This window comes from Nakamurella antarctica (genome assembly GCF_003860405.1).
GTDB lineage: Bacteria > Actinomycetota > Actinomycetes > Mycobacteriales > Nakamurellaceae > Nakamurella > Nakamurella antarctica.
Window position 1 is genome coordinate 1,438,316 of record NZ_CP034170.1, and the last position, 57,671, is coordinate 1,495,986.

The 57,671-nt window shown below is 60.8% G+C and carries 42 protein-coding genes and 1 pseudogene (2 of these 43 running past the window's edge); 29 read left to right on the top strand and 14 right to left on the bottom strand.

The window, feature by feature from the left end:
• Positions 1-951 carry the 5' portion of a hypothetical protein gene (locus tag EH165_RS06365; RefSeq protein WP_124798597.1) on the bottom strand. 423 nt of this gene lie to the left of the window's left edge, so 951 of the gene's 1,374 nt are visible here — the first part of the coding sequence; its start codon is at positions 949-951; its stop codon lies off the left edge, out of view.
• Positions 952-1,189: 238 nt separating this feature from the next.
• On the opposite strand from EH165_RS06365, the gene EH165_RS06370 reads away from it, so the two are divergent.
• The 5 genes from EH165_RS06370 to EH165_RS06390 all read left to right on the top strand — a co-directional run bounded on the left by EH165_RS06370 (position 1,190) and on the right by EH165_RS06390 (position 6,496).
• A complete protein-coding gene (locus tag EH165_RS06370) occupies positions 1,190-1,933 on the top strand; it encodes a hypothetical protein (protein WP_124798599.1) in 744 nt (247 codons plus the stop codon).
• Positions 1,934-2,283: 350 nt separating this feature from the next.
• Complete coding sequence (locus EH165_RS06375; protein ID WP_124798601.1) at positions 2,284-3,798, top strand: YifB family Mg chelatase-like AAA ATPase; 1,515 nt, start codon at positions 2,284-2,286, stop codon at positions 3,796-3,798.
• A complete protein-coding gene (dprA, locus tag EH165_RS06380; RefSeq protein ID WP_206426135.1) occupies positions 3,795-5,006 on the top strand; it encodes a DNA-processing protein DprA in 1,212 nt (403 codons plus the stop codon). The genes EH165_RS06375 and dprA overlap by 4 nt, the downstream gene beginning before the upstream one ends.
• Before the next feature lie 56 nt (positions 5,007-5,062).
• Entirely contained in the window at positions 5,063-5,251 is a 189-nt protein-coding gene (locus EH165_RS06385; protein ID WP_124798603.1) for a hypothetical protein, read from the top strand.
• 258 nt (positions 5,252-5,509) lie between these two features.
• Complete coding sequence (locus EH165_RS06390; RefSeq protein WP_124800349.1) at positions 5,510-6,496, top strand: tyrosine recombinase XerC; 987 nt, start codon at positions 5,510-5,512, stop codon at positions 6,494-6,496.
• On the opposite strand, the gene EH165_RS06395 is transcribed toward EH165_RS06390, so the two are convergent.
• Positions 6,459-7,025 carry a M23 family metallopeptidase gene (locus EH165_RS06395; RefSeq protein ID WP_239020739.1) on the bottom strand — a complete coding sequence of 189 codons (567 nt, stop codon included), beginning with the start codon at positions 7,023-7,025 and terminating at the stop codon, positions 6,459-6,461. The genes EH165_RS06390 and EH165_RS06395 overlap by 38 nt on opposite strands.
• A gap of 360 nt (positions 7,026-7,385) precedes the next feature.
• Between EH165_RS06395 and rpsB the strand changes: the two genes are divergently transcribed.
• From rpsB to EH165_RS06440, 8 genes are all read left to right on the top strand, one after another.
• Complete coding sequence (rpsB, locus tag EH165_RS06400) at positions 7,386-8,312, top strand: 30S ribosomal protein S2 (protein WP_124798605.1); 927 nt, start codon at positions 7,386-7,388, stop codon at positions 8,310-8,312.
• Between the two features lie 117 nt (positions 8,313-8,429).
• The gene (tsf, locus tag EH165_RS06405) at positions 8,430-9,254 is read left to right on the top strand and encodes a translation elongation factor Ts (RefSeq protein ID WP_124798607.1); all 825 of its coding nucleotides are present in this window, start codon (positions 8,430-8,432) and stop codon (positions 9,252-9,254) included.
• Between the two features lie 83 nt (positions 9,255-9,337).
• A complete protein-coding gene (gene pyrH, locus EH165_RS06410; protein ID WP_241864235.1) occupies positions 9,338-10,072 on the top strand; it encodes a UMP kinase in 735 nt (244 codons plus the stop codon).
• A gap of 31 nt (positions 10,073-10,103) precedes the next feature.
• A complete protein-coding gene (gene frr / locus EH165_RS06415) occupies positions 10,104-10,667 on the top strand; it encodes a ribosome recycling factor (protein WP_124798609.1) in 564 nt (187 codons plus the stop codon).
• Entirely contained in the window at positions 10,667-11,527 is an 861-nt protein-coding gene (locus EH165_RS06420) for a phosphatidate cytidylyltransferase (protein WP_124798611.1), read from the top strand. Before frr ends, EH165_RS06420 begins: the two co-directional genes overlap by 1 nt.
• Positions 11,528-11,830: 303 nt before the next feature.
• Positions 11,831-12,577 (top strand): alpha/beta hydrolase, encoded by a 747-nt coding sequence (locus EH165_RS06430; RefSeq protein WP_124798615.1) that lies wholly within the window; start codon positions 11,831-11,833, stop codon positions 12,575-12,577.
• Positions 12,578-12,649: 72 nt separating this feature from the next.
• The gene (locus tag EH165_RS06435) at positions 12,650-13,465 is read left to right on the top strand and encodes an ABC transporter ATP-binding protein (protein ID WP_124798617.1); all 816 of its coding nucleotides are present in this window, start codon (positions 12,650-12,652) and stop codon (positions 13,463-13,465) included.
• A complete protein-coding gene (locus tag EH165_RS06440; protein WP_124798619.1) occupies positions 13,441-15,021 on the top strand; it encodes a hypothetical protein in 1,581 nt (526 codons plus the stop codon). The genes EH165_RS06435 and EH165_RS06440 overlap by 25 nt, the downstream gene beginning before the upstream one ends.
• A gap of 27 nt (positions 15,022-15,048) precedes the next feature.
• Here EH165_RS06440 and EH165_RS06445 read toward each other — a convergent pair whose 3' ends face one another.
• Positions 15,049-16,455, bottom strand: a complete 1,407-nt coding sequence (locus tag EH165_RS06445; RefSeq protein WP_124798621.1) for a coiled-coil domain-containing protein — start codon at positions 16,453-16,455, stop codon at positions 15,049-15,051.
• Positions 16,456-16,536: 81 nt separating this feature from the next.
• Positions 16,537-16,983: a methylmalonyl-CoA epimerase gene (gene mce / locus EH165_RS06450; RefSeq protein WP_124798623.1), complete on the bottom strand. Its 447-nt coding sequence runs from the start codon at positions 16,981-16,983 to the stop codon at positions 16,537-16,539.
• Between the two features lie 36 nt (positions 16,984-17,019).
• Between mce and EH165_RS06455 the strand changes: the two genes are divergently transcribed.
• Positions 17,020-18,210, top strand: coding sequence for an acetyl-CoA C-acetyltransferase (locus tag EH165_RS06455; RefSeq protein WP_124798625.1), 1,191 nt, complete (start codon positions 17,020-17,022; stop codon positions 18,208-18,210).
• 13 nt (positions 18,211-18,223) lie between these two features.
• Here EH165_RS06455 and EH165_RS06460 read toward each other — a convergent pair whose 3' ends face one another.
• Positions 18,224-18,733, bottom strand: coding sequence for a MarR family winged helix-turn-helix transcriptional regulator (locus EH165_RS06460; protein WP_206426136.1), 510 nt, complete (start codon positions 18,731-18,733; stop codon positions 18,224-18,226).
• Positions 18,734-18,999: 266 nt separating this feature from the next.
• Between EH165_RS06460 and EH165_RS06465 the strand changes: the two genes are divergently transcribed.
• Entirely contained in the window at positions 19,000-19,950 is a 951-nt protein-coding gene (locus EH165_RS06465; RefSeq protein ID WP_206426137.1) for an exonuclease domain-containing protein, read from the top strand.
• A gap of 10 nt (positions 19,951-19,960) precedes the next feature.
• A complete protein-coding gene (locus EH165_RS06470) occupies positions 19,961-20,905 on the top strand; it encodes a tetratricopeptide repeat protein (protein ID WP_124798629.1) in 945 nt (314 codons plus the stop codon).
• Positions 20,906-20,985: 80 nt separating this feature from the next.
• Here EH165_RS06470 and EH165_RS06475 read toward each other — a convergent pair whose 3' ends face one another.
• Together EH165_RS06475 and glgB are read right to left on the bottom strand one after the other, a co-directional pair.
• Positions 20,986-22,188, bottom strand: a complete 1,203-nt coding sequence (locus tag EH165_RS06475; protein ID WP_124798631.1) for a neutral zinc metallopeptidase — start codon at positions 22,186-22,188, stop codon at positions 20,986-20,988.
• 73 nt (positions 22,189-22,261) lie between these two features.
• On the bottom strand, positions 22,262-24,358 hold the full coding sequence (gene glgB / locus EH165_RS06480; RefSeq protein WP_422392138.1) for a 1,4-alpha-glucan branching protein GlgB: 2,097 nt from the start codon (positions 24,356-24,358) through the stop codon (positions 22,262-22,264).
• Here glgB and EH165_RS16125 point away from each other — a divergent pair.
• Entirely contained in the window at positions 24,266-24,604 is a 339-nt protein-coding gene (locus EH165_RS16125) for a hypothetical protein (RefSeq protein WP_239020741.1), read from the top strand. The two genes, glgB and EH165_RS16125, sit on opposite strands and share 93 nt — an antisense overlap.
• Here EH165_RS16125 and EH165_RS06485 read toward each other — a convergent pair.
• The 3 genes from EH165_RS06485 to EH165_RS06495 all read right to left on the bottom strand — a co-directional run bounded on the left by EH165_RS06485 (position 24,582) and on the right by EH165_RS06495 (position 29,880).
• On the bottom strand, positions 24,582-26,009 hold the full coding sequence (locus EH165_RS06485) for a maltokinase N-terminal cap-like domain-containing protein (RefSeq protein ID WP_124798635.1): 1,428 nt from the start codon (positions 26,007-26,009) through the stop codon (positions 24,582-24,584). The genes EH165_RS16125 and EH165_RS06485 overlap by 23 nt on opposite strands.
• A 9-nt stretch (positions 26,010-26,018) precedes the next feature.
• Positions 26,019-27,809: a maltose alpha-D-glucosyltransferase gene (treS, locus tag EH165_RS06490; RefSeq protein WP_206426138.1), complete on the bottom strand. Its 1,791-nt coding sequence runs from the start codon at positions 27,807-27,809 to the stop codon at positions 26,019-26,021.
• 73 nt (positions 27,810-27,882) lie between these two features.
• Entirely contained in the window at positions 27,883-29,880 is a 1,998-nt protein-coding gene (locus EH165_RS06495; RefSeq protein ID WP_124798639.1) for a maltotransferase domain-containing protein, read from the bottom strand.
• Between the two features lie 419 nt (positions 29,881-30,299).
• On the opposite strand from EH165_RS06495, the gene glgP reads away from it, so the two are divergent.
• Positions 30,300-32,900 carry an alpha-glucan family phosphorylase gene (glgP, locus tag EH165_RS06500; RefSeq protein WP_124798641.1) on the top strand — a complete coding sequence of 867 codons (2,601 nt, stop codon included), beginning with the start codon at positions 30,300-30,302 and terminating at the stop codon, positions 32,898-32,900.
• Between the two features lie 77 nt (positions 32,901-32,977).
• Here the strand turns inward: glgP and glgX are convergent, their stop codons facing one another.
• Positions 32,978-35,104 (bottom strand): glycogen debranching protein GlgX, encoded by a 2,127-nt coding sequence (glgX, locus tag EH165_RS06505; RefSeq protein ID WP_124798643.1) that lies wholly within the window; start codon positions 35,102-35,104, stop codon positions 32,978-32,980.
• Positions 35,105-35,617: 513 nt separating this feature from the next.
• Between glgX and EH165_RS06510 the strand changes: the two genes are divergently transcribed.
• The 5 genes from EH165_RS06510 (at position 35,618) to EH165_RS06530 (ending at position 47,578) form a co-directional block, all read left to right on the top strand.
• Positions 35,618-36,457: an LPXTG cell wall anchor domain-containing protein gene (locus EH165_RS06510; RefSeq protein WP_124798645.1), complete on the top strand. Its 840-nt coding sequence runs from the start codon at positions 35,618-35,620 to the stop codon at positions 36,455-36,457.
• Positions 36,457-38,043 (top strand): N-acetylmuramoyl-L-alanine amidase, encoded by a 1,587-nt coding sequence (locus EH165_RS06515; RefSeq protein WP_124798647.1) that lies wholly within the window; start codon positions 36,457-36,459, stop codon positions 38,041-38,043. Before EH165_RS06510 ends, EH165_RS06515 begins: the two co-directional genes overlap by 1 nt.
• Positions 38,019-43,757 carry a polymorphic toxin-type HINT domain-containing protein gene (locus EH165_RS06520; protein WP_124798649.1) on the top strand — a complete coding sequence of 1,913 codons (5,739 nt, stop codon included), beginning with the start codon at positions 38,019-38,021 and terminating at the stop codon, positions 43,755-43,757. Before EH165_RS06515 ends, EH165_RS06520 begins: the two co-directional genes overlap by 25 nt.
• An 827-nt stretch (positions 43,758-44,584) precedes the next feature.
• Positions 44,585-47,173: an RHS repeat protein gene (locus tag EH165_RS06525; protein ID WP_124798651.1), complete on the top strand. Its 2,589-nt coding sequence runs from the start codon at positions 44,585-44,587 to the stop codon at positions 47,171-47,173.
• 6 nt (positions 47,174-47,179) lie between these two features.
• Positions 47,180-47,578: a hypothetical protein gene (locus EH165_RS06530; protein WP_124798653.1), complete on the top strand. Its 399-nt coding sequence runs from the start codon at positions 47,180-47,182 to the stop codon at positions 47,576-47,578.
• A gap of 96 nt (positions 47,579-47,674) precedes the next feature.
• Here the strand turns inward: EH165_RS06530 and EH165_RS06535 are convergent, their stop codons facing one another.
• Positions 47,675-49,480 (bottom strand): hypothetical protein, encoded by a 1,806-nt coding sequence (locus EH165_RS06535; protein WP_124798655.1) that lies wholly within the window; start codon positions 49,478-49,480, stop codon positions 47,675-47,677.
• Between the two features lie 18 nt (positions 49,481-49,498).
• Between EH165_RS06535 and EH165_RS15385 the strand changes: the two genes are divergently transcribed.
• Positions 49,499-49,648 (top strand): hypothetical protein, encoded by a 150-nt coding sequence (locus EH165_RS15385; protein WP_164479138.1) that lies wholly within the window; start codon positions 49,499-49,501, stop codon positions 49,646-49,648.
• 36 nt (positions 49,649-49,684) lie between these two features.
• Positions 49,685-50,656, top strand: coding sequence for an RHS repeat-associated core domain-containing protein (locus EH165_RS06540; protein WP_124798657.1), 972 nt, complete (start codon positions 49,685-49,687; stop codon positions 50,654-50,656).
• A 1,265-nt stretch (positions 50,657-51,921) separates the two neighbouring features.
• Here the strand turns inward: EH165_RS06540 and EH165_RS06550 are convergent.
• Positions 51,922-53,279 (bottom strand): annotated as a pseudogene (locus tag EH165_RS06550) (ISL3 family transposase).
• Positions 53,280-54,030: 751 nt separating this feature from the next.
• Here EH165_RS06550 and EH165_RS06555 point away from each other — a divergent pair.
• From EH165_RS06555 to EH165_RS06565, 4 genes are all read left to right on the top strand, one after another.
• The gene (locus tag EH165_RS06555) at positions 54,031-54,537 is read left to right on the top strand and encodes an RHS repeat protein (RefSeq protein ID WP_124798661.1); all 507 of its coding nucleotides are present in this window, start codon (positions 54,031-54,033) and stop codon (positions 54,535-54,537) included.
• 356 nt (positions 54,538-54,893) lie between these two features.
• A complete protein-coding gene (locus tag EH165_RS16810) occupies positions 54,894-55,043 on the top strand; it encodes a toxin C-terminal domain-containing protein (RefSeq protein WP_422392139.1) in 150 nt (49 codons plus the stop codon).
• A complete protein-coding gene (locus EH165_RS16475; RefSeq protein WP_277870535.1) occupies positions 55,040-55,171 on the top strand; it encodes a hypothetical protein in 132 nt (43 codons plus the stop codon). Before EH165_RS16810 ends, EH165_RS16475 begins: the two co-directional genes overlap by 4 nt.
• A 962-nt stretch (positions 55,172-56,133) precedes the next feature.
• Positions 56,134-57,321, top strand: coding sequence for a hypothetical protein (locus tag EH165_RS06565; protein WP_124798663.1), 1,188 nt, complete (start codon positions 56,134-56,136; stop codon positions 57,319-57,321).
• Between the two features lie 128 nt (positions 57,322-57,449).
• Here EH165_RS06565 and EH165_RS06570 read toward each other — a convergent pair whose 3' ends face one another.
• Positions 57,450-57,671, bottom strand: partial view of a hypothetical protein gene (locus EH165_RS06570; RefSeq protein ID WP_124798665.1) — the 3' portion only. Its footprint extends 168 nt past the window's final position; 222 of the gene's 390 nt are visible here — the last part of the coding sequence; its start codon lies beyond the right edge, outside the window — the gene reads right to left on this strand; the stop codon is at positions 57,450-57,452.

The window sequence follows — 57,671 nt, forward strand, 5'->3', positions numbered from 1 at the left end:
TGAGCAGTTTGCAGACTCGCCCTGGGTGATCTGCGCGTTGATGGTGGTGGGAGTGAGACGTAGGTCTGCGGAATCGCCGGGGCAGGCGGTGAGCAGGAAGGCGAACCGGCGTGCGCCAGCCGGGATAGCTGGTACGTCCGGTGCCTTGACGCCCCAGCTGGAAAATTGCTGGGCGCCATCTGAACTGGCTGTTAATTCGACACTGCCGAATATGTGCGGAAAGGTTGGCTGCACTTGTTGCAGCGTCACCAGTGACCCGGGAGAGGTGGTCCCACCCGGAATCTCGCCGGGGTCGACGGCGACGATGGCCACCGTGCTGTTGGCAACTACGCAGTCAGGAATTGGCCCTGCGAGGGTACCGGTGGCAGTGAGGACGAATTTTTCTCCAACGGCATCGACCACGGCTCCTTGCGGAATTTCGCAGCCCCGATTGATCTCTGCTGCGAGCAACACCTTTCCGGGAGGCACGACTGCAACTTGCTTCCGCAGCTTGTCCGCGAGTTCGGGGTCAGACCCAGCGGACAGTGCCGTGAAATAGTCGTTGAGCGCCTGCGTGTTGGGGATCCGGACAGTACCCGCAATGGCAGAAGGCGCCGGAAAAGCGTGGGTTGCCGCAATGGCGAGCAGGTCCGACCCGGGGCCAGTGCCATCGCGCCACACGGTCCCTGTGGGCGGTCCGTCGAGCGTGGCTTCCCCCGTGCCGGTGGGCGTCAGCGGCTCCGAAGGCGCAGTGGTGATCGTCGGGGACGGATCGCCCGTCGAGGACTTTGATGGCGGCGTAACTGATGGCGGCATAACTGACGGCGGCCTCGCTGACGGCGGCGTAGTGGGCGAAGCCGAAGCTGACCCAGCGGCCGTGCTGGCCCCGCACGCGGCGAGAAGGAGCACTCCCGCAAGGGCGATGAAAGATGAAGCGACGAAACGCAGGCTGGGGTTTTTCTCCGAGGACATGGTGAGTAAGACGGCCCAGAGGTCGCAGCGGTTGCACCCACGGATCCCCGGACTCGATTGTGGTGCAAGCACCACCATGGAGCCCGGCTGGACCAACGCGAGCCGGAATGTCTTGTTTGTCTTGTCGTGGAGGCGTAGGTTAAGCGCGCGCGGCTGCCGGTGCTGGCAGTCTCTTGAGGAGGCGGGGATGGTACGAAAGAGTCGATCAGCCTCGGGTAATGCGCCAGTTTGGCGCTGGGTGACCGTAGCCCTTTCGGTGGTGCTTGTCTCTGGGTGCGGCCCAGATCAAGGGTCAGCCATTAGTACCCTCGCGGCGCCTGCCGTGTCGTCCGGAGCCCCAGCGGTGGACAGCCCCTCACCGGCCGATGCGCCAGAATCCGGTCAGCCAGGGGAGCCAATTTCTGGGGCAGCTTCCAGCGAGCCGTCCCCTGAAACCGGCGGCTCTGCTGCCGCTGAAGGCGCTGCCGCCGAAGGCCCTGCCGCTGAAGAACCTGCCGCTGAAGACCCTGCACCTGAAGCAGTCAGCGAGTTTTGCGCGTTGTTCTCGGGGGAGGAAATCAGCAAGATCCTCGGAGCAGGCGATTTTCAGAGCGCGAAGGATGTAAGTGTGTCCGGGCCATCGTGTGTGTATGGCAACCCGATGTATCTGTACACGGTCCTCACCAGCACCGAGGATGTGTCGTCGTACTACGAAGGCGATCTAGAGGGGCTGTCCCCGGCTGATGCTCGCGCGCGACTGGCCTCTGACATGAGCATCGTCCTCCAAGACCCCGTGATCAGTTCCGGGACTGTCGGCGATTCGGAATCCGTTTTAATCGTCGAACCACCCTCCATCGTCGGTCCTTCGGGCACTGCCGGCGTAGTCGCAGACGGCAGGGTTATGCAGGTGTCCGTGACAGGTACCGAATTGGGGGCCGACGGTACGACTTTGTCCCAGAAGGCGAATGAAATCCTGGTCATGCTGCGGGATCGGCTGAAGTAGCCCGGCGCTCTTACCCTGTGGGCATGGTGTTTCTGTCCCCAGATGGCTGCCGGGTATTCGGGAGAGCTGTATTCGGAAGGGCTGTGTTCGGAAGGGCTGTGCCCACCGTTGGTCAGTGAATGCCCAGACGGGTTCGCGGCCGCTAGCGCAGGGAAGTCCGTGGTCATTGCCAGCAAATCCGGGGAGGACGCCTGGAGGAATGGGTCTGAACCACCGAGCTTCACGTCGCTCGTCCCATTCTGCGGACTTATCCACAAGCGCCTTTTTGTGCACAGCGTGGCACTCCCTGCGGGTGTGCCGTTGCGGCGTAATTGATGGTTATCCTCTGCGCTGGGTGACAGGGGGATCGGATGCCGTTGTTCTGTACGACGTCGGTGGGGCTGAACGGAATTGAGGGCGAGCTGGTTCGCGTCGAGGTCGATCTTGCTCAGGGACTGCCAGGGACGACGCTGATCGGATTGGGCGATACCGCCGTCCAGCAAGCGAAGGACAGGGTGCGGGCGGCGCTGGTGAATTCAGGGGAGACCTGGCCGTCTAGGAGGATCACTATCGCGCTGTCTCCGGCCTCGTTGCACAAACGCGGTTCGGCTTTTGACCTCCCGATAGCTGTCGCCGTGCTGGCAGCTGCCGGAGCGGTGCCGTTGAACTCAGTAGACCGAGGGGTGTGGCTGGGGGAGTTGGGTTTGGATGGCCGGGTGCAAGCGGTGCGAGGGGTGCTACCAGCGTTGCTGTCGGCTCGGGCAAGCGGAGTGAAATTCGCGATTGTGCCGATGGGGAATCTGGCAGAGGCGTCGCTGGTTTCGGGGGTGACGGTGCTGGGAGCGGCGTCGTTGCGTGATGTAGTGCGTTATCTCCGGGGGGACGCCGACATCTTGACGGCGACCGGTGAGACCTCCCAGGGTTACTGTGCCGAAAGCCCTGATATGGCAGATGTGTTGGGTCAGCCGGAGGCGCGTGCGGCGCTGGAGCTGGCAGCGGCTGGTGGCCACCATGTAGCGATGGTGGGTCCGCCTGGCGCTGGCAAAACCATGCTGGCGTCGAGACTCCCGGGTATCTTGCCGCCGTTGACGACCGAGGAAGCGCTAAAGGTGACGGCGGTTCATTCGGTGGCCGGGGTCTTGAGCTCGAATATGCCGCTAGTAACGATGCCGCCGTTTATTGATCCACACCACACGGCATCGGATGTTGCCATAATTGGTGGCGGCTCGGGTGTGATTCGGCCGGGGAGTATCTCGCTCGCGCACCGGGGAGTCCTCTTCTTGGACGAAGCTCCGGAATTCAAACGCAAAGTGCTTGACTGTCTGCGGCAGCCGATGGAGAGCGGCGAAGTCCTCATAGCGAGATCTACTGGTGTGGCTCGATACCCAGCGCGATTTCAGCTCATTCTGGCCTCTAATCCTTGTGCCTGCGCCGCCGCTCGCGACATTGACTGCACCTGTGCAGCGGGCGCGCGTATGCGGTACTCCGGCAGGTTGTCCGGGCCACTGATGGACCGTATCGATATTCGTATCAACCTGCCCGCGTTGGACCCGGTATCCATGGCCAGCGCAGAACCCGGAGAGGCTTCGGCGCCAATTCTGGAACGTGTGTTGCAGGCGAGAGATCGTGCGCGTCGACGGTGGCTTGGAACCACGTGGACTACCAATTCCGAAGTGCCGGGATCGATGCTGCGCAAGACGTGGCGGCCGAGCGGGGAGGGCGCCCGACTCCTTGACCGCGCCATCCGGACAGGCCTTCTCACCGGCCGAGGCTACGACCGCGTTTTGCGATTGTCGTTGACTGCGGCTGATCTAGCCGAGCGGGATGTGCCCTGCATGTCCGACATCGCTACCGCGCTCGGAATGCGAAGTGGGGCGGCAGCATGATGGATCACCCGACGGTCGACATTCGGATTGCCCGCGCGGGCCTGCTCAGAATGGCCGAGCCGCCCGCTCCTGTTGTTGCGGCATACGCGGCGAAAGTCGGCTCGATACCAGCTTTTAAGGCGATAGTTTGCCGCACTGCTCCACCTAGCGTGTTGCGGGCCACTGCGGCCAGAACTGCTGGGAGGCAGCCCGAAGATTTGTATGCGCAGGCACGCCACGACTTGGCTTCAGCGGATGCTATCGGCGCCACTCTGCTCTGCCCCGAAGACAGTTCCTGGCCCACGGCCGCCCTGACCGCCTTTGAAATGGCGGCGGCTCGGGGTGTCACCGGATCTGCGCCGCCCATCGCCTTATACGTGCTCGGGAATCTGCCACCGAACCTGCCCACCGCAGCGGTCACTCTGATTGGATCACGAGCGTGTAGTGGATACGGCGAACGGACTGCTGCTGAAATCAGTGGCGAATTGGCTGCCGATGGCGTGGTCGTGGTTTCGGGGGGCGCTTTTGGCATCGATACCACCGCACACAGGGCCGCGCTCGCCGTTGATGGCCGATCGGTTGCCGTCTTGGCCTGCGGGATTGACCGATCTTATCCGGTAGCCAACACCGCCCTTCTGGCCGCAGTGCGTAAACAGGGGGCAGTCGTCAGTGAATACCCACCCGGCACAACGCCCGCCCGCCACCGATTCTTGGTGCGCAATCGATTGCTCGCTGCCTTGGGTGCAGTAACTCTCGTGGTGGAGGCTGGGCGAAGGTCGGGCTCGTTGAGCACTGCGGCGGCGGCCATGCATCTGGGACGGGTGGTGATGGCGGTGCCGGGTCCGGTGTCTTCTGCGATGTCGGCTGGATGCCACCTGCTCATCAGAGATCGAGCGGCAATTCTTGCGACCTGTGCCGACGATGTTCTTCACGAACTCAGGGGCCTCGACGACCCGAAGCTGTTTGCAGAGCAACAATTCTCGGTGCCGATAATCGGCGCAGACGCACGACGCCCTACTGATGGCCTCGATAGCCTGTCGGCCCGGATTTATGACGCCATCCCCGCTCGGGCAGCCGTGACTGTCCAACAGGTATGCGAATCTGCAGGCGTGACCGGTGCAGAGGCCTTGGCGATTTTACCCGTACTCCACGTCCATGGTTTGGTCGAACGCGACGGCGCTTGTTGGAAATTAGCTACCCGGATGGCCGCGGCCGTGAACCGAACATGAAGTGGATAGCGGCGCAATGAGAGCGGTTTCGGGGCTCAGTAGTGTTTTATGAACATATGACGACTCCCGACCCCCAGCACGATAGCCCCATCGCAGATACCGCAATGTTTCGCCGGTTTGTAGACGAAGAGAACCCAGCTCCCGCTCCGGCACCGGCCACCATCAACAAGCGCCTCTGGCTTTTTGCCGGTGTGGGCGTGGCAGTGGTTGTACTGGCCGTCGTTATTGTCCTCCTCACTCGCTGACCCCTCTCAGTGACCCCTCTCAGTGATCCCTCTCAGTGATCACAGATGCTGAGGTGGAAGCTTTGAGTGCTGCCCGATCTAACAGCATTACGAGAGAAAAGTGGAAACTCGGGGTTCGCCGTGAAAAAGTCGTCCAGCTCGTCTTCGGCGATTGCACCGGGTGCTGCTGCACCCACCCCCGCTAAGCCACCTATCAGGGTAGGCGCAGCCGCGAGGGCGGGCCGGCAAACCACTGCCCGCGTCACCCGCGCCGAACTCCTGCAGGATCTCCTTCCGGAACTCACGGTGACTCTGTCACGGTACGAACGGCATCTGCGCTCGGAGCGAGGGCTCTCCGATGCCAGCGTTCGGGCGTACCTGGGAGACGTCATCAGCTTGCTGCATCACGCGTCCGTGTTAAAAAAGCCGGAACTCGAGCATCTAGACCTACCGGTACTGCGCAGCTGGCTGGCGAAAATGCGCACCGTCGGTGGCGCCCGCACCTCCCTTGCCCGCCGAGCCGCCGCAGCCCGCTCCTTCACCGTCTGGGCGCATACAGCGGGGCTCATCGCCGCCGACCCCGCTGCCCGCTTGGTTGCCCCTCGCACACATCGAACGTTGCCCTCGATTTTGCGCGAGGACCAGGCGGCGCAACTACTGAACCATCCACCTGCCTCGGGGCAGCCAGGATGGTCCGCCACCTCGGACGCGCAGCGAGAAGATTTAGCTGGCAACGTGGCCCCAACCTCCCCTCTCGCGGCTCTCCAGCTGCGAGATAACGCGGCCCTGGAAATGCTGTACGCCACCGGAGTTAGGGTTTCCGAACTCGTCGGGTTAGACATCGATGACGTTGATAGACGCCGTCGCGTTATGAGAGTTATCGGTAAAGGCGACAAGGAACGCGTGGTTCCCTATGGTCTGCCAGCCGACAGGGCCCTCGAACTCTGGCTCACCCAAGGACGTCGACATGTGCTCACTGCAAGCTCCGGAGCGGCAATTTTTCTGGGCGTGCAGGGGCGCCGGATGGACCAGCGAGCCGTGCGGACCCTGGTGCACCAGCGCCTTGCGCTCGTCGAGGGCGCACCTGATCTCGGCCCACATGGATTGCGCCATTCCGCAGCGACGCACCTTTTGGAAGGCGGCGCCGATTTGCGAGCGGTGCAGGAACTATTAGGCCACGCGAGCCTGAACACGACTCAGATCTACACCCACATTTCCGCGGAGCGACTCAGTGCTGTGTATCGACAAGCCCATCCCAGGGCTTGAGCCGAATCCGCAGCGGAGCGAGCAGACTCGTCGGGTCTAGATAGGTCCCGCCGATCTTCGCGCCCCAATGCAAGCACGATGCTGGGGCGCACTTCGCATGCCCACGCTCCAGAACGCCGATCTGTTCGCCTGCCTCCACCATCGATCCGGCGATCACCGATGCCGTCACCGGTTCGTAAGTAGTGCGGAGGCCGCCGGAATGCTCCACCGACACCACGCCGCGACCTGCTAAATTCCCCGCGTACACCACCTTTCCCGCATTTGCAGCAAGCACCGCGTCCTGCGGGGCACCTCCCAGATCCACTCCTCGATGGCCGGGCCCATACTCCTGAGTTGGAGGGAGGAACAGGGTGAGGACGGGCGGAATGGGTGCCAGCGGCCACCTGAAACCGGTATCCGATGTGGAGGTCTTGGCCACTTCCGGGACCTGCCAGGCGAGCGGGTCACCGACGGTGCGGGCCGCGCCGGAGTCGGGAAGTGGGACAGGAAGCACCATCACGCACCACAGCATTATCGAGAACCGAAACATCGTTCAAGAGTGCTGCACTCGGCGGGGCTCGTCGCGCGCGACGAGCCCGTATGTGCACGAATAGCGGCTTGTGCACGGGCGCTTCAGGAGCCCTCGATGCGCTGTCTAGCTCTCATTCACGTTTGACACCCGATCTCGCGTACCATTATGGGCGCAGCCCGTGTGCGCATGGGCTGACTTCGCACGCTCCTACGCGGCCCCGCCTCGCCAGAGTCGGAAACCATGGCCGACGGTGCACTTCTCGGTCCTTTTCGAAGGCAAGAGCGCACCGAGGGCGTCAGGGCTCTATTCCACCGGAATAAGAGCGACAACCGAACTGCGGTGCGATTTACTCGCGCCGCCCAGTACTAAGGAATCATCATGGCTGTCGTAACAATGCGCCAGTTGCTGGATGCGGGTGTCCACTTCGGACACCAGACCCGGCGCTGGAACCCGAAGATGAAGCGTTTCATCTTCACGGAGCGCAATGGTATTTACATCATTGACCTTCAGCAGACTTTGACCTACATCGACAAGGCCTACGAGTTCATCAAAGAAACAGTCGCTCACGGCGGAACGGTGATGTTTATCGGCACCAAACGTCAGGCCCAAGAAGCGATTGCCGAGCAAGCGACTCGCGTTTCCATGCCGTACGTCAATCAGCGCTGGCTGGGTGGAATGCTCACCAACTTTCAGACCGTGCACAAGCGTTTGCTGCGCCTCAAGGACCTGGAAGCCATGGAAATTTCTGGCGACACCACCGGCCGCACCAAGAAGGAACTGCTGTTGATGAGCCGCGAGCAGATCAAGCTCGCCAAGACCCTCGGCGGCGTTCGGGACATGGTCAAGGTTCCTTCGGTGGTGTGGATCGTCGATACGAAGAAGGAGCACATCGCCGTTGGCGAGGCGCGCAAGCTCAACATCCCGATCGTCGCGGTGCTGGACACCAACTGCGATCCCGATGAGGTCGACTTCCCGATCCCGGGTAACGATGACGCCATCCGCAGCGCCGCCGTCTTGACACGCGTTGTCGCCGACGCTGTCGCGGAAGGCCTCCTGGCTCGCTCCGGCAACGGCGGGGCCACTGTTGCCGAAGAACCACTGGCAGAGTGGGAGCGTGAGCTTTTGGCCCAGGGTACGCAGGCTCCGGTTGCTGAAGCTGCAGTCGCAGCGGTGGCAGCCGAGACTGGCGCAGCCGACAACGTAGTGGTCGAAGAGGTCGCCCTCGATGGCCGCACAGAAGACGTTCAGTCTGCTGTCGCCGACGTCGCCGCGCAGACCGAAGCTGGCGAAGCCGTCAACTCCTGAGCTGCTCTCCTTGGACGCCTCTCTCGCGCAGTGCAAGTGTGCTGATGCGAAAAGGCGAAAGTAATGCGGTTAAAAATGAACGAACCACTACGAAACGAAAAGTGAGGGACGCCGAGGATGGCGAACTACACCGCCGCTGACGTAAAGCGGCTCCGTGAGCTCACGGGCTCCGGCTTCATGGATTGCAAGAAGGCCCTCGAAGAGACCGATAGCGATTTCGACAAGGCCATTGAAATCCTGCGGATCAAGGGCGCCAAGGATGTAGGTAAGCGCAGCGAGCGCACCACCGCCGAAGGCATGGTCGCCGCCAGTGGCAACGCCTTGATCGAACTCAACTCCGAGACTGACTTCGTTGCCAAAAACGCCGACTTCCAGGAGCTGGCTGCCAAGGTGGCGGTTGCAGCCGCGGCAGCTTCCGAAGGCACCGTAGAGGCGGTCCTCGCGACCGAACTCGATGGCTCAACGGTCGGCGAAGTCATCAACGTGGCGTCGGCGCGACTGGGCGAGAAGATTGTTCTCAACCGCGTGGTCAAGTACGACGGTGAAACCTCCGTCTACCTGCACAAGCGTTCAGCTGATCTTCCCCCCGCCATCGGTGTACTGGTGTCATTTAGTGGCGCGGGCTCTGAAGCGGCTGCGGCTGCGAAGTCCGCAGCGCTCCAGATCGCTTCGCTCAAGGCGAAGTACGTCACCCGGGACGAAATCCCGGCTGAGGTGGTTGAATCTGAAAAGCGTATTGCAGAGGCTACCGCGCGCGAGGAGGGCAAGCCGGAAGCGGCTTTGCCCAAGATCGTTGAAGGCCGCGTTAACGGGTTCTATAAGGATTCGGTACTGCTGGAGCAGTCGTCCGTTCTGGACTCCAAGAAGACAGTCGGTAAGTTGCTCGAAGAAGCTGGCGTCACCGTCACCGCGTTCGCGCGGTTCGAGGTCGGCCAGGTCTGATTTTTTCATGGCCGGTGCCGTCAGCGAACTCCCCCGTGGAGCACGCTGACGGCACCGGCCCTGTTTTGTAAATGGGGTAGCTCGTGTCAGAAAATGTTCGTCATAAGTTTGGCCGGGTGGTTCTCAAGCTCGGCGGCGAGATGTTCGGTGGGAGTGGCGAAGTAGGGGTCGACCCAGTGGTCGTATCAACCGTTGCGCGACAGATCGCCGAAGTGGTGTGCGGCGGCACCCAAGTGGCTGTCGTCATCGGTGGAGGCAACTTCTTCCGCGGCGCAGAATTGCAGCAACGCGGAATGGACCGGGCTCGCTCGGACTATATGGGCATGCTGGGCACCGTGATGAACTGCCTTGCGTTGCAAGACTTCTTGGAGCGGGAACAGCAAATCGATACGCGGGTGCAGACCGCTATCACCATGGGCCAAGTTGCAGAACCGTACATCCCCAGGCGTGCTGCTCGGCACCTGGAAAAGGGCCGTGTCGTCATCTTCGGCGCTGGCATGGGAATGCCCTACTTCTCCACAGACACCACAGCCGCGCAGCGCGCGTTGGAAATCTCCGCAGAAGTCGTGCTGATGGCCAAAGCCGTGGATGGCGTGTACGACAGCGATCCCAGAACCAATCCGGACGCACAGATGTTCACCTCCATCACGCATCGCGAGGTGGTGGAGGCAGGACTCAAGGTGGCCGATGCCACGGCGTTTACGCTGTGTATGGACAACCGCATGCCGATTATTGTCTTCAACCTCCTGACCGAGGGCAACATTGCCCGCGCGGTGGCTGGCGACGATATTGGCACTCTCGTTTCGACCCCGCTGTAGTCACCGGCACTCAAAGAAAAGGTGCACCGAAATGATCGACGAAACCCTCTTCGACGCCGAAGAGAAGATGGAAAAAGCCATTGACTCCGCCAAGAACGATATGGCGACCTTGCGCACCGGCAGGGCGAATCCCAATATCTTCTCGCGCATCCAGGTCGACTACTACGGTGCTCCGACCCCACTGCAGCAAATGGCGACCATCACTATCCCCGAAGCGCGGATGGCCGTCATTAAGCCATACGATATGACCCAGTTGCAGTCCATCGAAAAGGCAATTCGGGACTCCGATCTCGGTGTGAACCCGGGTAATGATGGCAACGTCTTGCGCATCGTTTTTCCGCAGCTCACCGAAGAGCGGCGACGCGAGCTGGGCAAAACGGCCCGAGCAAAGGGTGAAGACGCGAAGGTCTCGGTTCGCAACATCCGCCGTAAGGCAAAAGACTACATCGACAAGATGGTCAAGGACAAAGATTCCGAAGTGTCCGAAGATGACGGAGCCCGCGCAGAGAAGGAACTGCAGACCGTCACAGACCGTCATATCGCGATTATTGATGAGCTCGTTAAGCACAAAGAAGCCGAACTGCTTGAAGTCTGATGGCGCAGAAATCACCTAGACAGCCCGACAGTTCGCCTGCTGTCCCGTCAAAGGCAGGACGAAATCTGCCCGTCGCCTTCGGTGTTGCATTGCTCTTCGCCGCGGTCATCATCCCCGCAGTGTTGCTGTGGCGCTGGACTTTCGTGGCCATCATTATCGCTGCGGTGGCGGCCTCCGTCTGGGAGCTACGCGCCACCTTGGCATCGGCGGTCAACATCACTATCAGCTGGGAGCCGATTGTCCTCGGGGGCGCCGCAACTCTGGTCCTAACCTGGTTCTTCAGCTACCCAGCGCAAATTGTTGGAATCAGCTTGACGGTTCTTGCTTGCATGATCTGGCGGCTGCCGGGCGGTCAGCAGGGCTATCTGCGTGACCTATCCGCGTCGGTGTTCGTCGTGGTGTACGTGGTGTTCTTCGCTACCTTCGCGGTGTTGATGGCGGCGCCGCATGACGGGTCTTATCGGATCCTGACATTCCTCATCTTGGTTGTCTCTTCGGATACGGGCGGGTACGCGGCGGGCGTCCTCTTCGGCAAACACCCGATGGCTCCCAGCATTTCCCCGAAGAAAAGCTGGGAAGGCTTCGCCGGTTCGGTGGTGACCACCATGGCGGCGGGCGCTATTTGCCTCTGGTTGATGTTGGAAACCGATTGGTGGCGCGGACTTATCATCGGAGCCGTCATAGCTCTCATTGCCAGCGTGGGCGACCTTATCGAGTCTTTGATCAAAAGGGATATTGGGGTCAAAGATATGGGAACCCTGCTGCCTGGTCACGGTGGCGTTATGGATCGGATGGACTCCCTGTTGCCGTCGGCAGTGGCCGCGTGGATGCTCCTCACCCTGCTCGTCCCGGTGATTTAGGCGCGCGGTGTGGCACGTAAGAACCGGCGCTACCCCGACGCCCAAGACAGGCCGCTGAATGGCAGTTTTTCGCGGGTGGAGAGCGCCGCAGACGGCGAATACGTCGTGCGCACTATTCCTGCCGCTCGCGCGCTGAAATCCTACCGCTGTCCCTACTGTCAGCAGACAATCCCAGCTGGCACGCCGCATATTGTGAGCTGGCCGCGGGAAGCCGAAACCGCCATCGATAGCTCGGGCGATCGGCGGCACTGGCACACGGGGTGCTGGCAACGACATCTGCGGTAGCTGGCAGGATAAGCCTGGATGAGTATCGACATACGAGCCAACACCATGCTCCCTGCCCGCAGGGAAGCCTTCACCCTAACTACTGCTGACGGGGTGGACCTCGTAGCCGAGCTGGCCCTCCCGCTCGAACGCGATCCGGTCGCCGCCGTGATTTGTCTGCATCCACTGCCGACCCACGGCGGCATGATGGACTCCCACATCTTTCGCAAGGCAGCCTTCAGGCTTCCGGCGCTGGCGGACTTTGCCGTGTTGAGGTTCAACACCCGGGGTACCGTCAGCGAGGCTGGCCGGAGTCAGGGAACCTTCGATGGCGGTGACGCCGAGCGCTTAGACGTTCAGGCAGCGGTGGACTTCGCGACGCTGCGCGGCCTGCCCGACCGCTGGCTCCTGGGCTGGAGTTTCGGGACCGAGCTGGCATTGCGGTACGGAGCTGGTCTGGATGTGACCGGCGCCATCCTGCTGTCGCCGCCGTTGCACCGGGCAACCGATAGCGACCTCGACACGTGGGCAAAGAGCGGAAAACCACTTCACGCTCTGGTGCCCGAGTTGGACGACTACCTGCAGCCTGACGAGGCAAGGATCCGCTTCGCCCGAGTGCCGCAGGCCCGGGTGACGGGCTTTCCGGGTACGAAACATCTCTGGGTGGGTAAGTCCGAAGTGGCCCTCGACGCCATCGTGGCAACTATTCGCCCGTCATCGGCGCCGTTGCCGCAAACGTGGATGGGGGAGCACCACCTCGCAACTGTGAAGATCGTGAGCAGCTAACTCTGGACTGGGGAGCGCCGATAGGGCCCCGCCCAGTCTGGGAACAGCCACAACTGGAAGCAGGATTTACTTATGACAGCTCTTCCCGCATACCCAGGAAATTACGTGGATCCCAGCGTCGAAGGCAACGCGTTGGCGATCCGCGGATTACAGAAGAAGTTTGGCGAAAAAGTCGCCGTCGACTCCGTTAACCTCGATGTACCGGCTGGCTCGTTCTTTGGTCTTGTCGGACCCAATGGCGCTGGTAAGACAACACTGCTGTCGATGGTGACCGGTCTTTTGCGGCCGGATGCTGGTCGGGCGTACCTCGACGGAGTCGACGTCTGGCGCGACCCGGCGGAAGCTAAAGGGCGAATGGGGGTGTTGCCCGACGGACTGAAACTATTCGAAAGGCTCTCCGGCCGGGAGCTTCTGACCTATCTGGGCCGGTTTCGGCAGATCCCCGCCGAAGTGGTGACGGCGCGGGTGGACGAGCTGCTCGAAGTCATGGATCTCGCTGAGGCGGAGAACAAGCTGGTAGCGGACTACTCAACAGGCATGCGCAAGAAAATAACCTTGGCTGCTGCGCTCCTGCACTCGCCCAAGGTCTTGTTGCTCGACGAGCCGCTAGAGGCTGTTGATCCCGTATCTGCTCGAGTCATTCGCACTGTGCTTAAACGATTCACCCGCGGCGGCGGGACAGTGATCCTATCCAGCCATGTCATGGCGCTGGTCGAGGAGTTGTGTAGTGATGTGGCGGTGATGGCTGCCGGCCGCATTGTTGCCGTCGGCTCGGTGCAAGAAGTTCGAGGCGCGGCCGCGAGCTTGGACGATGCGTTTATCGACCTCATCGGGACAGACCACCGCGGCGAAGGGGGTCTGGAATGGTTGCAGTCTTCTTCAGTCTGAAATTCACACTTGTTGCCAGCAGATACCGCGTGATGCCGACGGCGAAGCGGGTGTGGGCGTTCGTGGGGTTGGCGGTCCTTTTCCTTGTGGTGGGGTTTTTTGCTTTCGGCATTTCGACGACGCGGACCGAGCCAGACGTTGCCGTCACCGCGGCCACGATCGCACTGTTCACCCTCTTCATCGCATGGACCTTGACGCCCATGATCGCGTTTGGAGTTGACGAGACCGTTGACCCGCATCGGTTCTCGCTCCTACCATTGCGGCGCCGGACGCTGATTCCGGGGCTGACCGCGGCTGCGGTCATAGGAATTTTACCGATGGTCAACATCATCGTTCTGATCGGTTTTGCTGTTTCGCTGGCGAAGAAGTGGTGGATACTGCCGCTAGCTCTGGTGTGCATGGGATTGGGCCTTTTGCTGTGCATCATGCTGTCGCGGGCAGCGGCCACATCCATTGCGACTCTGATGTCCAGTAGGCGGGGACGAGACCTGGGGATGCTCGCGGGGTTCGGCGTCTTCGTGCTCTACCTTGGCGTGGTTGGTTCGTTGAGCGCAATGAGCGACACCACGGACCTCGGCGCAAAGTTCACCCGAGCAGCAGACGCACTCGCGTGGAGCCCGGCGGGCGCACTGGCACGGCTGCCTGGTCTGGTGGAGGAGGGTGCCTTCGGTCAGGTGGGACTCTGTGTTGTGGTGCTGGTGGCGTCGTTTTCTCTCGTCGGCTGGTGGTGGGCGAGCGCGCTGAGGCGCAGCATGGAGTCAGTCCCCTCCAGCACTGAATCGTCCGCCCCGGCCGGACATTCACAGTTCGGCGGTCCCCAGGCCAGCACACGCTCGGTGGTGTGGATGCGGGATCTGATGCTTACCTGGCGGGACCCGATGCGCAGGCTGCCTTGGATGATCGTCATCGTGGTGCTTTTCGCGATGCCCTTCATCTACGTTCGCGGTCACGGCACCCTTTTTGCGGTGGCGTTGGGCGGCTGGATGACCGGCACGCAGGCTGCTAATCAGCTGGGCGTCGACGGCTCCGGTCTGTGGTTGCACATCGTCGCCACAGGGAGTCGAGCGAAGGCAAAAGCTGAACTGATGGGGCACGCTTTGACATCGCTGATCCCGGGGCTGATTCTAGGCGGGCTTGCAGTACTGATGTGGGCTCTCATTCGCGGCGACACTGCATGGCTGCCGGCAGGTTTGGGCTTGACGTGGACGGCTGTAGTCAGCGCACTAGGGCTAGCTTCCTGGCTGTCGGTGAAACTTCCCGTGGCTATCCCGCAAAGCAGGACAGCGATGTTCGCCTCGGCAGTCCCCGCGCACAAGAGCCGTGCTCTCGGCACTACGATGGCGGTCCTTCTCGGCCCGGTGCTGCTGACCATCCCCGTGGGTGTTCTCGTATTCTTAAGCCTTTCGGTGGACCCGTTGTGGGGCTGGGTTGCCCTCGTGGTGGGACCGCTCTATAGCGGCGCAATGTGCCTGGCTCTGATCAATCGAGCCGCCACGCTGTACGCGGAAACCGGCGCCGAAATTCTGCAATTAGTTTCGCTGGGCGATCGAGTATGAGCAGTGCGACCGTGGCTTGAATCCCCTTTACGGCTGCTGCACGTCGCCGTTCGTCGCGTCGTCTGCTGGCGCAGTTCCGTCCGCACTAGAGCCCTCACGCTCGATCTCCGAGTCCTGATCCCAGACCGCAGCTTCCGCCGGCGAGGGAGCGTTCGCCTCCTCGCTTGTCGGGTAGACCTGCGTTTCCGGCACAGGGTCGAAGTCGGCGGCGCTCGGACGAGCGGCTTCTGCTGGATCGACTCTCAGATTTGAGCATGCTTGCGAAGCCGCATCGCGGATGTGATCCAGATGCGGAAGAACGGACGAAAGTTGCTGCTGCACGTGGTCTCTCACATCTAACATTGCTGATACGGCGTCGTCAGCCGCACTGACGCGGCTATGTGCACGCGCCGTCGCCTGTTCAATAATGGCGTCGGCATGGTTGGTCGCATTCCTCACCAACGCTGCGGAGGTGGCGCTGGCGGTTGCCACCAACTCCGTCGCCCGCGCGTGGGATTCTTCTGTTATCTGCTCTGCACTTGCTAGTGCTTCGGACACCACGCGATCAGCTTCCGCCGTCGAGTATCGCTCTTGTTCGGCCACCAACTGATGCGCTTCGATCCGGCGCGCGGAGATGGTGATCTCGAAATCGTCTTCGACCTCCTTGCGGCGCTCGGCAGATTCAGAATCGAGCAGGCGCCGTAATTCGCGGCCCTCGCTCTGAATGCGTTCGACCTCGGCGGTGGCTTCGGAAATAAGCGCTTGCGCCTGCGCCTGCGCCCGTTCCAGAGTTACTGCGGCCTGTTCTTCGTCTGCGGCGCATTTCGCAGCAAGGTCCTCCATCGCCTGGGTTCGAGTGGCGAGCGACTCGGCGTCAAGGCGGTCGCGCAAGTGGGTTGCGTCCTGGGTCAGGTTGTCGGCTTTCTCTGTTGCCGCCTCGATCATCGCTGCAGCTTCCTGAGCTGCATCTTCCCGAGCCTTGGCGCCTTCGGCGGTGGTCTCGGCCAAGAGGTCACGAACCTGTTCCGCCAGCAGCGCTCGGGATTTCTCACGCTCGGCCTCAAGCGCAGCGCGCTCTTGGGCCAGTTCGGCGACTGACCTGTCAAGCAGGGCCTGCTTATCCGTAGTTTCGGTGCGAGCCTTGGTCCGAATTTCGGTAGCTTCTTCTTCGGCGAGCCGGATCATCCGCTGCATCCGGTCGGAAAGGCCAGCCATGGACGTGGGTGCCAGCGCGGTGTGATCCAACTGCCTGCGAAACTCGTCCGCTTCAGACTGCGCGGCGGCCATCCCCGCCGCTAGTTCGGCTAAACGCTGGGAAGCCGAATCGCGGTCGGCAGCCAAGATTCGTAAGTCGTATTCGAGTCGGTCGAGGTGCTGGTTCACCTGCTCCGGAGAGTACCCACGGCGAACCAATTCGAATGCGGCCTGTTGCGGAAGCCACTCACCTGAAGTCATTTACCTATCGTCCCACGCCGGTGTGACAGCGAAGCGTCGGGAGCGGCACGGCAGGTGGTTGATGACGGCTAAATACGAACCTTAGAGCGTGCTCGCGGGCTCGACCAGCTCAAGCAGCACGCCACCGGTGTCCTTGGGGTGCACAAAGTTGATGCGAGAGTTGGCGGTGCCGCGGCGCGCCTGCTCGTAAAGCAGCCGTAGTCCACTGGCCCGAATGGTTGCCATAGCATCGTCAATATTGGGCACCCGGAGCGCGAGTTGCTGCAGACCTGGACCGCTGCGTGAAATAAATTTGGCGATCGCCGACTCCGGTGTCAACGCGGCAAGAAGCTGGATCTGGGTCCCGCCAGAGGCGCCGAAGGAGATCATGGCTTCTTCGACGCCCTGCTCTTCGTTTATTTCCCGGTGGACAAGTACGCCGCCCAGAGTCCCCACATGGAAATCGATCGCCGCGTCCAAGTTGGGTACGGCTATTCCGACGTGGTCAACCATGGTGACCGCAAGGCCAGGCGGTAAGTGGAGCGTCATGAGGGGAGTGTAATTGGACTGCTCTACGCTCGGGTCATGGGATCAACGGTGATTGTTGCGGGTGCTCGTACGCCATTTGGCAAAATGTCCGGGTCGTTGGGCACTGTCAGGTCAACAGATCTGGGGGGAGCTGCAATCGCGGGAGCGCTGCGACGTGCTGGCGTTCCGGCATCATCTGTGGAGTACGTCATCATGGGCCAAGTGCTCAGCGCCGGCGTCGGCCAGATCCCCGCGAGGCAGGCTGCCTTCGCGGGTGGAATCAGCCTGGACGTCCCTGCGCTGACCATTAACAAGGTCTGCCTATCCGGGTTGGACGCCATCGCGCTGGCGGATCAGCTAATTCGGGCCGGGGAGTTCACCACGGTGGTAGCCGGTGGAATGGAATCGATGACGCTGGCGCCGCATTTGCTGCCGCACTCACGTGCGGGATTCAAATACGGCAACGTCACCATGACGGACCACATGGCCTACGACGGCCTCTGGGATATTTTCACCAACCAGGCCATGGGGGCACTCACCGAGGCTGCCAACACCGAAGATCGAGGCGTTATCAGCAGGCCCGAGCAGGATGCGTTTGCAGCACGATCACACCAGCGCGCCGCCCGTGCTGTTGCGGCCGGGATTTTTGCCTCCGAAATTGAGCCTGTTGAGGTGCCCGGTCGTCGAGGACCCGTCACGGTTGCCGCGGATGAGGGGATCCGGGCGGAAACAACAGTCGAGGTGCTTGCGGGTTTGCGGCCTGCTTTCAGAGCTGATGGAACCATCACCGCGGGATCGTCTTCGCCCATTTCGGACGGCGCGGCTGCGGTGGTGGTGATGGATAAAGATCTGGCCGAGCGCCGCGGACTGGCCTGGATTGCCGAAATTGGTGCTCACGGTGTGGTCGCCGGCCCGGACTCCACGCTGCAGATGCAGCCCGCCAATGCGATTAGGAGAGCGTGCGAGAAGCAGGGTATCGACCCGTCGGCACTGGATCTGATCGAGATCAATGAGGCCTTTGCGGCGGTGGGCATCGTCTCCGCGAGGGCGCTCGGCGTCAGCGAAGACATTGTGAACGTCAACGGGGGCGCGATCGCGCTGGGTCATCCCATCGGCGCATCTGGTGCACGGCTGGTACTGCACTTAGCGCTGGAGCTGGGACGGCGCGGCGGCGGCATCGGCGCGGCGGCGCTGTGCGGCGGCGGGGGTCAAGGGGACGCTTTGATCGTCTCCGTACCGCGGCGCTGACGCAAGAGCATCCTTAAAAGTCGCCGGCTGCCTTACGCAGCTTTGTCATCAGTACCGAAAGCAGTTGCAGCTCGCCATTATCAAGGCCGACAAAGCCAAAATCGGTCAGCAGCACCGAACTGGTCGCCGCCGTCAAGCGAGCTCGCCCCGAGGGTGTCAGAGCCACCAGGGTAGTTCGCCGGTCGGTCGGATGGGGGAGTCGCTGGGCGAGACCGTCGGCTTCAAGCCGGTCCACGATGTTCGTAATCGATGTGGGGTGCAGCTGCAGGCGTTCGCCCATAATGCGCATCGGCAGCGAGTCGCGCGAGGAGAATGAAAGCATCACCAACGCTTCGTAGCGCGCAAACGTCAGGCCGTGGGGACGTAAGGACTCATCCACGGCCGCCTGCAAAATTTGCTGGACGCGCATGACGTTGGTGACGGCCTCCATCGACTCCGACGGGCCGATGCGCTCGCGCCAGATCTGCGAGGCACGGGCGATCAGATCGAATGGTTCGTCGGGGCTCGCGATGTCAGAACTCACGCCCCTGACGCTAGCAGCAGCTGACCCGCCCATCTAGCTACGTTGGGGCGCCGCTCACGGACGTTACCCAACTGTTCCTTCCGATGCATGTGCGCGCCCACAACGACTAATTGCTGCCCTCGGCATGTCGAGGGCAAGACTGTCGGTGCACTCTCGTAACGTCGGCTACGCAAGCGGTGAAGCAGCGTCATCGGTGAAGCGGCGTCAGTGCTGAAAAGAGACCGAGAAAAAATTCGGGTGGCGGACGGACGGAAGGCAGGGAAACGATGAACAGGCCAGCGATAGCAGCGGCGAAGACTGAGCGACTGGGTTTGTTCGATCTCCCGAGCACAGCAGTGATGGTTCCTGCACGCACTCGGGTTGCGGCGATAAAGTCCTCCACCGCAACGGTTATTTCCGCACCCATCACCGTTGGCCCCCTTGCGGCGGGCACTGTGTGTTCACCCCCCGCACGTCTGGTGTTCGCCCCACCACCACCGGCTCAGCTTTTCGCTGGCACGCTCGTGGGGTTCGACACCGAGACCACGGGTATCGACACCGCTACGGCACGAATCGTTACTGCAGCTCTCGTGCATCTAGATCCTTCGGGAGAACAGTTACCAGCGACGCGATCCTGGCTGCTCGACCCGGGGGTCGATATCCCGGCGGAGGCCAGCGCCATCCACGGCATTTCCACCGAACATGCGCGGACTCACGGTAGGCCAGCTGCTCTAGCCATTGCGGAGATAATCGCGGGTCTACGTCAGTGTTGGGCCGCAGGGCATCCCACAGTAATTTTCAACGCCAGCTACGACCTGAGCCTGCTCGACTCCGAAGCCCGGCGGCACGGTCTCACACCGCTCACCGATCTGCCCGAGTGGGCAGAGGCCGTCATCATCGACCCACTGGTAATTGACCGCTTCGTTGATCGGTACCGGCGCGGTAAGAGAACACTCGACGCTGCCAGCGCCGTCTACTCCGTCCCCACCCCCGATGCGCATAACGCTACGGGCGACTCGATCGCAGCAGTAGCCGTGGCCCGAGCGATCGCGCACAAGTATCCGCTCATCAGAAACGCTGGAGCGGAGGCGCTGCGGTCCTCGCAGGTGGAGTGGCAACGTAATTGGGCGATTAACTTCCAGTCTTACCTGCGCTCGCGAGGTGAGGCCGACGCCGTCATTGACTCCGACTGGCCCTTGCGCGCAGGCGCGGCGACCCGAGCACCGAACGCCGTGTGAAGATGGAACTATGACCAGTGCGATTCCCGGCCAACAGGCGGCCTTATCGGCCGCATTCTCCCGAGCGGTGGACCTATCCGCCCTGAAAAGCCGTGCGAGCGCGCCACCGACCGCGCTAGGCGCCGCAGCACCGGCAAGATCCCCTTTCGTCCTCGACGTGACCGAGGAGATCTTCGGTGCCATTGTCGAAAAATCCCACGATGTGCTCGTCATCATCGATTTGTGGGCGACATGGTGCGAACCGTGCAAGCAATTGTCACCAGCACTGGAACGCGTCGTCGATTCGTTTCATGGATCCGTCCTGCTGGCGAAAGTTGATGTCGACGCAAACCCTCGAATCGCGCAGGCATTTCAGGTTCAATCAGTTCCCACCATCGTGGCCCTAGCGCAGGGTAATCCTGTTGATGCCTTCTCCGGCGCACAGCCCGAGCCGCAGCTTCGCACTTGGATGACATCTCTGGTGGACGCTTTACGGGATAAATTGCCAGGAATTGCCGCAGCTGAGGCCGGGTCCGAGGATTCCATGGACCAGCCAGAACCAGCGCAAGACCCTCGACACGCGGCGGCCCAGGATGCCATCGAGATGGGCGATTATCCCGCGGCACTAGCCGCCTACCAGGCGATACTCGACGCCGAGCCAGCCAACACCGAGGTGCTGGCAGCACTGGGCCAAGTGCGCTTCCTGCAAAGGGTCGAGTCCTTGACGCCCGAGGTTGTCGCCGAGGCCGATTCCGATCCCGATAATCTCGTTGTGCAAATAGCCGCGGCGGATTATGCCCTCTTCCTGGGCGAGGCTGAACAAGCATTCGACCGACTCATCGCAGTTGTTGCTCGCAACGGCGAACCGGACCGCGCACGCGCCCGCGAGCACCTAGTGGAGCTTTTCGCGTTGGTGGGGACCGAAGACGCCCTCGTCGTCAAGGCTCGTCGTAAGCTGGCCGCGGCTCTGTACTGAGGCAGTCGCTTCGACGGCGAACGCCCCACCCGGCAGGTTCACTGCACTGCTGCTGCGCGCTAGCTGTGCGTTGCCGACAGCTAGACGCAGCCGCGGGCGAAGCCGTCCACAAATCCGATCACTTCTGCGGAGCTTGCCGAGTCGCTCAGACGCATCAGGTCCAAGGCCTCGTCGACGTCGGTCGGCCAAGATCCCAAAGTTCCGGGCACCGCGCTGCCATAAATAGCCGCAACCCACCGTCCCACTGCGCATCCGGCTGCGGCGGCGTCTCGAGGAAACCGCAGCGCGGAAGCTGCCCGCACCGTGGCGGTAGCGAGACCGAACTGGCCGAGATCGGCAGCTGCCTTCCGGTCGGCGACGCTAGGGGCAACCGTGGACCACTGCGCGCTCGTGAGAGCAAAAAGTCCGCTCTGCTCTGCGCTTGTCCGCGCGGCCTGGACCACGGAGGCATCATCACCAAATCGTGGCGAAGTCTTGAGCGCTGACTTCATTTTGCCGAGTGCGACCACTAGCCCTCGGTTGGCGATTTCTACGCAGTCGACGGGAGTGCCGCGATAACCCAATATCACGGCCTGCGCGCGGTCGATACCAAGGCCGTGTGCGCCGGCGGTAGCGGGGGAGAAGTCGGGTTGATCGCGAAAGTCTAGTAACGGAGCCAGTTCGGAGAGGAAGGCAGCGCCGGAACCTGCGAGATCAGCCCCCTCCGGCGATGCCTCCCAGGCGAGGAAATTGCCAGCAAAACAGTCTGCTTGGGCCTCTACATTGATGGCCGCTCCGGTCGCCACCTTCGCCCGGGCTGCCACCGCGTGGCCGAACTCGTGCGCAAAACTGGAAATGACGCCTGCGCGCCCGTAGTGCGTTGTGAGAACGGGTACCAACACAGCGGTGTCATAGACGATCCCGTCAGTACCCGGACAGTAGTAGGCATTGCCGGCAATTTGCGCGGCGGTGATGATGCACAGAGCCCCAGTTTCAGGGCCATTCGAATCCGCGATTTGAGAATCCAACGGATGTATACCGCCCGCCAGGGGCGTGAATTGTCGACCAAAAGCGTCTGGAAAGACCAAAGTCCAATACCGAACCAGCTCCGCGAGGACTTCCGACGGCAGTGCGGTGTCCGGTCCAGGGTTTTTATCAGGGGATCCCGCCACGCGACTCACCGTCGGCGGGAGGGTTGCGTCCAGCAGCGCCGCAGAAGTCTCTGAGGTCGCCGAGCTAGGTTCGCGCTGCCGATACTGAGTGCAGGCAAACAACAACGACGCCACCGCGACCAAGGCCGTCATTCGGCTCAAGGTTCTGCGGTGGCGCCGTTGGTTCACAGCACCATTACTACACGCTTCGTGACCACCGGCCGAACTAGTCGGTGAGTACCAACCACAGCGCGCCGAGCGGTGGCAGGGTCAGCACAGCTGAGGCTGGCTGTCCATGGAATGCTTCTTCGCTCGCAAGGATCTCGCCGTTGCCGACGCCAGAGCCGCCGTACACGTGGTTATCGGTATTGATGGCTTCGCGCCACGTTCCGGCAAATGGCATGCCCACCCGGTAGTTGTGGTGCACGTCGGCTGAGAAGTTCAGGACGCACACCAGCGCGGACCCGTCGGATCCCCACCGAAGGTAGGACAACACGTTGCCGCCGCGATCATTGGCATCGATCCAGTTGAAGCCGGATGGTGTGAAGTCCTGGGTGTAGAGCGCAGGGAAGGCCCGATAAGTCCGGTTCAAGTCCCCGACCATCTGCCGAATACCGGCGTGCAGAGGCTGATCGAGCAGGTGCCAGGGCAGGGATTGCGCCTCGGTCCATTCCGTCGGCGAACCCAGTTCTTGACCCATGAACAACAGTTGTTTGCCCGGGTGAGCCCACATGTGCGCGTAGTAGGCGCGGAGGGTGGCGGCCTTACGCCAGTCGTCTCCGACAATCTTTCCCCACAATGAGCCCTTGCCGTGCACGACCTCATCATGGGAAATCGGCAACACGAACTGCTCGGAGAAGGCGTACATCAACGAGAACGTCATCTCGTTGTGGTGCCAGGACCGGTGCACCGGTTCCCGCGCCAGGTAGGACAGCGTGTCGTGCATCCAGCCCATGTTCCATTTCAGGTGGAAGCCCAACCCGCCCAGATGGGTCGGCCGAGTGACGCCCGGCCACGCGGTGGATTCCTCGGCGATCATCAGCGCGCCGGGTACTCGCTTGTCGACGGTCGCATTGACCTCCTGCAGGAACGACACGGCCTGCAGGTTTTCATTTCCGCCGTGTTCGTTAGGCAGCCACTGCCCATCTTCGCGCGAATAATCCAGGTACAACATCGACGCGACAGCATCGACCCGCAGGCCGTCGATATGGAACTCTTCGAGCCAGTACAGGGCATTGGCGACCAAAAAGTTGCGCACCTCGCGGCGCCCGAAGTCGAAAACGTAGGTGCCCCAGTCGGGTTGCTCTCCACGGCGGGGGTCGGCGTGCTCGTACAGTGCGGTTCCATCAAAGCGAGCCAGGGCGAATGCGTCCTTGGGGAAATGTGCGGGGACCCAGTCGAGAATGACGCCGTACCCGGCTTGATGAAGCCGGTCTACCAAGTAGCGGAAATCGTCCGGAGATCCGAAGCGAGAATCGGATGCATAGTACGACGTGACTTGGTACCCCCATGACGGGGCGAACGGATGGCCAGCCAACGGCAGGAACTCCACGTGGGTGAAGGCCGTCACGTCCAGGTCGGCGATCAGCGCGTCAGCCATTTCGCGATAGGACAGCCCCATCTTCCACGAACCCGCGTGGACTTCGTAGATAGAGATGGGTGAGTGCAGCAGATCGGCTTTCGCGCGCTCGTCGATCCAGGTGGCGTCATCCCAGGCGTACTCGCTGCTGAACACCACCGAAGCGGTGTGCGGCGGGATCTCGGAATAGAACGCCAGCGGGTCGGCCTTGTCTCGCCAGACGCGGTCTGCACCCAGTATTTGGAACTTGTAGCGGGTTCCTGGATGGACATCGGGCAGGAAGATTTCCCAGACGCCCGTGGACCCAAGCGAGCGCATCGGCTGGCCCGATCCGGTCCAATGGTCAAAATCGCCGGAAACGCGCACGCCCGCAGCGTTGGGAGCCCAGACTGCGAAGGAGGTGCCGGTGACAGAACCGCCAGGCGTGTCGTAGGTGCGCACGTGGGCCCCGAGGACATCCCAGAGACGCTCATGACGGCCTTCGCCGATCAGGTACAGGTCGACTTCGCCCAAGGTGGGAAGCCAGCGATAAGGGTCGTCCACCACGAGCGGTTCGTTTTCCCCGTACGTCACCCTGATCCGATAGTCGCCCACAGGCCCCGGAACGGTGACAGCCCAAATGCCGCCGTACGCGTGCTCGAAGCTCAGCTCTTGGCCGTCGTACAGCAGCTCAACGTTGGCGGCGTGATGCCGCAGGGTGCGGACGATCGTGCTGCCGTCGGTTTGCGGGTGCGCACCGAGAATGCCGTGGGGGTTGTGAGTTTCACCGCCAATCAGCTTCTCGTAGTCGTCGGTGCTGGGCCCCGCCGGAGCGGCAGGTGCGGCAACGTAGGTGCCGCTCGGTGCCGCCGCAGCCGTGGTGGTAACTTCGGCGCTCGCCGGGATATCCGCTGGGGGGCGACGGCAGCCGCAGCGGCTGCCGCGGCTGCGGTGGGACTAGCGGGATGGCGATCGTTGTTTTCGAGACTCATGCATTTCCTCCGGCTTTAATCAATGTCGCGATGGCATGCAGCGGGATCGGTTCCCAGCTAGGCCGGTTGCCGTGTTCGTATGCCACTTCGTAGACCGCTTTATCCAGCTCATAGGCCCGAATAAGTGCCTTCTCGTGCAGGCTGGCCAATTGTTCTTCTCCCGCGACAGCTTCGTAGCCGGCGAGGAAAGCGTGCCGATTGCGGGTTGCCCATTCACCGGCGCGGTAGGTCTGCTGCGCATCGCTGGCACCGCCCGGCAGCAGGTGATGGGCCGCGTAATCTAACGACCGCAGCATGCCCGCGAGGTCTTTTGCCAGCAAGTGCTTGGCGCGGCGTTCGACCATGGGTTTGGCAGGTTCGCCTTCGAAATCGATGATGACCCAGCCGGTCAGGGTGCGCAGCGTTTGCCCGAGATGCAGATCGCCGTGAATACGCTGACGGGTGGCTGCGCTGCCGACGTGCCTGGCGGCCTCGAATGTAGCGATGATGCCGTCCAGATGTTCGGCGACGGAGGAAACGTAGGCAGCTACCGCCCGTGCCTCTGAAATCATGGCGTCCAGCGTCGTTTGCCATTGGCTGGCGTCTACATGGTCGGTGCCGAAAGCGGCTGCGAGGTCGGTGTGGACGTGTGCGACGGCTTCCCCGAGCCGATGAGCCTCAGCGGCGAAATCGCCACCTACCTCGTCGGCCCGCAGGTCACCTTCGGCGAGGAGGTCCCGCACGCTGGCGCAGGCCATCGCCCAGCCGTCCGCGCTGTTGGCAAAAAAGCTGGCCATGAAGCCCAGCGTCGTCGGCACACCAGCAACGTCGGCCTCCAGGACGCCCTGCGGCGCCGCAACGTGTTTGCTACCAGCAACTTTCAAAGCCCGGTGGATCTCGACGTCGGGATTTTGGCCCGGCTCGATTCGCCGGAAGACCTTCAGGATTGAGGTGTCTCCAAAGATGATGGAGGTATTTGACTGCTCGCCGCTGATGACTAGACCGGGCGCAGTAGCGTCGAACTCCGAATCCACTTCAGCAGCCAGAGTAATGGGACCCCACGTGCGCGAGGCATGAATTCTACTGAGCAGCTGTGAGCTGACCGCTGCGTCATGGAGCGCGTCGTACACCGTCTCGTTGCCGATGGAGCCAATGACGGAGTGCTGCAACCGATCGGAGACAGTGTGGCGCCAACCGAGGAAGAGCTGGTACATCTGCTCGCCAACGTTGGTATAAACACGCAGGATCAGGTGCTCGACCCGCATCATGTCAGCGGCGTCACCCGCGTCCCATTCCGGAGTATCGAGCGCGGCACGAGCTTCGATCGAGATCGGGCCCAGTTGGCCGCCTTTCCCGGCGAACCAGCGTTGGTGCGGTAGCCAGCTGCTGATCAGATCTAGTAAAGCCGGGTCGTCGAGCGGAAGCCGTGAAGTAGTTTCTGTCATTATTTCTCCTTACCCTTCTTCGGGCGTGAGCACCGGGGTGAGCTCGAACCAGTAAAAGCCGTGGCCCGGCAGTGTGAGCAGATAGGGAAGCTCGCCGACGGGTGGGAACGCGGTCCCGCCTGTGAGCTCGGTGGGGATTGCACCCTCAAACTTTCGTAAATCCAGCTCGACCGGCTGTGGGAATCGCGACAGGTTGTTGACGCACAACACCGACTTCGTCGAGCCTCGCGCCCCCTCGACCGCCTCGTCGGCAACCACCAGCACGTACGACAGCACAGTGGGATTGGAGCCGCCCAAGTCGGTGAAGGTGCCCGCGGAGAAAGCCGCGTGGCGCTTGCGGATTTCGATCATGCGGCGGACGAAATGCAACAGCGAGGCCGACGAGTTCATCTGCGCCTCAACGTTTACCGCTTGGAATCCGTAGATCGGGTCCATGATGGACGGCAGATTTAGCCTGGCTGGATCGGACCGGGAGAAACCGCCGTTGCGGTCGGGCGACCACTGCATGGGGGTGCGGACGCCATCGCGGTCGCCAAGCCAGATGTTGTCGCCCATACCGATTTCATCGCCGTAATACAGACACGGCGAGCCCGGAAGGGAGAGCAGCAAAGCGGTGAATAACTCTTGCTGGTTGCGATCGTTGTCCAGCAACGTCGCCAGACGTCGCCGGATGCCGATGTTGGCCTTCATCCGAGGGTCTTTGGCGTATTCGGCCCACATGTAGTCGCGGTCCTCGTCGCTGACCATTTCGAGAGTGAGCTCGTCGTGGTTGCGCAGGAAGATGCCCCACTGAGATGACGAAGGAATGGCTGGCGTCTGCGCAAGGATTTCCGAGATGGGGAATCGGGACTCCCGGCGAGCCGCCATAAAAATTCGTGGCATCAGCGGGAAGTGGAAGCACATGTGGCACTCGTCGCCGCCTGCGGCGGGGTCGCCGAAGTAGTCCACCACGTCGGCGGGCCATTGGTTAGCCTCGGCGAGCAGCACGGCGTCCGGGTATTCGGCTTCGATGACCGCGCGACACCGCTTGAGATAGGCGTGGGTTTCCGGCAGGTTCTCGCCGTTGGTGCCCTCGCGCACGTAGAGGTACGGAACCGCATCCAACCGGAAGCCGTCGATTCCGAGGTCTAGCCAGAATCGCATAATGTCGATCAGGGCGTCGCCCACCGCGGGGTTTTCGAAGTTGAGGTCGGGCTGGTGGGAGAAAAACCGATGCCAGAAATATTGCTTGCGGATGGGGTCGAAGGTCCAGTTGGACGGCTCGGTATCGACAAAGATAATGCGCGCGTCCGGGTACAGGGTGTCGTCATCCGACCAGACGTAATAGTCGCCGTAAGGGCCGGTGGGATCGCTGCGCGACTCCTGGAACCACTGGTGCGAGTCGGAGGTGTGGTTCATGACGAGATCGGTCACCACCCGCATGCCGCGGGCGTGCGCAGCATCGAGCAGGGCTACGAAATCCTCGACCGTGCCGAACTCGGGCAGCACCTTGCGGTAGTCGCGAATGTCGTAGCCACCATCGCGCAGCGGAGAGTCGTAGAACGGCGGGAGCCACAGGCAATCGACACCGAGCCACGCCAAGTAGTCCAACTTCTCAATCAGGCCCCGAAGGTCTCCTGAGCCATCGCCGTTCGAGTCGTAGAAACTTCGCACGAGCACTTCGTAGAACACCGCCCGCTTGTACCAACCGGGATCAGCCGGTAAGGCCCGCGCGGAAGGGAAGTCGGAGGACGCCGGCTCGTCGATCACGTGGTCGTCGTGGCCGTCGTGCTGCTGATGAGCGATTTCGCTGGAAGTCATGTGCACCATTTTCTTGTGGGCAAGGGAGTGTGGGTCTGGCAGTGCTGTGGAGCCCGGCTAAAAAGGAATGAAGCTAGCGCGACTTCACCGTGAGAATGTGCGCGACCCGTTGCTCCGGGTCTAACCCCACGTCGTTGAACTGGCCCCAGTGATACTGCTCGCCCGATATTTCATCAACGACGTCAAACTCGGCGCCCCATTCCAGACCGAGCGCCGGCAAGTACAGGTCGGTGGTTCCCCAGTACATGCCTTGCGCGGCGAGTGCGACCACCACGATGACGGTGTCGCCGCTGCGCTCGTCCCGTTTGGAGAAACACAGCAGCTGCTCGTTATTGATGCCGTGGAACCAGAGGCCCTTGAGCTTTTGCAGTGCGGGATGGTCGCGGCGAATGTGGTTGAGCTGGGTGATGAAAGGTTCCAAGGAGTCACCTCGCTGCAGCGCCCCGGCGTGATCCCGCGGCCGGAGTTCGAACTTCTCGGAGTTCAGATACTCCTCTTTGCCTTCCGCCAGCACTTCGCTTTCGTACAACTCGAAACCTGAATACACGCCCCACGTGCTGGCTAGCATGCTGGCCAGCACGGCGCGGATTGCGAACATTGCTCTGGACTGCGTCTGCAAATGGAACGGCAGGATATCTGGCGTGTTAACGAAAAAATTGGGCCGCATGTAGTCCGATGCCAGGACCAATTCGACTCCGTAGTCGATGATGTCGGCCTTGGCGGTCCGCCACGTGAAGTATGTGTAGGACTGCGTGAAACCGACCCGACCCAGCTCGTGCATCATCGGCGCTCGGGTGAAGGCCTCGGCGAGGAAGATTACCTCCGGATGCGTGATGTGCACCTGATTGATTAACCACTCCCAGAAGTTAATGGGCTTGGTGTGTGGGTTGTCCACACGGAACACCGTGATCCCGCGGTCGATCCAGAATCTGATCACCCGCAGAATTTCTGCGTACAACGTCGCCGGAGCGTTATCGAAGTTAATGGGATAAATGTCTTGATACTTTTTCGGCGGATTCTCTGCATACGCAATTGATCCGTCGGCGAGCGTGGTGAACCACTCGGGATTCGACGTTACCCAAGGGTGGTCGGGAGCGCATTGCAGCGCAAAGTCCAACGCGATCTCGATGTTTTGCTCCTTCGCCGCAGCGACGAATGCGTCAAAGTCAGCCAGCGTCCCCAGATCCGGGTTAATCGCATCATGGCCGCCCTCATCCGATCCGATGGCCCACGGGGAGCCGACATCGTGTTGCCCGCTCTCCACCGTATTGTTCTTACCCTTGCGGTTCAGCTTCCCGATGGGATGGATCGGGGGTAGGTACAAGACGTCGAAGCCCATGCGGGCGACCCTCGGCAATTCTGCCGTCGCATCCGCGAACGTCCCGTGGCGCAGCACTTCACCATTCGGCCCGACCTCAGCGCTCAGGGAGCGGGGGAATAATTCGTACCAAGAGCCAAATTCTGCGAGCGGGCGGTCCACCCAAATCCGGATCGGGGCGGCTTTGGTAGTCAGCTCTCGAATGGGGTCGGCGGCGAGCACGGACCACAGCTCCTGCGCCACAGCAGGCCCGATACGCTCTGCGACAGAACGGCTTTCGTCGCGAAGGGCAGCGATAGCCGTGCGAATAGCGGTGGCGTACTTTTGCTGCGGCCGCCGAGAAATCCGGTCCAACAATTCGATGCCAGTGGCCAGATCATTGGCCATTTCCGCGCCGGACTGGCCGGCGGCAGCCTTGATTTCCACGGCATGTTTCCACGTTTCAAGTGGATCCGACCACGCCTCGACTGTTGCTGTCCAGATGCCCTGCCTGTCAGGGACTACGTGGGCGACATAGCGGTCGACGCCCGGCGCCGGCTGCATGCGTAAGAGGGGGGCCACCGTGCGGGTGCGCACCTTGACTCCACCTGCGACTTCCGGCCCACGCCACACCACATTTGCGGCTACCGCATCGTGGCCCTCTCGGAAAACCGTCGCACTGATGAGGATGGTTTCGCCGATCACCGCCTTCGAAGGATAGGAGCCGCAAGCGACTAAGGGGGCAAGGTCTGAGATACCGATTCTTCCAGCCACATGGCAAACCTACCCAACAAGCACCACCCCTAACCTTTCGCAGGGGACTTCTTGCACCGATCCCGCAATCTGGCCTGGCGATTACGCGCTGACCTGCGGTTACGTTCGAATTGAGTAGAAAATATTTGGTTCGCATTCGACTTTTCGATTTCCGGCGCGCGGGCGGTCGAAATATTTCTTTTCTTACCGTTGCCTGGCAGCTCTCGTCGGCGCACCGGCGCCGGCGCGAGGCTATGGTGAGGGAGGCTGAATGGCCTGATCAGGCAAATCAGGGTGCAAAGTAGTGCCGGGTGCTCTCCGGGCGGGGTGCTGGGAGGTGTCTGAATCGTTCCCAGGTGCGCAGTTCGTTTCCCCTGAGGTGGGGAGAATTACCTCATGGTGGTCCCCAGAGCTGCGGAAAATCAGATATTTTTCAAGGTGTGAAGGCACTCAGAAGGTTTACCGTCCGTCCCCAACTTCCAGAGGCGTTGCGGCCGCTAGGGGCACTTATCCGCAACTTGCGGTGGTCTTGGCATCCGGCCAGCCAGGATCTGTTCGCTGATATCGATCCGGAACTATGGAAAAAGGTCGAAGGCGATCCGCTGAGGCTGCTCGGAGCCGTCAGCGTCCAGCGGCTGCAGGAATTGTCCACCGATGTGGACTTCCTGCAACGAATGCATGCTCTGGACGCCGATCTGCAGCACTACCTCACCGAGCCGCGCTGGTATCAACAGCAGATTTCTCATCACACCGAAACAGGCGACGGGCTAGGCGGCGACTTTCCCCGCGCCATTGCCTACTTCTCCCTCGAGTTCGGTGTGTCGGAGGTGCTCCCCAACTACTCGGGAGGGCTCGGCATCCTGGCGGGAGATCACCTCAAATCTGCCTCCGACCTCGGGGTACCCATTGTGGGTATCGGCCTCTTATACCGATTCGGCTATTTCTGGCAGTCCCTCAACGCCGATGGTTGGCAGCAGGAGCACTACCCGTCGCACGACCCGCAGGGGCTGCCGCTATCGCCTGTTCTGGGTGCGGACTCCGAGCAGCTGTCGATTGCTGTACCGATGCCCGGAGGCCGCAATATTGTCGCTCGGATCTGGCTTGCACAAGTAGGCCGCGTCCCATTGCTGTTGCTGGACACCGATATTGAAGCCAATGATGTCGAGCTACGTCAGGTGACCGACAAGCTGTACGGGGGCGATCAAGACCACCGCATCAAACAGGAAATCTTGGTGGGCATCGGCGGCGTTCGCGCCGTCCGTGCATTCTGCGAGGCGACGGGTCACCCGCTGCCCGAGGTCTTCCACATGAACGAGGGCCACGCTGGTTTCCTCGGTCTGGAGCGGATCAGGACCCTCATCGCGGAGGAGGGACTGACCTTCAGCGAAGCTCATTCCGCCGTTCGCGCTGGCACGGTCTTCACTACCCATACCCCCGTGCCAGCAGGGATCGACAGATTCCCAATGTCCATGGTGGAGCACTATCTAGCAGGTGACTCGGAAGGTGACTCGTCGTTGGTTCCCGGACTGCATGTGGGGGAGGTGCTCGCGCTCGGAGTCGAAGACGACCCATCAAGATTCAATATGGCTCACATGGGTCTGCGACTCGCGCAGCGCGCGAATGGTGTCGCAAAGCTGCACGGTGTGATCTCCCGGGAAATGTTCTCCGGTTTGTTCCCTGGTTTCGCCCCGCACGAGGTGCCGATCGGTTCTGTCACCAACGGCGTTCACCTGCCCACCTGGGCATCGCGTGAAATGCGCCAGATAGCGGGTGACATGGCGAACTGGCAGGATCTGGCCTCCGCCCCCGAGTGGCCCAATAGCGCCTCGGTGGACGGTGAGCGTCTCTGGGAGCTGCGCAACACTTTGCGCGCACGGTTGGTAGAGATGGCCCGGATGGCTGTGAAGAAGTCCTGGTTGCAGCGCGGCCGGACAGAGGCGGAGTTGGGCTGGACAGACAGCATTCTCGACCCGGAGATCTTAACGATTGGGTTCGCCAGGCGGGTGTCGACGTATAAGAGGCTCACCCTGATGTTGCGCGATCCGGCGAGGCTCAAGGCGCTGCTACTGGACCCGGACCATCCGATCCAGATCGTCATTGCGGGTAAAGCGCATCCTGCTGATGACGGTGGGAAGACGTACATGCAGGAGATGGTGCGCTTCACGGATGATCCGGAAATTCGACACCGCATCGTATTCCTCCCTGATTACGACATGGGGATGGCAGCGATCCTGTGTTCTGGAGCCGACGTGTGGCTAAACAACCCCCTGCGTCCACAAGAGGCATCCGGTACTTCCGGGATGAAGTCGGCACTCAACGGCGGTCTTAATCTCTCCATCTCGGACGGGTGGTGGGATGAGCTCTACGACGGCAACGACGGTTGGATGATCCCCACCGCTGACGGGATCTCAGACATGGAGCGCCGCAACGACTTAGAAGCCAACGCGCTCTATGCCTTAATGGAGAACCAGGTAACGCGACTGTTCTACGACCGCGGTCTTGACGGCCGCCCTGGCCGCTGGGTCGATATGGTGCGGCATACCCTCGCCTACCTTGGCCCGCGAGTGCAGGCGACGAGAATGGTGCGCGACTATGTGGAGCAGTACTACGCCCCCGCAGCAGCAGCCAACAGGGCCGTTAGCGCGGATTCCCTCGCGCCTGCTAAACAGTTGGCCGCATGGAAGGACAAGGTGCGATCAGCGTGGCCCCAAGTCCGCGTGGTTAATGTCGATACATCAGGAATCGGCGCAACCCCGTCAGTGGGTAGTGTGATGACCGTTCGAGCCCACGTTGATCTGGCAGGGCTTGCCCCCAGCGATGTTGCGGTGCAGGCGGTGATGGGGCGGGTCGGTGAAACTGACGAACTCCACGAGGTGTCGTTGACACCGATGGCGCCGATCGAAGGCGATTCCGACAACGTTGCTTACGAAGTCGAATTGCCGTTGTCGCAGTCGGGGTCTGTGGGATACACCGTCCGAGTGCTGCCCCAGCACGCATTGCTGGCTGCTCCCGCTGAATTAGGTTTGGTAGTTACAGCCTAAACATCGGTGACTACTTGCCGGGGATCCCTGACGACGTCGGGGATCCCCGCAAAAGCCAGCGTTCTCAGCACCTGCCCTTAGTTAGCCAAGGCCGCATCTTCGATGTCACCAGCCCGATGGATGCGGAAAAGCAAGAAAGTTCTGCCGGGAACCGTGATGTGGACTCCGGACGGGATCGCCGTCACATCGTAGGGGACACCGGTGACGCTGTCAGTGCTTAGCTCCGGGACATAGGCCTCGGCATAGGGCGGCCCGGGCAACGTCAGGTCGATCGGCGCGGCGCCAGCGTGCAGCACGATAAGCCAGGAATCATCGGATAGCGGCTGGCCGTATGGCCCGTGCCCACGGACGTCTTGGCCGTCGAGCCACATTTGCACCGTTTGGCGATTCGAGTCGAACCAATCCTCGTCCGTCATCTGCTGGCCAACGGTGTTGAACCAGACCAGGTCCGGAAGGCCATCGTCAAAGACGGTTTGCCGACCTTCAAAAAATTCCCCCTGATGCAACGCTGGGGAGTCGGCGCGGATCCGCAAAGTGTGTTGGAAAAATGCCAACATGTCTGCCTGTTCGGGTTCGAGAGTCCAATCCACCCAGGAGATCTCGTTGTCGTGGCAGTAGGCGTTGTTGTTGCCTCCCTGGGTGCGCCACAGCTCGTCGCCCATGGTGACCATGGGGGTACCTGTGGACAGCAACAAGGTGGCGGCGAGGTTTCGAGCCTGTCGGGTTCGAAGGGCACGGATTTCCAAGTTGCAGCTTTCGCCCTCTTCGCCGTAATTGGCAGACCTATTGTTATCGGTGCCGTCGCGGCCCTGCTCACCGTTGGCCAGATTGTGCTTGTGTTCGTAGCTGACGGTGTCGCGAAGGGTGAACCCATCGTGTGCGGTGACGAAATTGATAGACGCCCACGGCCGCCTGTTGCTGGAGTAAAGGTCGCTGGACCCGGTGAGACGATAGCCAATATCTCTCACGCCGCCGGCTCCACGCCAAAAGTCGCGGACGCCATCTCGGAATCGGTCGTTCCACTCTGCCCACATGGCTCCAAACTGACCGACTGCGTATCCCTCGCCCGTCGCGTCCCAGGGTTCGGCGATTAACTTGCGAGTGGCTAACAATGGGTCGGCGGCGATAGCGGTGAGCAGCGCAGCGCCCGGGTCGAATGCACCGCCGTGTGGCCGGCCGAGCACCGAGGCCAAGTCGAACCGGAAGCCGTCAATCTGGAATTCGGTTGCCCAGTAACGCAATGAGTCGCAAACCAACCGGGCGGTTTCCAGGCTTCCGGTCTGCAGCGTGTTCCCGGTGCCGGTGATGTCGGAGTCGAAGGGCAAATAGTAGGCGTCGGGGTCGAAACCTCGCAGAGTCAACGGGGTGGGATATTTGCGGCAGCCCTCGCTGGTGTGGTTGTAGACGACGTCGAGCACCACCTCGATGCCCGCGCCGTGTAACGCATCCACCATCGAGGCAAACTCGGTGCGTTCGGCCCCGGTTCGGCTGGCATATCGAGGATGCGGGGCGAAGTAGCTCAGCGTCGAATAGCCCCAATAATTGGATCTGCCAGTCGCTCGGAGTCCTGGTTCGGTGGAGAAGGCTTGGACCGGAAGCAACTCGAGGGTGGTGACGTTCAGAGACAGGAGATGTTCGATGATGGCGGGATGCGCGACCCCGGCGTAGGTACCGCGAAGACTTTCGGGCACCCCGGGGTGGAGTTGCGTGAGGCCTTTGACGTGCGCCTCGTAGAGGACCGTATGTTCCCACGGCACTTGGGGACCGGGGCGAGGAGAAATGAGTGGCGCGGTGACGAAACCGAGTGGGGCATGGCCAGCAGAGTCGACACCGGGCGCGGAGACGATATCAAGGTCGTAGTCGACAGAGTCGACGCGTCGGGCGTACGGGTCGAGCAGAAGTTTGCTGGGATCGATGCCGTGGACTCGGTATCCGTAGCGCTGGCCAGCGCCGACGCCAGGGATGAATCCATGCCAAATACCAAACGTTTGCTCAGTCAGTTCGATGCGAGTCTCCGCTCCGCCGGCGTTGACAAGACACAACTCCACGGCGCTGGCCTTGGCCGCGGCGACGGAAAAGTACGTACCATCTGCTGCCAATGTGGCGCCCAGCGGAAATGGACGGCCAGGGTAGGAGCTTGCAGCACCGAGCCGGGGGCGCGGAATCCCCGGGGCGGCAGACGGTGTTCTTCCAGGGGGCAGCATATGACGATTGTTCCGGCGAATCCCCAATTTGCCTAACCCGGCATTGGGGGCTGCTGTGCCTGTTGGGTGCCATGAGTTCGGCCGGATGCTGAGACTGGGAATCTGGCACGCCGATGGCAAGGGTTCCGTCCGGCCCTTTTGGGGTGGGGGAGTTTGCGCGCGCTCGGATTAAGTCCTTGCGGCGAGCGGGCGACAGTGCCGAAGTTCAAGGTGTACTAGTCGACCGCTGGCGGTGGTTAGAAGGGTTTCGGCTATTCGACCTCCCCAGCTCGTGCGGGGAAGCGGATCTTCAGGGACTGCCGGCTGCGGCGTGAATGGACGAGCAAGGCGCCCCCAGGCAGGCGCGACGGCAACGAGGGGCAAGGCGGATATTTGGTCACAGAACGGAGTTTTCGCTGCGTGCAAACAGGTGATGAATCGGCTGAATTGGTGATGGCCCCGTGCCTCCTTCGTGCTAAGTTTCTGTGAGATCGCGGCTACTGGAGGCGCGGAAGTGCCGGTTGGGTGGGTTCGATGAGTCGATTACCGGTGATTTTCGCGTGGGCGCTAGGTCTTGTGCTGGCAATGGCCCCGGCGGCGCACGGATCCGTCATTGAAGCGCCCGTGGCAGGCCAGATCCAAAATTTCCTTGGTATTTCTGCTGCTCCGGGCGATGTGTCGTTGTCGTGTGTGGGGGTGGATGCTACGAAGTGCGATTCTGATGGTGATCGGATCACTGATGTTGTTGAGCGTCAGGTGTGCGGTACTGCGACGTGTTTGACGCCGGGGCAGGACAGTGATGGGGATGGTGTTCCTGATTGGGTGGAGCTGCGGGCGTGCGGCACGGCGACGTGTGCTGACCCGAAGGCTGACGCTGACGCCGATGGCATTCCTGATTATGTGGAACAGATCATCTGTGGGAGCGCTAGTTGTGAGGGCGGTTCCTCTGATGCTGACGCCGACGGTATCCCCGATTGGGTGGAGGTGTTGATCTGCGGCGACGTGACTTGCGCTGTGGGGTCTGAGGACTTCAACGCCGACGGGGTTGCTGATGCGAAGCAGCTGAAAAAACTGTTTGATGACACCGCTGCAGCGGCCGCCGCCGCGCAGGCTCGTGGTGATGGGGGTGGTGGTGTTGCTGCCAGCGGCGGCGGTGTGGTGAGACCTGTGGGTGTGCTTGCGGTTCCGGTGGGGGGTGCGTTGCCGGTGACGGGTGTGAATGTGGCGGTGTGGGTGGTTTTGGCTGGGGTGTTGTTGTTGCTGGGTGCTGGGTTGTTGGCGGTGTCTCGGCGCCGCCGGCCTGACGGTGGGCCAAACGGCTCTGCGGGTGCTGGTGCTGGTTCTGCGTCTTCTGATGAAATGGGTTCGATCTGATGCGGGCAGCTTCGGGGTTTGTGGGCGCTCGTGTGCGTGTGGGTGGGATGCGCGGTGTGTTGGCGGGGGTGGTTGCTGTTGCGTTGGCTGTTTCTGCTGTCGCTCCGGCGCAGGCGTTCCCCATTCCGGTCGTTGATTACGCCGGTATCGCAGCCCAAGCCGTGAAGGAACGGACAGCGGCGGCGGGTGTGGTGACGTTGGCGAAGGTGCGGGCCGCGGCGGCTGCGAACATCCGAACCACCACCGCTGATCCGGCTGGCACCGACCCCACTGGCACCGGTCCTGCTGGTACGGATCCTGCAACCCTCGGCAGTCCCGGTAGCTCTGGCACCGGCGGTGTGGGTGGGGATGTGGTTGTTGGTTCCGGTCGGGTCACCGCGGGGTCTGGTGACATGGTGTCTGCTGATGCGGTGGGTGCGTCGATCGTTTTTGGTGGTGAGAAAACCGCAGGTGTGTTGGCCGTTGATGTTGCGCAGTTGCCGGCGACGGTTTCGGCGGCTGCGGCTATTGCGGTGGATGGTGTTGCGGTGTCAGCGCCGGTGGAAGTTACTGCCACTGATAGTGCTGGGGTGGGGGTGACGCGGTTTGAGGCTGCGGTAACGACGGTGAAAGTCCCTGACGGCCCGGTGATTGTGACGTCGGTGGACCCAGGTGTCACTGTCACCTTCGACGTGGATAAAACACAGTTGGCCGCGGCTGGGGTGGACCCCGCGACGGCGCGGATCTTCACCCGCGAAAACACCGGCGACCCGTGGATTGCGTTGGCGTCCCGGTTTGATGCGGGGTCGGGGGCTGCGGGGTCGGGCAGGGTGGTGGGGGAGTCTGCGCATTTGTCGCAGTTCGTGGTGATCGGTTTCCCGTTCGTTGCCCCTGTTGGGCCGTCGATTGTGTTGGACCCTGATGATGGTGTGGCGAACACGACTTCACCGGGTGTGGTGGCGTCGGAGTTGCCTTACAACATTGCGTTGTCCAAGGCCGTGCAGGTGTTGTTGGAGCAGCAGTGTTTAGCGACGGTGACGCTCACCCGCGATGACCCGAACACGAGGGTGGTGTCGGAGGCGATGCGGGCGGCTACTGCGGCGGCGGCGAATCCGGCTTTGACCGCCACGATCGCTTTCGACGCCCCGGAGGGGCATGCCTGGGGCACCAATCCGTCGCAGGGTGGGACGAAGGTTTTCAACTTCAATCGCCCCGCTGATGACGCGTTGGCCGGGAACATCATCGCTGGTCTGCCCACATACACCGGTCGCCCGGCCCAGAAGTGGAACGCCCTACCTAATGGGGTGCCGCATGCGGCGTTTGCGAATATTGCTGGCGCTTACACGCACCTTGAGGTGTTGAACTTGGACAACAATTACGACTGGGCGGTGATCAACGACCCGGCCGGGTTCCAATCGATCGCCAATAGTTTGTTCGCCTCGTTCGCGCAGTACTTGACGGGGCGGGGTTTGATTGCGGCACTCCCGCCACCACTGGTTGGCCCGCGGCGCCGTCGGATGCGGAGAAAGCCCGGTGGCGGCAGCTGGGTGTGCATAACTATCAAACGTATGGGGCCGAGCCGGTGGCGTTCACCACCGGGAACCTGATTGAGCAGCTGCCCATTTACAGCCTGCCCGGTGACAGCGGGGTGGATGTGGGGTTGACGTATAACTCCCAAGACGGCCGCCTGACCCGTAACGGTGCGGGTTGGTCGATGGGGCCGGGCGCGCATGTGCAGCGGTTCATCGACGGGTCGGTGATGATGGCCGGTGGCGACGGCGCGTCCTACGTGTTCAACCCTGATGGGGCTGGTGGTTTCACCTCGGACCCAGGGGCGAACCTTGCCTTGGCTGATACTGGCAGCGGCCGGTTAACGATGACGTCCCCGGATGGGCGGACGTGGGTTTTTGATGCCGCAGGTGTGGAAGGCATCGGGCAGCTCGCCTCATACATTGATGCCCGCGGTCACGGCTACACCCTGCAATACGGCGCCCCTTCGGCGAACGCCCAGTTCCTACCCCTAGCTTCGATCACTGACACCAACGGTCAAGTCATCACCGTCGGCTCCGACGACGCCGGTCACATCACCTCATACACGGTGCCGGGCGGGCGGGTGTGGGGTTTCACCTACAACGCGGGTGACCTCACATCCATCACCTACCCGGACGGTGGGGTGCGAACCTTCACCTACGACGGCGCCCACCAGTTGCTGACAGCCACCGACCCCCTAAATGTGCTGTATTTGGTGAACACCTACGACACCGCGGGTCGGGTCGTGGAACAACGCGACGCCCAAAACAACATCCGCCGCTTCACCTACAACGCTGGCAGCACCGTTTACACCGACAACGAAGGCAACAACACCACCTACGAATTCGACACCGCCTCCCGAGTCACCGCCATTGTCGATGCTGCTGGCGGGGTGAAACGTTTCGCCTACGACGGCGCCAACAATGTGGTGGCCTCCACCGACCAGTTGGGCCGGACCTGGAATTACACCTTCGACACCGCCGGAAACACCACCAGCATCACCCAACCCGACGGCACAGTCACGTCGTTTACGTACTCCCAGACTGGGACGGTTACTTCCAGCACTGACACCGGCGGGGTGGGCGGCGCCACCCGGACCACCACCTTCGATGTCACCTCGCAGGGTTTGGTCACCGGTGCGCATCTGCCGGATGGGTCCACAACTGCGGCGACGTTCGATGCGGCGGGGAACGTCCTGTCTCAAACTAATCCGGGTGGGGAAACCACCCTGTATGCGTGGAATTCGGTGGGGCAGTTAACGTCCAGCACCGACCCCGCCGGGAACATCACCACCCTTGGCTATGACAACGCCGGTCAAGCCGTGAGTACCACGGATGCGGCGGGGAACACGTCCACCTTCGGCTACGACCCCGCCGGGAACCTGTCCACTGTCACGGACCCGGCGGGGGCAGTCACCTCATACACGTATGACCGCAACGGTCATGTCCTGACCTCCACCGACCCCGCCGGCGGGGTCACCTCTTACACCTGGGATGTGCTGTTCCGGGTCGCTTCGGTCACCGACCCCACTGGGGCGGTAACGGGGTTTGAATACAACACCGAAGACAATTTGACCGCCACCACGGATCCGATGGGTGCGGTTACCAAATACACCCGGGATCAGCTGTATCGGGTGGTGGGTGTCACCGACCCGAACGGCAACACCTGGGGCACCGGGTTCGATGCCACCGGGCAAGTCACCAGCAGCACGGATCCGTTGGGTGCGGTGTCCACCAACACTGTGGACGCCAACGGCCGCGTCATCACAGTGACCGACCCCCGGGGTGGGGTGTGGACCACCGAATACGACACTGTCGGCCGGGTTACTGCTTCCACCGACGCCGCCGGTGGTGTCACCGGTTACATCTACGACGTGCTGGGCCGGGTGGTGAAAACCATCGACGCTGTCGGGTCGGAAATCGTTTACACCTACACAGTGAACGGGCAAATCGCCTCGGTCACAGACCCCGATGGTCGGGTCACCACCCACACCTACACCCCCACCGGGCAAGTGAAGACGGTCACGGACCCGGCGGGGCAGGTCACTTCTTACACCTACGACACCCGCGGCCACCTCGTCGCTGTGACGGATGCGTTGGGTGCGGTGAACACCTTCACCTACGACACCCTCGGGCGTTTAACTGGGTCAACGGATCCGTTGGGACGCAACAGCACCCAAACCTTCGACTCCCGCGGCCTCGTCACCGCCGCGACCGGCCCCGATGGGAACGCCACCACTTTCACCTACGACGGCGCTGGCCGAGCACTGTCGGCCACCGACCCGTTGGGCGCGGTAACGGCGCAAACCCTGGACCCCGCCGGCCGGGTCACCGCGGTGACCGACCCGATGGGCGCCGTCACCAAAACCGGGTATGACCCAGCTGGGCAACCCATCACGGCCACCGACCCCGCCGGGACCGTCACCAAATACGGCTACGACCCCGTCGGGCAACTCACCACACTCATCGAAGCAGCCACCCCCACGGGGGTTGGATCTGCGGCCGCGAATGTGACCACCACATACGGGTACGACAAAATTGGGAACCGCACCTCGGTTACTGACCCCAACGGCAACACCACCACCACCACCACCACCTTCGATGCTCTATCCCGACCCACCCAGGTGAGGAACGCCGCTGGTGTTGTCACCACCAAAAACACTTTCGACCCGGTCGGGGAAGTGCTGGTTTCGGTGGATGGCAATGGGGACACCACCACCAACACCTACACCCCCGCCGGACTTCGCACCCAACAAAAGTTCGCCAACACCGGCGCCGCACCTGGACAGGCCCCCAAGCCTGATACGACGGTGGGGTGGGAGTTCGATGCAGTAGGTCGCCCCATCGCGATGACCGACAGTGTCGGTGTCACCGGCTGGACCTACGACCCCACTGGGCAGCTCCTCACCGAAACGAACCCCACCGGCGCCACCATCACCCACGCCTACAACAAAGCTGGCCAACAAACCGCCTTGACCTACCCCACCGGTGAAACCCTCACCACCACCTTCGACGCGGCTGGGTTGCCGGTGGCGCAGAAGTCGCCGTTCGGGGAGTTGAAATACGCCTTCGACAAAGCCGGACGCCTCGTCAAAGAGGACCGTTCGAACGGGGTGGACACCACCTTCGGTTACGACAGGGCTGGTCGGGTCACCACCATCACCCACCAACTCCCCACCGACCCCACCCCCACAGCATTGGGCCCAGTTGCCCCCGGTGCGGGTGGGAACCCAGCTGGTGGGATCGCACCCGGTGACTACCTAGCCGGATGGGACATCCCGACCGCGCAAGGCCAAGTCCCGGCGGGCGGCAAAATTGTTCTCGGCTACGGATACGACACCCGCAGCAACGTCACCACCGAAACCAATACCGTCACCACCAGCGGCGCCGACCCCAAAGCTGGCCTAGCCGCGTTCCTCACCCCCACCACCGTCGCCGGGGTCGCCGCAGGCCTAGCGAAACCAGTCACGTCCAACACCCAAACCCACACCTACGACCCCCTCGACCGCCTCACCGCAACCACAACCACCACCGCCGGGGCAACAGCTGGTGGAACAGGGACAACAGGTGCGGCTGGTTCAGCTGCTGGTGCGGGTGGGGATGGGACAGCCACCTACACCTACGACCCAGCGGGGAACCGGGTTTCCGCGGTCACCACCGGAGCTGACCCCACCACCACCAACGCGACGTTCAACAACTTGAATCAAATCATTTCCTCCACCGGCACCCACACCGCCGCCTACAGCTACGACGGGGTCGGGCAGCGAACTCAGGAAACCGTCGACGGATCAACCACCAACTACGGGTGGTCCCCGCAAAACCGGCTCACCAAAATCTTGAGGGACGGCCGCACCACCGACAACACCTACGACGGAATCGGCCGGTTGCAAACCAGCACCGACACAAACACCACCGGAGCTGGGAATGCCGGCGGCGGTAATGCTGGGGCTGGTAATGCGGGAGGTGGCGTTGCCAACGGTGGTGTGGTGGGGCAGCCCACTGTGACTTCCAGTGTGTGGGATGGCCTGAGCATTCTCGCTGAAACTAACCCCGCGTCCGGGACTACCAGCATGGTTCGGGATATCACCGGCAACGTCGCTATTCAGGCCTCCACGTTGACCACCCCCGGCACCGGGGTGCGGTGGAACCTCGTCGATGCGCAAGGCTCACCCATCGCGCAAACCGTCGGGGCCACGATCACTGAACAAGCTTCTTACGGCGATTACGGGAATCAGACGTTCAACACCCCCGGGTGGAACGCAACAGTTGGATACGGCGGCGAGATCACTGATCCCACCAACGATTTGAACTCCTACTACGCCCGCCAATACGACCCTGTCACCGCTACCTGGCTCAGCCCCGACCCCTACCAGGGGTCAGCGCTGGCTTCGCAAACCCAAAACAGGTACGCGTTCGTCTCAGGGAACCCCACTACCAACACGGACTTTCTCGGGTACTGCCCACTCAATTCCAGCGACTTCACCGGCGGCCCCCGCTGCGGAGGCCAACCCAAACCGGTAAAGAATGTCAGTGTTCACAAGGACCCCCAATCAGCCGGGGACCTCTCATCAGTTCGGGTCACACCACCGCCGGTAGCGGCTCAGAGGGACCCCGACGCAACGAATATCAACGCTAGCCAGAGCCCCCGTTGGCATACTGCAGCGGCCAGAACAGCAACCGGCAACGGTAAGCGGCTCGGCGGTGGCGGCCCCGATATGAACTTCCGCCCGCAACCCATTGACAGCAGCCGCAACTCCCAACGTCACACAGGTGCTCTTTTGGTCGATGGGCAGTATCGCGTTTTCACTCCTGCAGATGTGCTGCCCAACGTCACCGACATCGCCGTTGCACGTGTGCAGTGGATGGACTGGGGCGCCTTGACGATTTCTAATGACGTTTTGATGAGCGGCAAAAGCGTTGTCTGCGTCACCACGGCAGCGTGCCGGATTGCCGCGGACTACCTTATTAAAGGCGGCACCGACCTGGAGTATGCGAAAACGTTGGCGTTAAGCGCCTGCACTATGGACCCCGACCAATGCGCTGACTACAACTTTTGGCAAATCACCGGCCTTGGCCTCACCGGCATTGCTGCCTACGTCGGTGCTGGCATGAGCGGCCGCGGAGGCCCTTCGCGTGCAAGCTACTGCAGTTTCGCTGGCGAAACACTCGTATTAATGGCAGACGGCAGTAAACGACCCATTAAGGACATCAAAGTCGGCGACTACGTCCTGGCCACAGACCCCGAAACAGACGAACAGGTGGCCAAGGAGGTAACGCACCTATGGGTCCACCAGGACCTCCTCACTGATCTCATACTTGATGGTGAGGTCATCACCACTACTGAAGACCATCCATTCTGGGACGTCACTGACCAACGATTCGAACGCGCCGACCAGCTCGACTCCGGCGACAAACTAGAAACCGCGTCAGGGAATGTAGTCTCAGTCAGCCGCTTCGACACCAACAGAAGCCACATCGGCACCGCCTACAACCTCACCGTCCAAGGTATCCACACCTACCACGTCGGCGACAGCGAAATTCTCGTCCACAACACGTGCCCTCCGCTGACGCCAAACCAAATGAATTCAGCAATTGCACGTGGGCAAGCTCCGAAAGGAATCTTTCGAATTGATACTGCGAAAGTTCCAAATGAGCAGACACACGTCGCCTTGGGTCCAGGGCGAGGCGCCCCTTCCCTGAACATTGATGGAACTTGGAAACATGGACAGGGCGAGGTAGTGTTAACTAACAAGCAGATTTCTTGGCTTCGCGCTAATGGATGGAACATTTAGTGAATTGGTGGACGGAATTAGATGATTGCTTGAATTTATGCCAGACGCAACTCGAGACAAGCACCTACGCGCGAATCAATGTCGACTGGTTGCTACCTGACCTGACGCCTGATAATGTGGCTCAGTTCTCCGTAAAAGCGTTCATACGTACAGTCGAGTTGACACGCGAGCAACTGTACAATTTAGTGATTATGCTAGTTTTTCCTGTTGGCGAGTCCTCAATTCTGCAAGTTGAGCATCCAGAGTTTGATCAAATTATGACGGAACCCTGGAATCAACGTCAATATCCTTCTCTTTACCTACTCAGGGCTGATCATTGGATGTTACATGAGGAAGCCGAACGATACGAAATATTCTTAGATGCAAATATAGATTCTGACTTTAGGACGCATTGCTATTACAGTTCCTCTAAAAGGCGCTCAGGCTTAGACTACTACGACGCCAACATTTATCTGAGGACTGTCTGACACATAATTAGCGCGGCGCTCGTGATCGCTTTGAAGCAGAAGCCTCGACTAATGATTTTCTCGCGAGCGCGGTGTCACCCACTGAGGATCTGAATGAGTGGGCGGCTTCAGCATGAAAATATTTGCCATCGCATCTGGCGGGTCCCTGTTAGTCGGTCCGTCTGCACTTAGAGTCTCGGGTTAATTTGGTCAGTCCTCAGCTCGGAGGATGGCACTGGTGACACCACCACCAACTCCTACACCCCTGCCGGACTGCGCACCCAGCAAAAGTTCGCCAACACCGGCGCCGCACCTGGACAGGCCCCGGCACCTGATACGACGGTGGGGTGGGAGTTCGATGCAGTAGGTCGACCCATCGCGATGACCGACAGTGTCGGTGTCACCGGCTGGACCTACGACCCCACTGGGCAGCTCCTCACCGAAACTAACCCCACCGGCGCCACCATCACCCACGCCTACAACAATGCGGGTCAGCAAACCGGGTTGACGTATCCGACTGGTGAAACGATCACCACCACCTTCGACGCGGCTGGGTTGCCGGTGGCGCAGAAGTCGCCGTTTGGGGAGTTGAAATACGCCTTCGACGAAGCCGGACGCCTCGTCAAAGAGGTCCGTTCGAATGGGGTGGACACCACCTTTGGTTACGACAGGGCTGGTCGGGTCACCAACATCACCCACCAACTCCCCACCGACCCCACCCCCACACCGTTGGGCCCAGTCCCGCCCGGCAGCGGTGGGAACCCAGCCGGTGGGATCACGCCAGGAGACTACTTAGCCGGGTGGGACATCCCGACCGCGCAAGGCCAAATCCCGGCGGGCGGCAAAATTGTTTCCGGCTACGGGTATGACACCCGCAGCAACGTCACCACCGAAACCAACACTGTCACCACCAGCGGCACCGACCCCGCAGCTGGACTAGCCGCTTTGCTCACCCCCACCACCGTCGCCGGTGTCGCCGCAGGATCAGCGAAACCAGTCACCTCCAACACCCAAACCCACACCTACGACCCCCTCAACCGACTCACCACAACAACCACCACCAACACCCCCACCACCGGGGCAACAGCGGGCGGGGCGGCCACCGGCGGTTCAGCAGGTGCGGGCGGCGCAGCAGCAGGTGGGGATGGGACATCTGCCTACTCCTACGACGCGGCCGGGAACCGGGTTTCCGCCATCACCACCGGAACCGACCCCACCAGCATCACGGCGACGTTCAACAATTTGAACCAAATCATTTCCTCCACCGGTACTCACGCCGCCACCTACACCTACGACGGAGCCGGGCAGCGGACGAAGGAAACCGTTGACGGGTTGATGACCAACTACACGTGGTCACCGCAAAACCGGCTCACCAAAATCATCAGGGACGGCCGAACCACCGATAACACCTACGACGGCATCGGCCGCCTGCAAACCAGCACAGACACCACCACCACACCCACCACTGGCGGCGGGGGCAGCGGCAGTGGGGGCAGTGCTGTGGGGCAACCCACCGTCACCTCCAGTGTCTGGGACGGCCTGAGTGTCCTCACCGAAACCAACCCCGCATCCGGAACAACCAACATGGTTCGGGATATCACCGGCAACGTCGCTATCCAAGCCTCCACCCTCACCACCCCCGGCACCGGGATCCGGTGGAACCTCACCGACGCCCAAGGCTCCCCGGTAGCGCAAACAATCGGCGGAACGGTCACCGAACAAGCCACTTACGGCGACTACGGGAACCAAACGTTCAACACCCCCGGGTGGAACGCAACCGTTGGGTTCGGCAGCGAAATCACCGACCCCACCAACCATTTGAACTCCTACTACGCCCGCCAATACGACCCCGCCACCGCCACCTGGCTCAGCCCCGACCCCCACCCATGGTCAGCAGCAGCGTCGCAAACCCAAAACAGGTACGCATTCGTCGCCGGCAACCCCACCACCAACACCGATTACCTCGGGTACTGCCCACTCAATTCCAGCGACTTCACAGGCGGCCCCCGCTGCGGAGGCCAACCCACCCCGGCTAAACACAAAGGCGTCCTCAAAGACCCCCAAGCATTCGGGCCCATACCAACGGTGCGGACGACACCACCGCCAGTGCCGGCCCATATGGACCCGCAACACGTAACCAGCTCCAAAAGCAAGGAGAAAAACGACACTCAGTGGAGCGCCGCGACGGCGCCCAAGGGTGGCAACAAACCAATAGATAGCAGCCAGGTTTCGGTGCGACACCCTAAATGCGAGGACTTAGCCTGTCTTCGGAATGAGGTCTTCGATACCTGCGCTTCTCTTTACCTACCTGAGATGTGCGCTGGAATGACCACCCAAGAACAAGGAAAAATGATTTCGGAGAAAGGCCAAAGCACTAGCTTCTTGGGCCTCCTCCTGGGGATCGCACTGATTGCTACCGTTATAGCAGCACCTGAAATCCTCGCAGCATGCGTTAGGGGCGGCTGCGCCGCCCTCATTGCGGGCCTGTCCGGTGATATCAACCTCGCCGCTGATTTAGCAGTCATCGAGCAAGGGCTGACAGCAGGAACTCTTGTTGCTTCAGACGTTGCGCTCATCGAAGCCCGGCTCGCCGCCGCGCGAATGGCGGGCACTGAAGCCGCAACGGCCACAGAAACAATTGGTGCTGCCGATCACATCGTTCTCGGATTGCGGGCTAACGGCCTTGAGACCCTAGCGGCCAAGGTCGGTGGAAGGACTCTTCTCGAAGATGCGGAGTGGAGGATAACCTTGCTACAAGCAATCGCTGACCCATCGACAAAGTTCACGGTCAGCCTAGATGGAATGTCAGGATCTACGGCTTACAATCAAGTTATGTCTGCTGCTAGCCGTGGAGCGAACAGCTCGGTGGGCTACACCGACTGGGAGATGGCTCAGCTGTACGGGGGCGGCCGCCTGTCCGATACAACCTTTATGCGCGGCGGCGTTGTCGTCGAGAACCCGTTCGGCTGATCTGCGGTGACCCTTCCAATCGACCGCCGTGAGCGCGTCTTTCAACTGTGGGGCTACACGGTCGGCATGGGTCGACTTTGCCTGCGCAGCACCAAGAGCGATCAGTTCACAACCCGTATAGATGTAGTTTTCCAAAATGTGAAAGCAGTTCATCTGCCTACGTTCTTACAGGGACTGGTCATCTCGGATGCCAACGCCACCGAGACAGAGCGCATTATCAGGGACACGGGAATGCTGCCGGATAACGGGTGCAAATTCTTCTCTATGGTTGGCTCGAATTTCAACGGCTTCGTTGTGGCCAGCGTCATCACGATTTGCGAGGACGACGGCGAGTTCTTCGAGCCAAGCCGACTATGGCCGAACGCCCCCCCTCTCCCGACTAAGGCGCCCGGGGCTACCGGATAGACGTCGAACCCAGCCCCGGTGTTCGACCTGGACTGCTGCACATTCAGGCCAGACCAAACAAGTATTTGTATGACTTCCGCTCGGGCTGATGTGAACCTAGGGAAGGTTCCGCAGCCTGACCCACCGTCCACCATCAGGGGCAACCCCAGCCGAAGTTTTAGCGACTGAGGCCGGGTCCTGTGTTGGGTCCGTTGTTCCAGTTGCTTCGGTAGGCGGGGGTGATCCGTGCTGGTCGCGGTTTGGAGGTGGGGGCTCTTTTGGGGTGGTCGTGGCGGTTTTGGTTAGTTGGGTTTGCTCTGTGCGCCACTGCTTGGCTTGTTGGGTTTGCTGCTCTGGGGTGCCTCGGTCGAGGTTGTTCAGTGCGGTGGCCACGGCCCCTAGCTTCTCTACAGCCACTCTGTGTGTGGGGCGTTGTTCGGCGGGGACGGCCAGGTCTCGGTATTGGCTTGTGAGTTGGGCTAGTTCCCTCGCGGCGTCAATGTAGGTGAGCTTGGTTTCTGCGAGTTCAGCGGCTTGCTTCGCGGCTTGGTCTGCGGCTTTCACTGCTGGTTGCCGCCCCACGAAGTCGTTGAGTAGTTGCTGGTGGTCACCTTTAGCTTCCGGGTCGCCTAGGGGCCCTAATTGGGTGACTGCCTCGATCCGGGTGTTGTGGGCTGTCACTCTGGCGTAGTTGGCGGCGTCTTGGGCTGCGGCTTTACCGAAAACCCTGGTCCGGTCGGCGTTGGCTATCGCCTCAGCGGCAGCGCGGTAAGCCGCCCGAACCTTGATGTGCGCGGCCGGTAATTGCCGGGTGATGTCAGCTATGTGTTGTTGCCGGACCTGTTCGGCGTGGTCGACTGCTACCTGCACCTGCTCGGTGATGCCGTTTTTGATCCGCTGCACATCGCTGTCCCAGTAACCGGTGGGGTCATCTTCCATTCCCGCTTGCCCAGCAAGTTGCGCAACAGTCCTGGTGCGAAGTCGTAGGTCTAACTCCATCGCGGCCGCCTGGTGCTGCTCGTACTGGGCCACCGATTCGATGGTGGCAATCTGCTTCTCATACTGGCTGATCGCAGCTACCAACGACGCCCGGTACCTGGCGACACCCCCTGCCGCAGCTGCTGTTGCCTTCGCTGCTGCTGGATCCACAGCGGTTGGGGTCGCAGCTGGTTGGCCTGCGGTGTTGTTGTATTGGCGGGTTTCGGCGAGGGCGGTTTGTTGGGCTTGGTGGATTCCGCGGTCAGCGCGGTCCCTGCCTGCTGCGGTTACCCATTGTTGGCGGGCTTGTTGTGGGGTGTCGGCGATGATGACGGCCGTGTTGTGGGTGCGGCCTCTGGTCATTCCGACGTATTGACCGGCGCCGTCTGTGTACTCATCGTGTAGGAGGGTGGCTTTGTCGGTGGTTTGTCCTTGCACTCCATGCCCAGTACTGGCATAGCCGAGTTGCACTGATTCCTGCACGTAGGTGGGTGGGAGGGTCCTGGTGTACCGGTCAGCGGTGCCGGTCACGGTTAAAGCCCCATCGGGGCTGATTGCAGTGACAGCCCAAGCATCCCGGTTCGCAACTTTCAGCCCGGGGTCATTGACCCTGGTGACAACACGGTCCCCGACTCCGATCCGGTTGTCATCCCTTCCGGTGACAGTCGTGTGGTCATCGACCACACCTGCGGCCACCAATCGGTCCCGGATCGCGGCGTTGAGTTCATCAGCGGCTTGGTTCGTTGCGGTGACCACACTGTGTGATCCGTTGCCGATGATCGTTTCCGCCGCCATGTCGGCGATGCGTTCCCTGGCCTGGTCTGTAACAGGCACGACGGTGATGAGGCCACGTTCGGTGAGGCGATCAAACACTGTCCCCGGGTCAAGGTTGTCCCACAGCGCCAGGGAAAGAATCGCGTACCGCTCATCCGGAACGACTTCCATGTATCCGGCGCAGCAGCAATGGCGGATGGGGCATCTGCATACGCCTACGACGCGGCCGGGAACCGGGTTACCGCCATCACCACCGGCGCCGACCCCAGCAGCATCGCGGCGACGTTCAACGATTTGAACCAGATCATTTCCTCCACCGGCACGCACGTCGCGACCTAGGCCTACGACGGGGTTGGGCAGCGGACGAAGGAAACTGTGGATGGTTTGCTGACCAACTACGCGTGGTCCCCGCAAAACCGGCTCACCCACATCGTGAGGGACGGCCGAACCACCGATAACACCTACGACGGTATCGGCCGGCTGCAAACCAGCACCGACACCACCACCACACCCACTCCCGGCAATGCTGGCGGCGGTGCGGGCGGCGGCAGTGGGGGCGGCATGGTGGGGCAACCCACTGTGACTTCCAGTGTCTGGGACGGCCTGAGTGTCCTCACCCAAACCAACCCTGCCTCCGGTACCACCAGCATGGTTCGGGATGTCACCGGCAACGTCGCTATCCAAACCTCCACGTTGACCATCCCCGGCACCGGTATCAGGTGGAACCTCACCGACGCCCAGGGCTCACCCATAGCGCAAACCATTGGCGGCGCTGTCACCGAACAGGCCACCTACGGTGACTATGGGAATCAGACGTTCAACACTCCTGGTTGGAACGCAACAGTTGGGTTCGGCGGCGAGATCACTGATCCCACCAACGATTTGAACTCCTACTACGCCCGCCAATACGACCCCGTCACCGCCACCTGGCTCAGCCCCGACCCCTACCAGGGGTCAGTGTCAGCGTCGCAAACCCAAAACAGGTATGCATTCGTCTCAGGGAACCCCACCACCAACACGGACTTTCTCGGGTACTGCTACCAGAACTACACCACCGGTAACTACATCGGAGTCAACTGCGGCGGGAAACCAATCGGACCTGGGCTGGAAACGTTCACCAGCGAGAAGTCCGTCGGAAACGCCGCCACCGGACCAGTCCGAAACCTCACCACGACCACCACACGCAACAGCCCCCATACGTTCCCAAAGCCGTGGCCACCACGAAAAGCAACGAGAAAAACGACACTCAGTGGAGCGACCCGACGGCGCCCAAGAGTGGAAGCGACCCCATCGCGAGCAGCAACGTCGCTGTTACTCATCGGTCCTGCGGAGACAGTCTTAGCCTGAAATGCCCTTCAGGTGGACCCAATGTAAATTCTGGGCGAATCCTGCCGAAGGGGGTAGAGACGCCAGACCAGTTGTCCCAATGGTATATGGATCAGTGTAATGGAGACGCTGGTTGTGCATACGACGTGGGATACAAAAGTTGTCAATCATTAAGCATTCAGTTGTGCGATAACCTATCAGGCTGGAATCTCGCACGTGAAAACTTCTGCAAAAGCGATCCAGCAGATAGATCCTTTTGTCCCGAAAGCTATGGGGCTGGATACAAATACTCCTATACTTGGCATATCGGGTCAATCGCATCGGTCGGAAACGCCACCACAGCCGCTCAGAAGTTTGAGGCAAATCCAGGTGCGGTATTCCCGTTTCCGATTAGTGGATGCGATAAACTTAAAGACGGATCTATATGCACGCTCCACGCTTGCCCGGAAATTTTTTTTCGGAGTCGGAGAGGTGCTGGTAAATACCACTAGCAGTGGGCTCCAATTTACCGTACTGTCTGAAGACTATTTCGACAGTCCTGGCTCAACAATTAAATTTAATTTGACTGAACAGGGAGGCGAGCTATACCTCACACAAACAGCTAACGCGATTAGCTCTGTCTCCGTGGCGCAAATAGGACTAAGCCTGGGCTCTGTTCGATATACTTGGTTGAAGCAAGCTCGAAACTTATCTAATTTGTCAAAATAGGAATTTCCTGACTCAGGAATACTGATTGCGCTCGTGGTAAAATTTCCAGCAAGGACGGTGAGAGGCGGTTATGAATAGAATTTGGCCAACGAATAAGGCTGATAACTCCATTTCCTCATGCTTGACAGTGGGATTAGCAGGATTGATCTGGGCTATTTCAGTATTGTTTGCAATATTTACTACTTTTTTTGTAAGTGTAATTGCTGGGCTGGCATCATTTTTGGTGGCAGCACTGGTTCCGTGGATTGTTGGATCTTTAGGTCTAAAACCCTATCCTGCTGTCGCCCTGGGTGGGGTGCTTTCCTTAGTAACCACCTATGTGGTTTCCTTCCAGTTTATACATTTGTACTAGCCTGAAGCACGCTGGGCTAAAGCCGACTTGTCGCGTTGGGCATCCAAACCCTGACGTAACTATGTGCGGCCAGTCGTCGGGCCGGGGACTGTGCTTTTAACGGTGTTTCCGGCCTAATGCGTCGGACCAACACCTATCCATGTCCAGGGTCGCCGAAGGTCTGGGGGTGTCGTGGAACACCGCGAGCACCGCTGTACTCGCCGAAGGCAAAAGGGGCTCTTCGGAATTAACAGTGGTGCTGCTGGTTGGAACTGGATGACGCCCGCCTCTTTTGGCGGGTGCAGGCCCACCGTACCCGTCGTCGTTGGTTGGTCGGGTTCCTGAATCCGAAGGCGATCCGGCCAACATTGGAGCCATCGTTGAGGGGCGTAGCCGCGATGGAGTTGACGATGCGGTTGTAGCCTTCTGACCTGGCGTTGGACAGGTCAGTTTTGATGGCCGTGATGATTGGGTCCTGCCAGCTGTGGATGGTCTGAGCCAGGTCCATGATCTCGGGGACGTGGCGGGATGCGGCGAATTGGTAGAACCGATCAAGCATCAGGTTGATCTCGTAGCTCAGGCCACCGTTGTCCTTGCACGCCAACAGATCCCGCAGGAGCTCTTTGGCAATCCAAGCAGCCGCCAAATCGTCGCCGATGTCGTCACCGATAATCCGGTCCAGCATCCGCTGCAGCTGATCATGGGTGAGAGATTCTTTGGCTCGCAACAACCTTCGTCGGTTGATCCATTCCGGGTCCAGCTTGCGGCCACGCCGGCCGCGCATCGTGCGGGTAACTCGTTGCCGAACCTGATCGACCATCTGGTTGGCGCGTTTGACGACATGAAACCGATCAACCACCAGTTGGGCATTCGGCAGCGCTTCGCGGACGGCTTTGGCATACACCGTGGACATGTCGATGGTGACGTATTGGATGCCGTCACGAAAGGACTGGTCACGTTCGGCCAGCCAGTCGGTAACAGCTTTACTAGTCCGGCCGTTGACCTGCGCCAAGAGCCCCTGGGCGCCGGTGATATCGACTAGTCCGGTGTCCCAGCGGTCCACCCACACCCGACTTCCGGTATCGGGCCAGGTTTCCATTTGGCTTTTCCACGGCGGGTCTCATCGACCCCCAACACCGTCACCGGTTCTGACTCGCCGGCCAGCACTGCATCTGCTACCGCGATCACCGCCCGGTGGCAGATCTTCCAATCACACCCGAACGAGGCGGCCGTGGACTTCACCGACCGGTCATGACCAAGTACCGCCACGGCCATCTCCTGTTTGGATCTGGCGCTGACCCGGCACCTGGCAGGGAAGTCAGGGGTGGACTCGGTAAACGCACGACGATCGCATAAAGCGTTGCTGCACAACCACTTCCGCTTACGCCACACCAGATGAGGCCGATCGGATCCGAACCTGACATCCCTCGGGTGGGTCGTGGTCCATCCGTTGGACACCGTCGACCGGACTCCACATTCTGGGCACACACCAACCCACGGAGCCGCCGTGCGAAGGTGCACCGTGCGGCGGCCATCCACCCCGGCCACAACCCGTTCCACCGTCACCGATTCCAACCCGAACAGCGTTGAACTACTCTTGGACATTGCTCGCGCCTTTGCTGATCTGCTTGCCTGAGAACACCCAGTTCACAAGGGCGCGAGCCCAAGATCAACAACCAACACGAGCCAACTGAAGCCGCTCAACCACCGTTAATTCCGAAGAGCCAATTTACCGGAAAGTCAGTCGAGCTCATCATTCCTTCTACTGGTACTACCGCGGCCCAACAAGCTGTTTTGGCAGAAATGAGAAAATACGCCATGAACAAAGGAATCACGCTGTACATCAAGGCCCTCGGATGAGAATGCCTTTCACCCGAGTAGCTACTGTGGAGATGCGAATCGGTTATCTTGTTGTGCTTTCATATTCCCGCTGTACCGACAACTTTCCTAGGCCCAACGGCTGGCTATATAAGGTTACAGCCCCATTCGCAGACACGGAACTGGGTGCCGCTGTACTCGAGGCAGGTGCCCAATGCCGTGACAATATGGAAGTGTTCGATGGGCCCGCTGACCGCCCCGTAATTAAAGCTCTCGGGTTTAAGTCGCGCAGAGCATACTTGGACGGGCAGATCAGCTTAAATCTGTTTTGGAGCGTGGATGGCAAAACTTTAGATGTTACTCCTACCAAGAACACTGGTAAAGGTTTCGAATACTTGTCTCCGGCTATAAAATTGGAACTTGGGCAACTTTCGGTGGAGGAGCTTGGGGCTGCGATTAGGGATGCGTTCAAGTATTCATCGTAGGGATATTCAAGGTATTGACATCTGAGTGCCCTCAATTGAATAGCGGTCAAGAAATGGCATACTCATCGCTCCGAACGACGGTGGCGTGGGAGTTTGACGCTGTTGGTCGGCCGATTGCGATGACCGACACCGTGGGTGTCACCGGTTGGTCGTATGACGTTGCCGGTCAGGTTTTGTCGGAAACGAACCCCGTTGGGGCCGTTGTTGCGCATGCTTATAACGCGGCTGGGCAGGAAACGGCGTTGACGTATCCGACGGGTGAAACTGTGACCACCACGTTCGACAACTCTGGGTTGCCGGTGGCACAGAGGTCTCCGTTCGGGGATTTGGAGTACGCCTTCGACGACGCCGGCCGGTTGCTGAGGCAGGACCGTTCGAATGGGGTGGACACCACTTTTGGTTACGACAGGGCTGGTCGGGTCACCAACATCACCCATCAACTCCCCGCCGACCCCACACCACCTGCGTTGGGCCCTGTGGCCCCCTGCAGCGGTGGGAACACAGCTGGTGGGATCGCGCCGGGTGATTATTTGGCGGGGTGGGATGTTCCCACGGTGTAGGGGCAGGTCCCGGCGGGCGGCAAAATTGTTCTCGGCTACGGATACGACACCCGCAGCAACGTCACCACCGAAACCAATGCCGTCACCACCAGCGGCACCGACCCTCGGGCTGGGTTGGCTGCGTTGCTCACGCCCACCACTGTCGCCGGGGTCGCCGCAGGACTAGCGAACCAGTTACTTCGAGTACTCAAACGCACACTTATGATGCGTTGGATAAGTTGACAGTATCAACCACCACCACCACCCCCAGCACAGGTAGCGGCGCAGCAGGCACAACTAGCGGGGCAGCAGGCCCAGCAGGCGAAGGCGCCGCTGGGCAGCGGGTGGTGGTTCAGTGGATGGCGCCTTTGGTGTGGGTGGGGACAAACGACAAGAACTTCATTACGCAAGATATCGACATATATAACGGAGGTACGTGGAAGATGGCTAAAAGTGTTGCCGCTCTTGGAAGCAAGACCACGCGATCGGGAACTTACGACTACGACCTGACCTATATCGGGCCATGAGCAACCCCAACTACTGGGCTGTCGATGTCCCTGGCCTCGATTCGCTGGGCGCGCAAGCGCTTGCCCGCGCGGCCATAGACAACGGAGCGCCGGTTGGCGCCACGGCAGTCGATCCTAAGCAGTTTTAGACGCGCCATCTCGATTATGTTTCGGTCGCAATAATCAGAGCGGCGTTGTCGATCGCTGTTGAAGCAGGAGTCATGGCTAATGATCTTCTCGCAGGCGCTGTGTCACTCATCGAGGATATGGATGAGTGGACGACTTCAGCATGAAAAGGTTGCAGGCGCATACTCTGTGTAGGAAACAGAAGTGGAAGCACCAGCATAGAGACCCTGCGTCGCTGTCGTATATAGCCCGGACGCTTTGTGTCCCCGCCTCAGCGCCGACTATGGCCGAACCCCTCTCTTGGCCAAGCCACGCGGGGTCACCGGATAGACGTCGAAGTCTTAGCCCGCGCGGAGGCTCTTCTCGTGCAAGCGGCCAATCTTGGAGCCGGTCGGTTATGAGGATCGGTCGTGGCAAATTTGGCAAACTCGGCAAACTCGGCTCTAGCCGCCACAAAAACAGGAAAAGAACTCGCGAGCGTTGACTTCAGGTCCGATCCCACTCGCATCTTCCGCGATGAGGTAGGCAATCTGGCCGAAGACACAGCTGCTAACCGTCCGTTAAGCCAAAGCGCAGTGAACTCGGCGAGTCACTGGAGCGCTAGCGCTCTTAGTGATGGCGCGGTGTTAGAGAAATAGTATCTGATCCGCCATAATGGTACGCAAGCCTGGGCATGCATTCGCAACGGAGAGATTACAAACGGAGGTCTCAATGTCATTCCCCGATGAACGCCCATCCGAGCCCACGATATTGACGGTAGCTGAGGCATTCTTGGTGACGTCGGATTATATCTGACAATACGCTCATCAGGCGGGTGACCATCTAATGACCCTTCTAGGAGATACCAAGATCGAGCCAGATGGTAAGCCTGGGGATCCTGCGGCATGGAGCGATTGGCTTACCAGCGTCGCGCGGATACGTGCGGGTTTTCCCCCGCGAAGCGCCCCATAAGATTGCAAAAACCTAGACCCATATGGAGGAATAAGTGACTCACCCTGTGGATGATTGGCTCAAGCAATATATGACGCCATTCCTAAAAAATGCCGGCTTCAAAAAGCAGGGAAGAAGCTATCTCCGGGATATGGCCGATGGGGGAGAGCAACGCATTTTGGTTCAAAAGCTCAATTATCCGGTCCTTCCGGAGGTTGAATTTAGAATTAATTTGGTATCGGCTCCGAAAATATTTCTTGAGGTCCGCAAGAACCGTCCATTTAGCTCTGGCTTGGGGCTGTGGTGGGGCCCTTTGGTCTGCCCGCAAGAATTTCGGGGATGGCTCAATAATGATGACTGGATCTTTGACGCTTCAGATGCTGTCATGGCCGCATCGCTAGGTGCGCACATGGAAGAGAAGCTGAAGGAGACTTATCTTCCGCTACTTGACCAGTTAGCGGATCCGGCTTTGTTCGAGGAGGAGTTACGTCGGCCTGTTTGGCAGCTGCCAGGAAAGCCGCATCCGGCAGCACTCGGGCTGACCATCCGGCAGCAACGGCAGTCCGACGAGGTATACCCACTGCTCCGAGAAGCCCAATCGCAGCATCCGCAGTGGAGCGATTGGCCCGATCTCTGGGCTTACCTCGAATCGTTGGACCACCCTCCACATTCGGCTGAGGCCGTTCCGGTTCCCGCTGTCACCGACGATGAGGAGGAGGTCGGCTTCAGTTTCACCGGATCCCTCGTGATCTGCAAAACGGACAAGAGCCTAGGTGAGATCGAAGCCTTGACGAGCCGCGACGAAGGGCTCGAGGGGACATCTTCGCTGCCCGGCGGTTGGCAATTGGGGCAGTACTACGGTGAGGACATCGAACGAGAAATAGCAGATGTGCTGGTTGATCTCGTTGCAGAAACAGGTAGTCCAGCAATGTCAGGATTTGTTTGGGACAGCGAATGCGTTCTCGTTTCCGCCTATTCCGAGCAGGCAGGCCTCTGGCGTGCGTGCTTAGATCGCGAAGCGGGAACACGGATGCTGCAAGAAGAATGCGACGAGGACATCAACGACATGTACCTGCCCGCAGACCAAGCAGCCGAACGAGCTGTGAAATGGGCGGAAGAAGCGGGCCTGGAGCCCATCGCGCAGGACCTGCACGACGTATTCCACGCCGACAAAGGTGAAGGGCAGGCGGACAAACTCTTCTTCGACCTGACCTTCGCGTTGGGAATCCAAACCCGACACTAGTGACAGTCCCCTTTAGTGCGGCCACTGAGCAGCACAGGCATGGCGCTGCGGCGATTCGGACGACGATGCTGGTGGCGCACGTCGAGAATTATCGACGGCCCGGGGGTTGAGCAGGGTACGGGCTAGTCTTAGCGGCTGATGCCGTTGTCGGGGTGGTTGTTCCAGTGGCTGCGGTCGTGGTGGGTGTGGGCGATTTGTTCTTCATATAGTTGTTGGGCAGCGGCTCTTGTGGTTGCTTGGGTTGCGGCTTTGTGGACCTGATCTCTGGACCGTTTGATTTCGTCGATGTTCCATGGGTTGGCTTGCCGTGTTTGCTGTTGGGTGGTGGCGTCGTCCAGATGGTTCAGCGC

What these genes read in the sequence shown, in the direction of transcription:
- EH165_RS06465 (WP_206426137.1), top strand. Translation starts at nt 19,000, where the DNA reads ATGAACAGGCCAGCGATAGCAGCGGCGAAGACTGAGCGACTGGGTTTG.
- rpsB (WP_124798605.1), top strand. Translation starts at nt 7,386, where the DNA reads ATGGCTGTCGTAACAATGCGCCAGTTGCTGGATGCGGGTGTCCACTTC.
- EH165_RS06430 (WP_124798615.1), top strand. Translation starts at nt 11,831, where the DNA reads ATGAGTATCGACATACGAGCCAACACCATGCTCCCTGCCCGCAGGGAA.
- EH165_RS06485 (WP_124798635.1), bottom strand. Translation starts at nt 26,009, where the DNA reads ATGACAGAAACTACTTCACGGCTTCCGCTCGACGACCCGGCTTTACTA.
- EH165_RS06375 (WP_124798601.1), top strand. Translation starts at nt 2,284, where the DNA reads ATGCCGTTGTTCTGTACGACGTCGGTGGGGCTGAACGGAATTGAGGGC.
- EH165_RS16475 (WP_277870535.1), top strand. Translation starts at nt 55,040, where the DNA reads ATGAGCAACCCCAACTACTGGGCTGTCGATGTCCCTGGCCTCGATTCG.
- EH165_RS06440 (WP_124798619.1), top strand. Translation starts at nt 13,441, where the DNA reads ATGGTTGCAGTCTTCTTCAGTCTGAAATTCACACTTGTTGCCAGCAGA.
- EH165_RS06535 (WP_124798655.1), bottom strand. Translation starts at nt 49,480, where the DNA reads ATGGAAGTCGTTCCGGATGAGCGGTACGCGATTCTTTCCCTGGCGCTG.
- EH165_RS06525 (WP_124798651.1), top strand. Translation starts at nt 44,585, where the DNA reads ATGACCGACAGTGTCGGTGTCACCGGCTGGACCTACGACCCCACTGGG.
- EH165_RS06555 (WP_124798661.1), top strand. Translation starts at nt 54,031, where the DNA reads ATGGCATACTCATCGCTCCGAACGACGGTGGCGTGGGAGTTTGACGCT.
- EH165_RS06470 (WP_124798629.1), top strand. Translation starts at nt 19,961, where the DNA reads ATGACCAGTGCGATTCCCGGCCAACAGGCGGCCTTATCGGCCGCATTC.
- EH165_RS06385 (WP_124798603.1), top strand. Translation starts at nt 5,063, where the DNA reads ATGACGACTCCCGACCCCCAGCACGATAGCCCCATCGCAGATACCGCA.
- EH165_RS06475 (WP_124798631.1), bottom strand. Translation starts at nt 22,188, where the DNA reads ATGACGGCCTTGGTCGCGGTGGCGTCGTTGTTGTTTGCCTGCACTCAG.
- dprA (WP_206426135.1), top strand. Translation starts at nt 3,795, where the DNA reads ATGATGGATCACCCGACGGTCGACATTCGGATTGCCCGCGCGGGCCTG.
- EH165_RS06395 (WP_239020739.1), bottom strand. Translation starts at nt 7,025, where the DNA reads ATGTTTCGGTTCTCGATAATGCTGTGGTGCGTGATGGTGCTTCCTGTC.
- tsf (WP_124798607.1), top strand. Translation starts at nt 8,430, where the DNA reads ATGGCGAACTACACCGCCGCTGACGTAAAGCGGCTCCGTGAGCTCACG.
- EH165_RS06420 (WP_124798611.1), top strand. Translation starts at nt 10,667, where the DNA reads ATGGCGCAGAAATCACCTAGACAGCCCGACAGTTCGCCTGCTGTCCCG.
- EH165_RS15385 (WP_164479138.1), top strand. Translation starts at nt 49,499, where the DNA reads ATGGCGGATGGGGCATCTGCATACGCCTACGACGCGGCCGGGAACCGG.
- EH165_RS06435 (WP_124798617.1), top strand. Translation starts at nt 12,650, where the DNA reads ATGACAGCTCTTCCCGCATACCCAGGAAATTACGTGGATCCCAGCGTC.
- mce (WP_124798623.1), bottom strand. Translation starts at nt 16,983, where the DNA reads ATGACGCTCCACTTACCGCCTGGCCTTGCGGTCACCATGGTTGACCAC.
- glgX (WP_124798643.1), bottom strand. Translation starts at nt 35,104, where the DNA reads ATGCTGCCCCCTGGAAGAACACCGTCTGCCGCCCCGGGGATTCCGCGC.
- EH165_RS06455 (WP_124798625.1), top strand. Translation starts at nt 17,020, where the DNA reads ATGGGATCAACGGTGATTGTTGCGGGTGCTCGTACGCCATTTGGCAAA.
- treS (WP_206426138.1), bottom strand. Translation starts at nt 27,809, where the DNA reads ATGACTTCCAGCGAAATCGCTCATCAGCAGCACGACGGCCACGACGAC.
- EH165_RS06510 (WP_124798645.1), top strand. Translation starts at nt 35,618, where the DNA reads ATGAGTCGATTACCGGTGATTTTCGCGTGGGCGCTAGGTCTTGTGCTG.
- EH165_RS06515 (WP_124798647.1), top strand. Translation starts at nt 36,457, where the DNA reads ATGCGGGCAGCTTCGGGGTTTGTGGGCGCTCGTGTGCGTGTGGGTGGG.
- EH165_RS06445 (WP_124798621.1), bottom strand. Translation starts at nt 16,455, where the DNA reads ATGACTTCAGGTGAGTGGCTTCCGCAACAGGCCGCATTCGAATTGGTT.
- frr (WP_124798609.1), top strand. Translation starts at nt 10,104, where the DNA reads ATGATCGACGAAACCCTCTTCGACGCCGAAGAGAAGATGGAAAAAGCC.